Annotated in this window: 54 protein-coding genes, 1 pseudogene and 1 riboswitch (1 of these 56 running past the window's edge); of the genes and pseudogenes, 31 read left to right on the forward strand and 24 right to left on the reverse strand. The window is 67.8% G+C overall.

The window, feature by feature from the left end:
* Positions 1-334 (forward strand): addiction module antidote protein (locus ACE3QW_RS19290; RefSeq protein WP_374253324.1); only part of this gene is annotated, 334 nt, incomplete at its 5' end.
* A gap of 71 nt (positions 335-405) precedes the next feature.
* Here ACE3QW_RS19290 and ACE3QW_RS19295 read toward each other — a convergent pair.
* The 10 genes and pseudogenes from ACE3QW_RS19295 to ACE3QW_RS19340 all read right to left on the reverse strand — a co-directional run bounded on the left by ACE3QW_RS19295 (position 406) and on the right by ACE3QW_RS19340 (position 10510).
* Positions 406-1200: a flagellar brake protein gene (locus ACE3QW_RS19295; protein ID WP_374253326.1), complete on the reverse strand. Its 795-nt coding sequence runs from the start codon at positions 1198-1200 to the stop codon at positions 406-408.
* Positions 1201-1314: 114 nt separating this feature from the next.
* Positions 1315-1608: an EscU/YscU/HrcU family type III secretion system export apparatus switch protein gene (locus ACE3QW_RS19300; RefSeq protein WP_374253328.1), complete on the reverse strand. Its 294-nt coding sequence runs from the start codon at positions 1606-1608 to the stop codon at positions 1315-1317.
* A complete protein-coding gene (locus ACE3QW_RS19305; protein ID WP_374253461.1) occupies positions 1589-1987 on the reverse strand; it encodes a flagellar hook-length control protein FliK in 399 nt (132 codons plus the stop codon). Before ACE3QW_RS19305 ends, ACE3QW_RS19300 begins: the two co-directional genes overlap by 20 nt.
* 63 nt (positions 1988-2050) lie before the next feature.
* Positions 2051-2356, reverse strand: a pseudogene (locus tag ACE3QW_RS19310) (hypothetical protein); the annotation flags it as partial.
* A 3-nt stretch (positions 2357-2359) separates the two neighbouring features.
* Positions 2360-3394, reverse strand: coding sequence for a cobalamin biosynthesis protein CobW (gene cobW, locus ACE3QW_RS19315; RefSeq protein ID WP_374253330.1), 1035 nt, complete (start codon positions 3392-3394; stop codon positions 2360-2362).
* Complete coding sequence (locus ACE3QW_RS19320) at positions 3391-3909, reverse strand: DUF1636 family protein (protein ID WP_374253332.1); 519 nt, start codon at positions 3907-3909, stop codon at positions 3391-3393. The genes cobW and ACE3QW_RS19320 overlap by 4 nt, the downstream gene beginning before the upstream one ends.
* Before the next feature lie 58 nt (positions 3910-3967).
* A riboswitch (cobalamin riboswitch) is annotated at positions 3968-4169 on the reverse strand.
* A 211-nt stretch (positions 4170-4380) separates the two neighbouring features.
* Entirely contained in the window at positions 4381-6615 is a 2235-nt protein-coding gene (gene glyS / locus ACE3QW_RS19325) for a glycine--tRNA ligase subunit beta (RefSeq protein WP_374253334.1), read from the reverse strand.
* Positions 6616-6833: 218 nt separating this feature from the next.
* Positions 6834-8141, reverse strand: coding sequence for an MFS transporter (locus ACE3QW_RS19330; RefSeq protein WP_374253336.1), 1308 nt, complete (start codon positions 8139-8141; stop codon positions 6834-6836).
* Between the two features lie 27 nt (positions 8142-8168).
* Positions 8169-9497 (reverse strand): MFS transporter, encoded by a 1329-nt coding sequence (locus ACE3QW_RS19335; protein ID WP_374253338.1) that lies wholly within the window; start codon positions 9495-9497, stop codon positions 8169-8171.
* An 83-nt stretch (positions 9498-9580) separates the two neighbouring features.
* Positions 9581-10510: a glycine--tRNA ligase subunit alpha gene (locus ACE3QW_RS19340; RefSeq protein ID WP_374253463.1), complete on the reverse strand. Its 930-nt coding sequence runs from the start codon at positions 10508-10510 to the stop codon at positions 9581-9583.
* 212 nt (positions 10511-10722) lie between these two features.
* Here ACE3QW_RS19340 and ACE3QW_RS19345 point away from each other — a divergent pair, with 212 nt between their 5' ends.
* Positions 10723-10971, forward strand: a complete 249-nt coding sequence (locus ACE3QW_RS19345; RefSeq protein WP_374253340.1) for a hypothetical protein — start codon at positions 10723-10725, stop codon at positions 10969-10971.
* 243 nt (positions 10972-11214) lie between these two features.
* Here the strand turns inward: ACE3QW_RS19345 and ACE3QW_RS19350 are convergent, their stop codons facing one another.
* Entirely contained in the window at positions 11215-12306 is a 1092-nt protein-coding gene (locus ACE3QW_RS19350; protein WP_029557616.1) for a TRAP transporter substrate-binding protein, read from the reverse strand.
* 183 nt (positions 12307-12489) lie between these two features.
* Positions 12490-13647 (reverse strand): Mrp/NBP35 family ATP-binding protein, encoded by a 1158-nt coding sequence (locus ACE3QW_RS19355; RefSeq protein ID WP_250166767.1) that lies wholly within the window; start codon positions 13645-13647, stop codon positions 12490-12492.
* Positions 13648-13867: 220 nt separating this feature from the next.
* Here ACE3QW_RS19355 and ACE3QW_RS19360 point away from each other — a divergent pair, with 220 nt between their 5' ends.
* From ACE3QW_RS19360 to ACE3QW_RS19380, 5 genes are all read left to right on the forward strand, one after another.
* The gene (locus ACE3QW_RS19360; RefSeq protein ID WP_374253341.1) at positions 13868-14230 is read left to right on the forward strand and encodes an ArsR/SmtB family transcription factor; all 363 of its coding nucleotides are present in this window, start codon (positions 13868-13870) and stop codon (positions 14228-14230) included.
* Positions 14227-14958: an aquaporin gene (locus ACE3QW_RS19365; protein ID WP_374253343.1), complete on the forward strand. Its 732-nt coding sequence runs from the start codon at positions 14227-14229 to the stop codon at positions 14956-14958. Before ACE3QW_RS19360 ends, ACE3QW_RS19365 begins: the two co-directional genes overlap by 4 nt.
* Entirely contained in the window at positions 14955-15368 is a 414-nt protein-coding gene (arsC, locus tag ACE3QW_RS19370) for an arsenate reductase (glutaredoxin) (RefSeq protein ID WP_374253345.1), read from the forward strand. The genes ACE3QW_RS19365 and arsC overlap by 4 nt, the downstream gene beginning before the upstream one ends.
* A gap of 35 nt (positions 15369-15403) precedes the next feature.
* A complete protein-coding gene (locus ACE3QW_RS19375; protein ID WP_374253347.1) occupies positions 15404-16021 on the forward strand; it encodes a hypothetical protein in 618 nt (205 codons plus the stop codon).
* 215 nt (positions 16022-16236) lie between these two features.
* A complete protein-coding gene (locus ACE3QW_RS19380; protein WP_374253349.1) occupies positions 16237-18099 on the forward strand; it encodes a TRAP transporter large permease subunit in 1863 nt (620 codons plus the stop codon).
* Positions 18100-18299: 200 nt separating this feature from the next.
* Here the strand turns inward: ACE3QW_RS19380 and ACE3QW_RS19385 are convergent, their stop codons facing one another.
* Both ACE3QW_RS19385 and ACE3QW_RS19390 read right to left on the reverse strand, forming a co-directional pair.
* A complete protein-coding gene (locus tag ACE3QW_RS19385) occupies positions 18300-19532 on the reverse strand; it encodes an ABC transporter substrate-binding protein (RefSeq protein ID WP_374253351.1) in 1233 nt (410 codons plus the stop codon).
* Positions 19533-19579: 47 nt separating this feature from the next.
* Entirely contained in the window at positions 19580-20863 is a 1284-nt protein-coding gene (locus ACE3QW_RS19390; protein ID WP_374253353.1) for a hydroxymethylglutaryl-CoA reductase, degradative, read from the reverse strand.
* Positions 20864-21087: 224 nt separating this feature from the next.
* On the opposite strand from ACE3QW_RS19390, the gene ACE3QW_RS19395 reads away from it, so the two are divergent.
* On the forward strand, positions 21088-22503 hold the full coding sequence (locus ACE3QW_RS19395) for a PLP-dependent aminotransferase family protein (RefSeq protein ID WP_374253355.1): 1416 nt from the start codon (positions 21088-21090) through the stop codon (positions 22501-22503).
* 2 nt (positions 22504-22505) lie between these two features.
* Here ACE3QW_RS19395 and ACE3QW_RS19400 read toward each other — a convergent pair whose 3' ends face one another.
* Both ACE3QW_RS19400 and ACE3QW_RS19405 read right to left on the reverse strand, forming a co-directional pair.
* The gene (locus ACE3QW_RS19400; protein ID WP_374253357.1) at positions 22506-23384 is read right to left on the reverse strand and encodes an amidohydrolase; all 879 of its coding nucleotides are present in this window, start codon (positions 23382-23384) and stop codon (positions 22506-22508) included.
* 10 nt (positions 23385-23394) lie between these two features.
* On the reverse strand, positions 23395-25092 hold the full coding sequence (locus ACE3QW_RS19405; RefSeq protein WP_374253359.1) for an IlvD/Edd family dehydratase: 1698 nt from the start codon (positions 25090-25092) through the stop codon (positions 23395-23397).
* A gap of 326 nt (positions 25093-25418) precedes the next feature.
* Between ACE3QW_RS19405 and ACE3QW_RS19410 the strand changes: the two genes are divergently transcribed.
* Genes ACE3QW_RS19410 through ACE3QW_RS19445 form a run of 8 tightly spaced genes read left to right on the forward strand, consistent with a single transcriptional unit; the run spans position 25419 to position 33070 of the window.
* A complete protein-coding gene (locus ACE3QW_RS19410; protein ID WP_374253361.1) occupies positions 25419-26609 on the forward strand; it encodes an ABC transporter substrate-binding protein in 1191 nt (396 codons plus the stop codon).
* 3 nt (positions 26610-26612) lie between these two features.
* The gene (locus tag ACE3QW_RS19415; RefSeq protein ID WP_374253363.1) at positions 26613-27572 is read left to right on the forward strand and encodes a carbohydrate ABC transporter permease; all 960 of its coding nucleotides are present in this window, start codon (positions 26613-26615) and stop codon (positions 27570-27572) included.
* Position 27573: 1 nt separating this feature from the next.
* Positions 27574-28434, forward strand: coding sequence for a carbohydrate ABC transporter permease (locus ACE3QW_RS19420; protein ID WP_374253365.1), 861 nt, complete (start codon positions 27574-27576; stop codon positions 28432-28434).
* Positions 28435-28441: 7 nt separating this feature from the next.
* Complete coding sequence (locus ACE3QW_RS19425) at positions 28442-29599, forward strand: ABC transporter ATP-binding protein (RefSeq protein ID WP_374253367.1); 1158 nt, start codon at positions 28442-28444, stop codon at positions 29597-29599.
* Positions 29599-30618, forward strand: coding sequence for a Gfo/Idh/MocA family protein (locus ACE3QW_RS19430; protein ID WP_374253369.1), 1020 nt, complete (start codon positions 29599-29601; stop codon positions 30616-30618). The genes ACE3QW_RS19425 and ACE3QW_RS19430 overlap by 1 nt, the downstream gene beginning before the upstream one ends.
* A complete protein-coding gene (locus ACE3QW_RS19435) occupies positions 30615-31310 on the forward strand; it encodes a GntR family transcriptional regulator (RefSeq protein ID WP_374253371.1) in 696 nt (231 codons plus the stop codon). Before ACE3QW_RS19430 ends, ACE3QW_RS19435 begins: the two co-directional genes overlap by 4 nt.
* Positions 31311-31343: 33 nt before the next feature.
* Positions 31344-32129 carry an SDR family oxidoreductase gene (locus ACE3QW_RS19440; protein ID WP_374253372.1) on the forward strand — a complete coding sequence of 262 codons (786 nt, stop codon included), beginning with the start codon at positions 31344-31346 and terminating at the stop codon, positions 32127-32129.
* Between the two features lie 11 nt (positions 32130-32140).
* Complete coding sequence (locus tag ACE3QW_RS19445) at positions 32141-33070, forward strand: dihydrodipicolinate synthase family protein (RefSeq protein WP_374253374.1); 930 nt, start codon at positions 32141-32143, stop codon at positions 33068-33070.
* Positions 33071-33146: 76 nt separating this feature from the next.
* Here ACE3QW_RS19445 and ACE3QW_RS19450 read toward each other — a convergent pair whose 3' ends face one another.
* Positions 33147-33905 (reverse strand): IclR family transcriptional regulator, encoded by a 759-nt coding sequence (locus tag ACE3QW_RS19450; protein WP_374253376.1) that lies wholly within the window; start codon positions 33903-33905, stop codon positions 33147-33149.
* A gap of 152 nt (positions 33906-34057) precedes the next feature.
* On the opposite strand from ACE3QW_RS19450, the gene ACE3QW_RS19455 reads away from it, so the two are divergent.
* The 5 genes from ACE3QW_RS19455 (at position 34058) to ACE3QW_RS19475 (ending at position 39161) form a co-directional block, all read left to right on the forward strand.
* Positions 34058-35035 (forward strand): ABC transporter substrate-binding protein, encoded by a 978-nt coding sequence (locus ACE3QW_RS19455; RefSeq protein WP_374253378.1) that lies wholly within the window; start codon positions 34058-34060, stop codon positions 35033-35035.
* Between the two features lie 28 nt (positions 35036-35063).
* Complete coding sequence (locus ACE3QW_RS19460) at positions 35064-36092, forward strand: GTP-binding protein (protein WP_374253380.1); 1029 nt, start codon at positions 35064-35066, stop codon at positions 36090-36092.
* A gap of 62 nt (positions 36093-36154) precedes the next feature.
* The gene (locus ACE3QW_RS19465) at positions 36155-37561 is read left to right on the forward strand and encodes a dihydroorotase family protein (RefSeq protein ID WP_374253382.1); all 1407 of its coding nucleotides are present in this window, start codon (positions 36155-36157) and stop codon (positions 37559-37561) included.
* Positions 37558-38364: an ABC transporter permease gene (locus tag ACE3QW_RS19470; protein ID WP_029557592.1), complete on the forward strand. Its 807-nt coding sequence runs from the start codon at positions 37558-37560 to the stop codon at positions 38362-38364. Before ACE3QW_RS19465 ends, ACE3QW_RS19470 begins: the two co-directional genes overlap by 4 nt.
* Before the next feature lie 5 nt (positions 38365-38369).
* Positions 38370-39161, forward strand: coding sequence for an ABC transporter ATP-binding protein (locus tag ACE3QW_RS19475; RefSeq protein WP_250166791.1), 792 nt, complete (start codon positions 38370-38372; stop codon positions 39159-39161).
* A gap of 9 nt (positions 39162-39170) precedes the next feature.
* Here ACE3QW_RS19475 and ACE3QW_RS19480 read toward each other — a convergent pair whose 3' ends face one another.
* Genes ACE3QW_RS19480 through ACE3QW_RS19490 form a run of 3 tightly spaced genes read right to left on the reverse strand, consistent with a single transcriptional unit; the run spans position 39171 to position 41303 of the window.
* The gene (locus tag ACE3QW_RS19480) at positions 39171-40208 is read right to left on the reverse strand and encodes a GTP-binding protein (RefSeq protein ID WP_374253384.1); all 1038 of its coding nucleotides are present in this window, start codon (positions 40206-40208) and stop codon (positions 39171-39173) included.
* Positions 40201-40536 (reverse strand): hypothetical protein, encoded by a 336-nt coding sequence (locus ACE3QW_RS19485; RefSeq protein ID WP_374253385.1) that lies wholly within the window; start codon positions 40534-40536, stop codon positions 40201-40203. Before ACE3QW_RS19485 ends, ACE3QW_RS19480 begins: the two co-directional genes overlap by 8 nt.
* A gap of 20 nt (positions 40537-40556) precedes the next feature.
* The gene (locus ACE3QW_RS19490) at positions 40557-41303 is read right to left on the reverse strand and encodes a GntR family transcriptional regulator (RefSeq protein WP_374253386.1); all 747 of its coding nucleotides are present in this window, start codon (positions 41301-41303) and stop codon (positions 40557-40559) included.
* A 159-nt stretch (positions 41304-41462) separates the two neighbouring features.
* Between ACE3QW_RS19490 and ACE3QW_RS19495 the strand changes: the two genes are divergently transcribed.
* Genes ACE3QW_RS19495 through ACE3QW_RS19525 form a run of 7 tightly spaced genes read left to right on the forward strand, consistent with a single transcriptional unit; the run spans position 41463 to position 48414 of the window.
* Positions 41463-42335: a branched-chain amino acid ABC transporter permease gene (locus tag ACE3QW_RS19495; protein ID WP_024280023.1), complete on the forward strand. Its 873-nt coding sequence runs from the start codon at positions 41463-41465 to the stop codon at positions 42333-42335.
* Complete coding sequence (locus ACE3QW_RS19500; protein WP_374253387.1) at positions 42332-43312, forward strand: branched-chain amino acid ABC transporter permease; 981 nt, start codon at positions 42332-42334, stop codon at positions 43310-43312. Before ACE3QW_RS19495 ends, ACE3QW_RS19500 begins: the two co-directional genes overlap by 4 nt.
* The gene (locus tag ACE3QW_RS19505; protein WP_029557586.1) at positions 43299-44057 is read left to right on the forward strand and encodes an ABC transporter ATP-binding protein; all 759 of its coding nucleotides are present in this window, start codon (positions 43299-43301) and stop codon (positions 44055-44057) included. Before ACE3QW_RS19500 ends, ACE3QW_RS19505 begins: the two co-directional genes overlap by 14 nt.
* A complete protein-coding gene (locus tag ACE3QW_RS19510; protein WP_029557585.1) occupies positions 44054-44770 on the forward strand; it encodes an ABC transporter ATP-binding protein in 717 nt (238 codons plus the stop codon). Before ACE3QW_RS19505 ends, ACE3QW_RS19510 begins: the two co-directional genes overlap by 4 nt.
* 19 nt (positions 44771-44789) lie before the next feature.
* Positions 44790-46181 carry a dihydroorotase family protein gene (locus ACE3QW_RS19515; RefSeq protein WP_029557584.1) on the forward strand — a complete coding sequence of 464 codons (1392 nt, stop codon included), beginning with the start codon at positions 44790-44792 and terminating at the stop codon, positions 46179-46181.
* 47 nt (positions 46182-46228) lie between these two features.
* On the forward strand, positions 46229-47443 hold the full coding sequence (locus ACE3QW_RS19520) for an amino acid ABC transporter substrate-binding protein (RefSeq protein WP_051679100.1): 1215 nt from the start codon (positions 46229-46231) through the stop codon (positions 47441-47443).
* Positions 47440-48414 carry an amidohydrolase family protein gene (locus ACE3QW_RS19525; protein WP_374253390.1) on the forward strand — a complete coding sequence of 325 codons (975 nt, stop codon included), beginning with the start codon at positions 47440-47442 and terminating at the stop codon, positions 48412-48414. Before ACE3QW_RS19520 ends, ACE3QW_RS19525 begins: the two co-directional genes overlap by 4 nt.
* On the opposite strand, the gene ACE3QW_RS19530 is transcribed toward ACE3QW_RS19525, so the two are convergent.
* The 4 genes from ACE3QW_RS19530 to ACE3QW_RS19545 are packed head-to-tail and all read right to left on the reverse strand — an operon-like array spanning position 48411 to position 52033.
* A complete protein-coding gene (locus ACE3QW_RS19530; RefSeq protein ID WP_374253391.1) occupies positions 48411-49391 on the reverse strand; it encodes a DMT family transporter in 981 nt (326 codons plus the stop codon). The two genes, ACE3QW_RS19525 and ACE3QW_RS19530, sit on opposite strands and share 4 nt — an antisense overlap.
* Positions 49372-50223 (reverse strand): ABC transporter permease, encoded by an 852-nt coding sequence (locus ACE3QW_RS19535; protein WP_245279358.1) that lies wholly within the window; start codon positions 50221-50223, stop codon positions 49372-49374. The genes ACE3QW_RS19530 and ACE3QW_RS19535 overlap by 20 nt, the downstream gene beginning before the upstream one ends.
* Positions 50220-51014 (reverse strand): ABC transporter ATP-binding protein, encoded by a 795-nt coding sequence (locus ACE3QW_RS19540; RefSeq protein ID WP_374253465.1) that lies wholly within the window; start codon positions 51012-51014, stop codon positions 50220-50222. Before ACE3QW_RS19540 ends, ACE3QW_RS19535 begins: the two co-directional genes overlap by 4 nt.
* A gap of 17 nt (positions 51015-51031) precedes the next feature.
* The gene (locus tag ACE3QW_RS19545) at positions 51032-52033 is read right to left on the reverse strand and encodes an ABC transporter substrate-binding protein (protein WP_374253394.1); all 1002 of its coding nucleotides are present in this window, start codon (positions 52031-52033) and stop codon (positions 51032-51034) included.
* A 162-nt stretch (positions 52034-52195) separates the two neighbouring features.
* Between ACE3QW_RS19545 and ACE3QW_RS19550 the strand changes: the two genes are divergently transcribed.
* The 3 genes in view from ACE3QW_RS19550 to ACE3QW_RS19560 are tightly spaced (at most 12 nt apart) and all read left to right on the forward strand, a layout consistent with a single transcriptional unit that may run on beyond the window.
* Positions 52196-54289 (forward strand): hydantoinase/oxoprolinase family protein, encoded by a 2094-nt coding sequence (locus ACE3QW_RS19550; RefSeq protein WP_374253395.1) that lies wholly within the window; start codon positions 52196-52198, stop codon positions 54287-54289.
* A gap of 12 nt (positions 54290-54301) precedes the next feature.
* Positions 54302-56044, forward strand: a complete 1743-nt coding sequence (locus ACE3QW_RS19555) for a hydantoinase B/oxoprolinase family protein (protein WP_374253397.1) — start codon at positions 54302-54304, stop codon at positions 56042-56044.
* Positions 56041-56321: the 5' end (the start) of a sugar phosphate isomerase/epimerase family protein gene (locus ACE3QW_RS19560; protein WP_374253399.1), read on the forward strand. It continues 583 nt past the right edge of the window; 281 of the gene's 864 nt are visible here — the first part of the coding sequence; it begins with the start codon at positions 56041-56043; its stop codon lies off the right edge, out of view. The genes ACE3QW_RS19555 and ACE3QW_RS19560 overlap by 4 nt, the downstream gene beginning before the upstream one ends.

The raw sequence follows: 56321 nt of genomic DNA on the forward strand, positions 1-56321 counted from the left end.
AGATTGCAAAGGAGTGGAAACCATGACCGAGAAATTCACACGCTTTGACCCTGTCGACCATCTGCAGAGCGAGGAAGACGTGGCCATGTATCTTGACGCCTGTCTTGAGGAAGATCCCGGCGATGGCAGTGTTGTGCGCGCCGCGCTGAACGATATTGCCAGAGCGCAAGGTATGACCCAGCTTGCCCGCGAAACAGGAATCAGCCGCGAGGGCCTCTACAAGGCATTGTCGCCATCCGGAAATCCTGAGTTTGCGACCGTCCTCAAGATCATCAAGGCCTTGAAGATCAAGCTGCACGCAACTTCCAGCCAGGATAATCTGGCTTCTGCCTGATCGTGTCTCGCACCAGCAAAGAACCCGCTAAACAAAGACAGGGAGAAGCCCGGCCCACTGAACATTCCGCCCTAATCCGCCAACCCAGACGTTCTAGCCGTTCGCTCGCGTTCGACGCGGGCAATGTAGCGTTGGATCATGGCCAGCCGGCTGCTTGGCAGACCAATAAACTCGCAGCCGACTCGTAAATAGTGCTGCCGGTCATCGGCAGAATATTCGACGGTTTTTCGTACCCGCAGGTTGACCAGCAGAACCCCCTCGTCCGGGATTTCCAGTCGGCTGTCGTGGAACAGCGCATCGCGCGAGCAGTCTTCGCGGTTGATCATGGGCACGGTCAGGCTGATGCCGCCGCAACTGATATCGGATACGCCACAGTGCAGGGTTTGCAGGCTGCCATCCGTCTGTTCCAGATGAATCTGGCAAACGAGCGGCCGGGCGACCGGCGGTGTCAGGCGAAAATACTCACGGCGCTGCAGGCGGAGCAGTGCCCCAGGCATGGCGGCGGCCAGCACACGCCGGCCTTCGTGGCTTTGTTCGCGCAGCCCCGGTAAGCGGAATTGAATCTTGATCCGGTCCAGGTTGGCCGTCAGCGTCACCTGCTTCGCCATGACTGCCGCGCGATTGAGTGCTTCAGCTTGTGCCGTGTCAAAAAGGATGACACCCCGGTCATCATCGACGGCCACCAGGGCCGTGAGAAAGAACTGCTTGCCGCCATCGAGATGCGCACTCAACAGCTTGCCGCGATTGGCTAGCTGCTTGAGGTAATGGGAAATTTCCTGCGGGTCGCTCAATAAATACTGGGCGTATTCATTCCGATGATCAATTTCAAAATCCGGAACAGGCAAATCGTCGGCGGTCGAACTCATGCGTGGGCCATCGTTAGGGCAACCCCGGCATGATAAACCTTCACACCCGGCAAACGCCTCATCCGGTCAGCCACGGGTTGCTAATGGCCGATATATTGGCCACGCTTCGCCAGCCTAAAACGGTGCCCGGGTTGGCTCTCCGCCATGCTCGATGCGGTACAGCCAGGCCAGCAACTCGGCAATTGCCATATACAGTTGCGGCGGAATGTGTTCGTCGATGTCCACCTGGGTCAGCAAGGCCACCAGTTCCGGCGACTCATGCACATAAACGCCGTGCTCCTGGGCGCGGGCGATGATTTTTTCGGCAATCACCCCCTTGCCACGCGCCACGACTCGCGGGGCGGTGTCGGTTTGGCTGTAGGCAAGGGCAATCGCCTCGCGCAGCGGGTCATTCGGCGGCTTGGCCACGTGCTACCTGCAACTCGGTCAAATTCAGCCCGGCCGCCTCGAACTGTGTGCGCAAGGCTTTGCTTTCCTCGCGCAGGCGCGCCTCGCTGGCCTCTGATTGGGCGGTTAGGGCAATACCAACCTGGCCGCCCGGCCGCAGGTTCAGCGCCACATCAATGTCGCCGAGCAGGGGCAGCGACAATTTCAGGCGGGTCTGCCAGCGCTGTGCTGCGTCGCCCTCGCCCGAACGGCTGTCATCCAGATCCTTGCCGATTTCCCAGCGCATCTGCTGCCCCGGCCAGATCTGGCCCTGCCAGGCAAAATTCTGGCTGGCCAGGCCATCCAGTTGCTGCTGTACCAGCCCGGCCAAATCTCGGGGCACCGGGCTGTTGGTTGTCATGTCCTGTTGCGCAGCCAGCGCCTGGCCCAACTGGCCGGCGGTTTCCGGCGCGTTGCCTATCCTGGCGGCCAGCTGCTCGGCGCCGTAACGCCACCAGTCCAGCCCGCCGAGCTGGCGCACCAGCACCACCTTCGCCTTGGCCGCGACCTTCTCCACCCACAGGTCCACCGACATGGGGTGGCGCAGATCCTTCAGCCGCGCGAGGCGCAGGCTAGGCACCGCACCGCCGCGCGCCCGCCAGGCGGCGGCGAGGCCGATGAGATCGCTGTCGGTGAAGGAGAGCGCCACCATGTCGCCGGGCGGCTGGGCGAGGTCGACCGGCTCGGCCAACTCCTCCAGGCTCGTCGATGTGGTGGCGAGGATGTGCATGGGCTAGCCGAGGATGGCCTGTTCCACCGCCGCGCGGTCGAAGCCTTTGAGGCCGATGACCACCAGCGCCCCGCGCCGGGCCTCTTCCGCGCCCCACGCGCGATCGAAATGGTGCGACACGCGCGGGCCGACGCCCTGCACGAGCAGGCGCAGCGGCTTGCCTTCCACGGCGGCGAAGCCCTTCACGCGCAGCACGTCCGGCGTCTCCGCCGCCTTCACCACGCGCGCCGCCAGCGCGGCGGGATCGGCGATCTCGGGCAAGGCCAGGACGATGCTCTCGAACTCGTCGTGGTCGTGGTCTTCCTCGTCGTCGTGATGGGTGCGGCGAGTGTCGATGACATCCTCCGCGCCGACGCCGAGGCCGAGCAGCACCGCCAGATCCACCTTGCCGCCGGAGGACCGCACCAGCTTCACCGCGCGCGGCAGGGCACCGGCCACCGCCTTCTCGGCGGCAATGAATCCGGCCGCATCGAGCAGATCGGACTTGGAGAGGATGACGAGATCGGCACAGGCGATCTGGTCCTCGAACACCTCTTCGACGGGATCGTCATGGTCGAGGCTCTCGTCCCCGGCCCGCTGCGCGTCCAGCGCGGCGAGATCGGGGGCGACGCGGCCTTCCGCCAGCGCCGGGCCGTCCACCACGGCGATCACGCCGTCCACCGTCACCCGGCCCTTGATGGCCGGCCACTGGAAGGCCTGCACCAGGGGCTTGGGCAAGGCGAGGCCGGAGGTCTCGATGAGGATGTGGTCCACCTTCGGCGCGCGGGCGAGGATCTGGTCCAGCGCCGGCACGAAATCATCCGCCACGGTGCAGCACAGGCAGCCGTTGGCCAGCTCCACGATGGAGCCCTCGTCGCAGCTCTCGATGCCGCAGCCCTTCAGGATCTCGCCATCGATGCCCACGTCGCCGAACTCGTTGACGATGACCGCGAGGCGCTTGCCGCCGGCATTCTCCAGCACATGGCGGATCAGCGTCGTCTTTCCGGCACCGAGGAAGCCGGTGACGATGGTGCAGGGCACGCGGGCGAGGGAGGTCATCGGGTCTCCTTGAGGGTGAGCGGGGGAACGCGCGCGACCATGCCGCGCTTGAGAGCATCCGGCCGGCCGCGCCAGGGCATCAGGCCGTCTGGCGAGCCGGCGAGAAGCGCGGCGCCGGTGAGAAGATCGGCGGCGCTGTCGGGGGAGAGGTCGCCGAACACATAGGTCCAGCCGTCGCGGCGGACCATGGCGGCGGAGAGCGCGCGCTTGCAATTGGCGAGGCAGGAAACGCCTTCGACCGTGACGCCTTCCACCGCGACGCCTTCGGGGAGGGACGCGGCGCAGGCGGAGGCGAGGAGGCGCGCGCCGTCGCGCTCGGCCAACTGCTGAGTTTCCTGTGGGGCTTCGCTGCCGGGGGCGCGGCAGGTGGTGCAGATGAGGAGGGTGACGGCGGGAGCAAGATCGCGCGCGGCTTCCGGTGCAGCCTGGGGCGCGCAACCGGCTTCCGGGCTTTCGCCACCCGGCTCGGGTGCTGTGCTGTCGGGAATCGCGCCGCGCTCCACCGAAACGTCCACGGGTGCGAGCGCCCGCGCGCACGGGCTCGAAGGGACGCAATACCGGAGCACCCCGCCCGGCGCGGACCTCGTCGAAGGCAGGTCTCCTGGCTCGCGGTTCACCGCCCCCGCCGCCTTCCCGGATTGCTCCAGTGGCGTCTGGCAGGGGCTCACCGCCGACAGTTGCGGGGGCAGCCGCGGCATTGGAAGCTCTTCGCCTCCGCACCGCATTCCCTTTTACGCCCGTGTGGGACCACGGGACCTTCGACGCCGCCACTAAAGGCAGTGGCGGGCGGGATTGTCAAATGAGGGCGTGGAAATGCGTTCGGCGGCTCGGATTCAACCCGTCATGGCCGGGCTTGTCCCGGCCATCCACGTCGGGCCGATAGGGCCATCGCCTGAAAGATGTTCCCAGCCCCACCACGTGGATGCCCGGGACAAGCCCGGGCATGACGGTGAGGGGGCGAGACAGCGCGCAATACGCCCCCTGCCCTACCCCTCGATGCGGTCGAAATCGGCGATGCCGCGGGTGGCGGCGCGGATTTCGTCGAGGAGCTTCAGGCGGTTCTCGCGCAGCGCGGGATCGGGGGCGTTCACCGTCACGGCGTCGAAGAAGGCATCCACCGGCTGGCGCAGGTCCGACAGCGCGGTCATGGCGGCCTCGAAATCCTCGGCCGCGACGGCCTTGGAAACGCGGGCCTTCACGTCCTCGATGGCGGCGGCGAGGTGCTCCTCGGCCGGCTCCTTGAGCAAAGCGGCAGAGGTGGGGCCGGCGAAGGCGCGGCCGTCCTTCTTCTCCTCGATGCGCAGGATGTTCACCGCGCGGCGATAGCCGGCGAGGAGGTTCCTGCCATCCTCGGTGGCGAGGAACCCGGCAAGCGCCTCCACGCGGCGGACGACGAGTAGGAGGTCGTCCTGCCCTTCGAGGGCGAAGACGGCATCGACGAGGTCGTGACGGGCACCGCGGTCGCGGAGGTAGACTTTCAGGCGGTCGGCGAAGAAGGCGAGGAGGTCGGAGGCCTGCTGGCGAGCGGCAGGGGCATAAAGCTCGGCCTCCAACGCCTCACCCTCGCGACCTCCCGCCATTAGGCGGCCTAATATTTCCTTCGCTGCGAGAGAGGGCTCATCCTTGGCGTCAGTCGAAGCCGCCTCTGCGCTAAACTTGCCATGCAAGTAGGCACGCTGGACGGCAAGTGGCAGCAACCTCCAAGAAAAGGGCATGGCTTCCAGAAGCTTAACCCGCAGCCCATTCTCCAGCACAATCCTAATCACCCCCAACGCCGCCCGCCGCAGCGCGTAAGGGTCCTTGCTCCCGGTCGGCTTCTCATCAATCGCCCAGAAGCCCACCAGCGTGTCGATCTTGTCCGCCAGCGCCACGGCCACGGAGACCGGCGCGGTGGGCACGCGATCGTTGGGGCCCTGCGGCTTGTAGTGCTCCTCGCAGGCGGCGGCGACCTCAGCCGGCAGGTTCTCGCCCTGCGCGTAGTAGCGGCCCATGAGGCCCTGCAGCTCGGGGAACTCGCCCACCACTTCCGTCAGCAGGTCCGCCTTCGCCACCAGAGCGGCCTCCTCGGCCAGCGCCACCGGAGCGCCGACCTTGGGGGCCAGCTCCTTGGCGAGGCGGACGATGCGCTCGATGCGCTCGGCCTGCGAGCCCAGCTTCTCGTGGAAGGTGATGGACTGGAACTTGGGCATGCGGCTGGCGAGGCCGTTCAGCCGGTCCGTGTCCCAGAAGAATTTCGCGTCCGAGAGGCGGGCGCGGATGACGCGCTCGTTGCCGGCGACGATGGCCGCGCCGCCGTCCGAGGCGACGAGGTTGGAGATGAGGATGAAACGGTTGGCGAGGCGCCCGGTCTTCGGGTCCTTCAGCACGAAACACTTCTGGTTGGCGCGGATGGTGGCGCGGATCACCTCGTCCGGAATGTCGAGAAAGCGTTCCTCGAACGATCCCATGAGCACCACGGGCCATTCCACCAGCCCGCATACCTCGTCCAGCAGGCCCTCGTCCTCCACCAGCTCAAGGCCAGCGGCGAGCGCGAGGTCCTTGGCGTCGTTGAGGATGATTTCCTTGCGACGATCGCGGTCGGCCACCACCTTGGCGGCCTCCAGCTTCGCCATCCAGTCGTCCAGCCGCTTCACGGTAAAGGGCTCGGGCGCCATGAAGCGGTGGCCGCGGGTGACGTTGGAGGCCTCGATGCCGTCCACCGAGAAATGCACCACCTCCGGCTCATCCCCCTCCGCCCCGAAGGTGGCGACGATGGAATGGAGCGGGCGCACCCAGCGCAACGTGCCGGAACCCCAGCGCATGGATTTCGGCCAGGGGAACTTGCGGATGATATCCGGCACGATCTCGGCCACCACCTCGGTGGTGGCGCGGCCGGGCTTTTCCACCACGGCCACGTAGAAATCGCGCTTCTTGGGGTCGGACTGGATGGTCGCCTGATCGAGGGAGGCGAGGCCCGCGCTTTTAAGGAAGCCGGCCACCGCCTGCTCGGGCGCGCCCACGCGCGGCCCCTTCTTCTCCTCCCGCTGGTCGGCCTGCCGGCCGGGCAGGCCGTGGACCGCGAGGGCGAGGCGGCGCGGCGTCACGAAGGCTTTCGCACCCTCGTAAAGCAGGCCGCGCTCCACCAAAGCGTCGGTGACGAGCTTCTTCAGCGCGTCGGCCGCCTGGGCCTGCATGCGGGCGGGGATTTCTTCGGAGAAGAGTTCGAGCAGAAGATCGGGCATCGGTTCGGGCTCGTCCTCCCCATGCGGGGAGGCTGGCGCTTGCGCGCGGCGGGTGAATTTCGCGGCCTGTGCCAGGGCGCGATCCGGGCGGATTGAAACAATCCGCCCGGATCGCGCTCTAAACTCAGGGAAGAGAACGCGTGATCCAATCAGATTGCGATGCAATCTGATTGGCGCGTGCTCTAGTGCCTTTCGGCCGCCGCGTCGAGGGGGCGGGCTCAGTCGAGGGAGCGGCCGCGCATCTCCGTGAGCCCCAGCGCGGCGATAAAGGCCACCGCGCCGCCGGCGATCATGAAGAAGGCCGGGGCCATGGCATCGCCGGTGAGACTCACCAGCAAGACCGCCACCATGGGCGCCGTGCCGCCGCCGAGGCCGAGGCCGAGATTCCAGCTCAGCCCTACCGCCGTGCAGCGGGTGTGGCGGGGAAACATCTCCACCAGCGCCACCGCCATGGGGCCACCATAGATGGAGACGATCACCGCAAAACCCAGCTGCCCCAGCAGCGCCAGCCCGGCCGAGCCGGAACCCAGCAGCAGGAACAGCGGCCAGGTAAACACGGCAAGACACAGGAATCCGCCGACGATGAGCGGCTTGCGGCCGATGCGATCGGACAGCGCGGCGAAGCCGAAGCACCCCGCCATCACCACCGCCATGCTCACGGCGTTCAGCTCCAGCGCCACATGGGGGGTGAAATGGTCCTGCTGCTGCAGCCAGGTGGCGAGATAAACGAAGGAGAGGTAATACGCGATGCCCAGCACGACATTGATGAGCGTCGCCCTGAGGATGCCGCCGCCACTCTCGCGGAAGGCCTCCACCACCGGCAGGGTCGGCCGGTGCACCGGTTTCACGTCGCGCGCCACCGTCCGGCGCAGGATGAGGGCGAAGCCGCCGAGCAGGCAGCCGAGCAGGAAGGGAATGCGCCAGCCCCAGGCGGCAAGGTCGTCCGCCGACATGAGGCCGGAGACGAGCGCCCCCACCGCCGAGCCCAGCAGCATCCCGCCATTGCAGCCGACGATGACCAGCGACGTCACCGCCCCCCGCCAGCGCACCTGCGCATTCTCCGCCAGGAAGACGGCGGAGGTCATGTATTCCCCGCCCACCGACAGCCCCTGCGCGAGGCGCAGCACCAGCAGCAGCACGGCGGAGAGCACGCCCGCCGTCTCATAGGTGGGCAAAAGGCCGACGCAGAAGGTTGAGATGCTCATGAGCGCGGCGGAGGACATGAGCGCCGCGCGCCGGCCCAGCCGGTCGCCGATATGGCCGAACAGCACCGAGCCCAAAGGCCGCATGAGGAAGGAGGCCGCGAACACGCCGAACACCGAGAGCATGGCCGCTGTCGGGCTCGACTCGGGGAAGAAGTTGCGGGCGAAGATGCTGGCGAGGAAGCCGTAGACGGCGAAATCGTACCATTCCAGCACGTTGCCGAGCATGCCGGCGGCCATCAGCCGGCGCGAGAGGACGGGCGCGCCGTCGGGCGCCATCCCGCCGGAGACGTCTTCGGCCTCGTTGTGCGCAATGCTGCTCATCGATCCGGTTCCTGCTCCGCTCAAGCGTTAGGGCCAATGGGAAGGTGCGTCCAGCACCCGGCCCCGGCGTTCGGCGAGGGCCGCGACGCCCACCAGAGCGACGGCCGCCAGCCCCATCAGGTGGACCGCCGGCGCCATGGTGAGGCCGAGGCCGGTCACGAAATAGGTGGCGAGCATGGGCGCGAAGCCGCCGGAGACGCCGATGCCGAGATTCCACGCAAAGCCCATGGCGCTGCACCGCACCGGCGTCTCGAACAGTTCCACCAGCAGCGCCGGCAGCGGGCTCGTGACCGCCGCGGCCATCACCGAGAAGACGAGCTGCGCGGCCAGCACTTCCGCCGGGTTTCCGCCACGCAGCAGCAGGAACAGCGGCCAGGAGAGAAGGACGAAGCCGGAAAGCCCCGCCGCCACGATCCGGCGCCGGCCGATGCGGTCCGACAGCGCGGCGAACAGCAGGCAGCAGATCACCGACACGATCAGCGCGAGGGTGGTGAAGGCAAGGGCGGTCGCGGGGGCAAGGCCGGCCTCCTGCTCCATATAAGTCGGCAGGTAGACAAACAGGAGATAGGTGTCGGCGCCGACGAACACGGTCACCAGCATCGCGGCGACGATGGAGCCGCCCGCCTCCCGGAAGGCCCGCCTCAGCGGCAGGCCCCTGGCCTTGCTGCCCCCGCGATCGCCGGGCCGGGGCCGGCGCAGCACCAGCGCGGTGATGCCCAGCACCGCGCCGAGCAGGAACGGCACCCGCCAGCCGAAGGCCTGCATCGCCTCCGCCGACAGGAGCGCGCTCAGCAGCGCGCACACGCCGGAGCCGATGAGCGTGCCGGTCTGTCCGCCCGCCGTGGAGAAGGCCGCCGTGAGCCCGCGATGGCGGGGCACGGCATGCTCGGCGAGATAGATGGAGGAGGTGGTGTATTCCCCACCGATGGACAGGCCCTGCAACAGTCGCAGGATGAGGAGCAGCAAGGGGGCGAGGACGCCGACGGTCGCATAGGTGGGCAACAGGCCGATGCCCACCGTGGCGCAGCTCATGACCGAGACCGAGGCGATGAGCGCGATGCGGGGGCCGAACCGGTCGCCCACATGGCCGAACAGGATCGCCCCCAAAGGCCGCATCAGGAAGGCCGCGCCGAACAGGCCGAAGGCGGAGATGAGCCCCACCAGCGCATCCTCGGCCGGAAAGAAGGTGCGGGCGAAGATGGGCGCGAGGAAGCCGTAGGAGGCGAAGTCGTACCACTCCAAGAGATTGCCGATAGCGCCTGCCGCGAGCAGGCGCGGCGACGCGCCGCCCGGATGGGACGCGTCCGGCGGCCGGATGCCGGACAGGTCACGGGTGCCGACATCGGTGGCGGTCATGGCGGGTCCGGACGACGGGCGGGTGCGGCTCCGTTTCAGCTAACACCAGGCCCCAGGCCGGGGCAATCCCTTACCGTTGCTCCTCAGGCGGCGGCGCCGCCGCCCGCCGTCTTCAGCCATGCGGCGCCGCAGGCCTTGGCGAGTTCCCGCACCCTCAGAATGTAGCTCTGCCGCTCGGTGACGGAGATCACGCCGCGCGCGTCCAAGAGGTTGAAGACGTGGGAGGCCTTGATGCACTGGTCATAGGCCGGCAGGGCCATGTCGTGCTTTTCGCCCTTGTCGCCGAAGGCCAGATACTTGTGGCAGGCGGCCTCGGCCATGCGGAACTGCTCGAACAGCATGTCCGTGTCGGCGGCCTCGAAATTGTGCCGGGAATATTCCCGCTCGGCCTGAAGGAACACGTCGCCGTAGGTGGTCTTCTCGGCGCCCTCGCGGCCGTTGAAATTCAGGTCGTAGACGTTCTCCACGCCCTGCACATACATGGCGAGGCGCTCGAGGCCGTAGGTGAGCTCACCCGAGACCGGCGAACACTCGAAGCCCGCGACCTGCTGGAAGTAGGTGAACTGCGACACCTCCATGCCGTCGCACCAGCATTCCCAGCCGAGGCCCCAGGCGCCCAGCGTCGGGCTCTCCCAGTCGTCTTCCACGAAGCGCACGTCGTGCAGCTTCAGGTCCACGCCGATGGCCGCCAGCGATTGCAGGTACAGCTCCTGCAGGTTCTCCGGCGAGGGCTTCAGGATGACCTGGAACTGGTAATAATGCTGGAGCCGGTTGGGGTTCTCGCCATAGCGGCCGTCCTTGGGGCGGCGCGAGGGCTGCACATAGGCCGCCTTCCAGTGCTTCGGCCCCAGCGCGCGGAGCGTGGTCGCGGGGTGGAAGGTGCCGGCGCCCACTTCCATGTCGTAGGGCTGGAGCACCACGCAGCCCTGGTCCGCCCAGAATCGCTGAAGGGTCAGGAGCAGCGCCTGGAACGAGCGGTCGGGGCGCATGTGGGCGGGAAGGCTCTCGTCGATCATTTCGGAACAGCTCGCAGCAACGTGACCCCGGCGCGCCCTCCCCGGCAGCGCGGGACGGGGGGCCTCAGGCGCGCGGACACTAGGCAGTGGCTGGGGCGATTGCAACGTGGGCGGGGCAACTTCGCTTTGGCCGGCTGAAAATCGGCACTGAACCGAAATGCGGTCTCCGCGGTTGTCCTGCCGTGCAGTCAATTGGAGGGAGACCCCGCATGAACATCGCGAAGTATGCCATTCCCGTCGCCGCCGCCGCCCTCATCGCCATGACCGGCGCCGCGAGCGCCCAGTCCGGCACCGCGCCCGGCCAGAACCCCCAGCGCGGCCCCGCGCAGGAAGGCGGACGCACCCAGGCCACCCCCGGCCCCAGCGGCAGCGGCATGACCGCGCCCGGCCCCGGCGTGCCGTCCACTCCGCATTCCGGCATGTCCGCGGGCCAGGATACCCACAAGGGACCGGCGTAGGAGGCCGGCCGCACGCAGGCGACGCCCGGCGGCTCGTCCAGCGGCAATGCGCCGGCGATGGACACCACCGGCACGGTGACGCCGCGGTCCGGCACCACGCCGGGCCAGGACCAGCACAAGGGTCCGGCGCAGGAAGGCGGCCGCACCCAGGCGACCCCCGGCGGCACGCGCTGAGCGTACTGAGCAAAGAAAAAGCCCCGGAGCCATGCTCCGGGGCTTTGACTTGACGCGCGGCGGCTTCGATCAGCCGCGGCTGCGGGCGCGGACCATGAAGTCGTCGTAGGTGAACTCGACGATCTGCCACCACAGATAGGCGTTGTTGCGGAACGTCTTCATGTCCTCGTAGATCTTCTTGAAGTCCTCGTTCTTGCCGCCGATTTCCTCATAGAGCTGCTGCGAGGCCTTGTAGGCGGCATCCATCACGTCGCTGGGATAGCGGCGCAGCTGGGTGCCGGCCTTCACGAGGCTCTGCACCGACACCGGGTTCTTGGCGTCGTAGCTTGCGAGCATGCTCTCGTTGGCCTGCGCCATGGCGGCGGTGAGGATGGACTTGTAGTTCTTCGGCAGCTCGGCGAGCTTGTCCTGGTTGACGAAGAAGTTGAGGGCGGCGGAGCCCTCCCACCAGCCCGGGAAGTAGTAATACTGGGCGACCTTGTAGAGGCCGAGCTTCTCGTCGTCATACGGGCCGACCCACTCGGCCGCGTCGATGGTGCCCTTCTCCAGCGCGGGATAGATGTCGCCGCCGGCGAGCTGCTGCGGCACCACGCCGAGCTTGGCGAGCACCTGACCGCCGATGCCGGCGATGCGCATCTTGAGGCCCTTGAGGTCCTCGACGGTCTTGATTTCCTTGCGGAACCAGCCGCCCATCTGGCCGCCGGTGTTGCCACCGGGGAACATCACGACGCCGTACTTCTTGTAGAATTCGTTGAGCAGGTTCATGCCGTTGCCGAACAGGAACCACGCGTTGATCTGGCGGGCGTTGAGGCCGAACGGCACGGCGGTGCCGAGGCCGAAGGTCGGGTCCTTGCCCACGTAGTAATACGACGCCGAGTGGCACATCTCGACGGTCTTGTTGGTGGTGGCGTCGAGCGCCTGCAGGCCGGGGACGATTTCACCCGCCGCGAACACCTGGATCTGGAACTTGCCGTCGGTCGCGTCGGCCACCTGCTTCGCCATCAGCTCGGCGGCGCCGTAGATGGTGTCGAGGGACTTGGGGAAGGACGACGTGCAGCGCCACTTCACTTCCGGCGCCGTCTGGGCGATCGCCGGCATGGCCACGGCTGCGGAAGCGGCGACACCCGCGCTGGCGGCGGTGAGGAACTCACGGCGTTTCATGGAGAACTCCCTGGGGCTCTTTCACATCGCAGCGCCGCTTCTATGGGCGGGCCGTCGTACCGCTTTTAGAGCACGCGCCGTTCGGGCTCAACGCGGAGGAAGGTATGAATCGCCGCGCGCCGGGGAAAAAATGCCCCGGCGGCTCAAATTCGCGGCACCGGATCGGCCGGTGCCGCCGGTGCGTCACTCGATGACGATGCGCGGCGCCTGCCGGGTCTGGGCGGTGGCCTTGTCGAGGGCCGCCTTCACACCGGTCGCCACATGCCGGTAGGCCGCCGCCTGCGGGCTGTCGGGATCGGAGATCAGGATCGGCAGGCCGGCGTCCGACATCTCGCGGATGCGCATGTGCAGCGGGATTTCGCCGAGGAACGGCACGCCCAGCTTGTCCGCCTCCGCATGGGCGCCGCCGTGGCCGAAGATGTCGGACCGGCCGCCGCAATGCGGGCAGATGAAGTGGGACATGTTCTCCACAACGCCGAGGATCGGCACGTTCACCCGCTCGAACATGGCGACGCCGCGCCGGGCGTCGATGAGCGCCAGATCCTGCGGGGTGGAGACGATGACGGCGCCGGCAAGGTTCACCTGCTGCGCCATGGTGAGCTGGGCATCGCCCGTGCCGGGGGGCATGTCCACCACCAGCACGTCGAGCGGACCCCACTTCACGTCCTTCAGCATCTGCGAGATGGCGGACATCACCATCGGCCCGCGCCAGATCATCGGCGTGTCTTCCTCCACGAGGAAGCCGATGGACATCAGCTGCAGGCCGAAATTCTCCAGCGGCAGCATGGTCTTGCCGTCCGCCGTGGTCTCCGGCTTCTGGGCGACGCCGGTGAGGCGCGGCACCGAGGGGCCGTAGATGTCGGCATCGAGCAGGCCGACCTTCAGGCCGAGGTCCCGAAGCGCGATGGCGAGGTTGATGGAGGTGGTGGACTTGCCCACGCCGCCCTTGCCCGAAGCCACCGCGATGATGGAGGCGACGCCCGGCACGGCGATGCCGCGCGGCGCAGGGGCTCCTCCATGCGCACCGCCATGGGCATGGCCGTGGCCATGACTATGCGCGGCCGGGGCGGCAGGCGCCTGCTTGCGCTCGGCGGTAAGGGTGACGAGGGCCGAGGCGACGCCCGGCAGCGCCTTCACCGCGTTCTCAGCGGCGATGCGCACATCCTCCCACGCCCGTGCCTGGGCCGGATCGATGTTGATGGAGAGATAGACCTTGCCCGACGTGACCACGACGCCGGACAAGGCCGGCGAGACGGAAAGCGCCACGCCTTCGGGCGTGCGCACCTTCGCGAGCGTGGAACGGACGGTGTCCTCGGAAAGCTCGGCCGTGTGGCTCATCATGTCACTCAACTCCCCGGCCGGGCGGCGCGCATCTGGGGCAGGCGCGGAGGCCGGGCTGGAATGATTTGAAATCATCTTCTGATTCGCACGAGAGGCGGCGACTGCAAAGCCCGACATATGAGCGCTGATTAAACGCTAGGCAGAGCTGACGCCGATCTCCCATGCGCATTCTTTTAATCCGGCTGTTGCGGCAGGGCTATATTTCCATTATTCACGAAATATGGAATTGAATCAGGCCGTCCCCGTCTTCTCCGCCCTCGCGCATGAAGGGCGCCTGAGTGCGCTGCGCCTTCTGGTCGAAGCAGGGCCGGAAGGGCTTGCGGCCGGGGAGATGGCGCGGCGGCTCGGCATTCCCCCGAATACGCTGTCGGCCAGCCTCTCCGTGCTCGCCCACGCCGGGCTTGTGACATCGCGCCGCGATGGCCGCTCCATCATCTATGCCGCGCAGTACGAGACGGTGAGCGATCTCATCGCCTTTCTCACCGACAAGTGCTGCGGGGGCCAGCCCGAGCTGTGCGCTCCGGCGGGGCCGGACGCCGGTGCGTGCGCCCCGAAGACCGCGCAGGAACGGCCGCCGTCATGAACCAGATCAGCCCGCCCGCCGCCGCGCTCACGGAGGCCAGGCCCGTCGCGGCGCCTCCCGCCTTCGATCTGTCCCGGCGTCTCGCCGCCGAAACCCTGGGAACCGCGCTGCTGCTCGCCATCGTCATCGGCTCGGGCATCATGGGCGAGCGGCTGGCGGGTGGAAACACCGCGATCGCCCTGCTGGGCAACACGCTGGCCACCGGCGCAGGGCTGGTCGTGCTGATCGCCGCCTTCGGCCCGGTGTCCGGGGCACACTTCAATCCGGCGGTGACGCTGGTGTTCGCGCTGCGGCGGGAGATCGGCTGGCGCACGGCCTGCGCCTATGTGGCCGCCCAGCTTGCCGGGGCCGTCGCGGGCGTTCTCGCCGCCCACGCCATGTTCGCCGGGCCCATGGTGCAGATTTCCGGCAAGCTCCGGGACGGGCCGGCACAGGGCTTCTCGGAGGCGGTGGCGACCTTCGGCCTCCTGACGGCCATCCTCGCCACCGTGCGCGTGCGCCCGCAGATGGTGCCGTCCGTGGTCGGCCTCTACATCACCTCGGCCTACTGGTTCACGGCCTCCACCTCGTTCGCCAACCCGGCGGTGACGCTGGCGCGGAGCCTCAGCGATACCTTCGCCGGCATCGCGCCCCAGTCCGTTCCCCTGTTCCTGCTCGCCCAATCGGCGGGCGCCCTCGCCGCCGCAGTCCTGTGCGGCTGGCTTTTCCGCGAGAGATCCCGCCCATGAGCGATTTTCCCGTCACCATCTACCACAACCCGCGTTGCGGCACGTCGCGCAACACCCTGGCGATGATCCGCGCCTCCGGCGTGGAACCCACCGTGGTCGAGTATCTGAAGACCGGATGGACCAAGGCGCAGCTCACGGACCTCGCCGCCGCCACCGGCGCGCCCCTGCGCGATCTCCTGCGCGCCAAGGAGCCGCTCGTCGCCGAGCTGAAGCTGGCCGAGCCGGGCGTGACGGACGTGCAATTGCTCGACGCCATGGTCGAGCATCCCATCCTGGTGAACCGGCCCATCGTGGTGACGCCCAGGGGCACCCGCCTGTGCCGGCCTTCGGAGGTCGTGCTCGACCTGCTGGAGACGCCGCCGGAGAGCTTCACCAAGGAGGACGGCGAGGTGGTGACGACCGGTCGCTAGGGAGACGGCGGGGCGGGCCGCGACTGGTACGGGAAATGCTTCGCTCACGTCCCGCTGTCGCGAACCCGCCCAAGATCGTCACGCCGACCATGATCGTCACGCCCGCCCATGAGATTCCCCTCGGCATCCGCCGCAAGGCCATCGCGGTCCACGAGGCCGGACACGCTTTGGTGGCCATCCTGCTCAAGCGGGACGTGACCGAAGCGCTGCTGCGCCCGCCGGACGGGTTGAGCGGGGAAACGCGGTTCGCCCATGGGGAAAGCGCCCCGCTCGACCTCTCTCAGGAAGCCGACCGGCGCCGGGCGGCCGACGCCATCGTCGTGCTCATGGCCGGGCAGGTCGCGGAGGCGGAATACTGGCGGCGGCACGCCTCGCTCTATTCGCCGAAGGTGAATTCCCATCGCAGCGACGCGGCGGAAGTCCTCACGCTCAAATCCGGCCTCGCCCTCGGCCCGGAGCAGGATGCGCTGTTTACCGGCTACTGCATAGAGAAGGCGAAGAAGCTGGTGCTTGAGGATGCCGCCCAGGCGGCCATCCAGGAAATCGCCATGCGGCTGTCCGAAACCATGTCGATCCTGCGGACGGAGATGGACGAGATCATCACCCGCCACCGGGTGGTGCTGCGGCAACCGTCGAGAGCGCACCGCTACTGACCCGAGGCGGCAGAACCCCTTGATGCGTTGCACAAAACGCCCCGCCCCGATGGTGCGGCGCGTCCGAAAGCGAAAATGCCGTGGGCAAGCCCCGCGCGGCGGGCCTGATCGGGCCCCATCGGTTGCCTTTCCCCTTGAGCCCGGAGCGAGTTTCGCAGACCGTTCAGCGCGCCAGCGAGTCGACGCGCTGGCCTGCATCAGGGCAAGAGGTCTCCATGTCACTACACACCCATGACCCTTCGGACGTGATCGGACGCGCCTGGGCGGTCAAGGCCAGTGCCGTCCTCGGATGGCTGACGGAGATTCCGGCCGCGGTGCTGGTGGTGGCCGAAATCCTCGTGCTGCTCGCGGGCGTCATCTTCCGCTATGCCCTGCACAAGCCGCTCATCTGGTCGGATGAGCTCGCCTCCATGCTCTTCCTCTGGCTGTCCCTGTTCGGATCGGTGATCGCGCTCAATCGCGGCGAGCACATGCGCATGACGGCCATCGTCGGCATGATGAAGCCGCGCGCCCGCGCCTTCTTCGACATGATCGCCATCGCCGCCGCCGTCGCTTTCCTGCTGATGATCCTCCACCCGGCCATCGAGTATGCGCAGGAGGAAGCCTATGTGGTGATGCCGGCGCTGGAGATCCCCAACACCTGGCGCGCCGCCGCCATTCCGGTGGGCACGGCGCTGATGCTGATGGTGGGGCTGCTGAAGCTCGCCCAACACGCCACCGGGCGGGATGCGGTCATCGCCATTCTTGTGGTCGCCGCCATCGTCGGCGGCTTCTATGCGCTCGGCCCGGTGTTCCGGACGCTGGGCAACTACAACCTGTTGATCTTCTTCCTGTTCGGCGTGGGCGTGATGGTGCTGATGGCGGTGCCCATCGCCTTCTCCTTCGGCCTTGCCACCTTCGCCTACATCTCGCTCTCCACCCACACGCCGAGCATGGTGGTGATCGGCCGCTTCGACGAGGGCATGGGCCACCTGATCCTGCTCGCGGTGCCGCTGTTCGTGTTCCTCGGCCAGCTCATCGAGATGACCGGCATGGCGAAGGCGATGGTCGCCTTCCTCGCCAGCCTGCTCGGCCATGTGCGCGGCGGCCTGCATTATGTGCTGGTGGGCGCCATGTATCTCGTCTCCGGCATCTCCGGCTCGAAGGCGGCGGACATGGCAGCCGTCGCCCCGGTGCTGTTCCCGGAAATGACCAAGCGCGGTGCCAAGCCCGGCGACCTCGTGGCGCTGCTCTCGGCCACCGGCGCGCAGACCGAGACGATCCCGCCCTCCATCGTGCTGATCACCATCGGCTCGGTCACGGGCGTGTCCATCGCCGCCTTGTTCACCGGCGGCCTGCTGCCGGCGCTGGTGCTCGCCATCGCCTTGTGCTCGGTGGTGTGGTGGCGCTATCGCCACGAGGACCTGAGCGGCGTCACCAAGGCGAGCTGGGGCGAGGTGGGCCGCGCCTTCATCATCTCCGTGCCGGCCATCGCCTTGCCGTTCGTCATCCGCGCGGCGGTGATCGAGGGCGTCGCCACCGCCACCGAGGTGTCCACCATCGGCATCGTCTATTCGGTGGTGGCGGGCCTGCTCATCTATCGCCGGTTCGATTTCCGCCGCCTGTTCCCCATGCTGGTGGATACGGCGGCGCTCTCCGGCGCCATCCTGTTCATCATCGGCGCCGCCACCGGCATGGCCTGGGCGCTCACCCAGTCCGGCTTCTCCAACGCCTTGGCGGAGGCCATGCGCGCCCTGCCGGGCGGGTCGGCGAGCTTCCTCGCGGTGTCCATCGTCGCCTTCGTGGTGCTGGGCTCGGTGCTGGAAGGTATTCCCGCCATCGTGCTGTTCGGCCCCCTCCTCTTCCCCATCGCCAAGCAGGTGGGAGTGAACGAGGTGCACTATTCCATGGTGGTCATCCTCGCCATGGGCATGGGCCTGTTCGCACCGCCCTTCGGCGTCGGCTATTACGCCGCCTGCGCCATCAGCCGCATCAGCCCGGACGCAGGCATGAAGCCCATCGTGGGCTACATGATCGCGCTGCTCATCGGCCTGATCATCGTCGCCGCCGTGCCGTGGATCTCCACCGGCTTCCTGTGACCGGACGGGCCGAGCCACCGACGCCCCAAACGCAAACCGGCCGGACCGCAGGGCGATCCGGCCGGTTTTCATGAGAGGCTAGAGCACACGCCGATCAGCTTGCGTCGCAAGCTGATCGGACAACGCGTTCTCTCTTTTCAAGTTAGAGGGCGATTCACTGATCAAATTGATTCAACTTGATCGGATCGCGCTCTAGGAGGTCAGCCCTTCACCATCGGGCACTTGCCATCGGCCATGGGGCGGAAGGCGTCCTTGGCGGGGATGGTCTCGACGAGGTTGTAATAGTCCCACGGCCCCTTGGACTGGTCCGGCGTCTTCACCTGGAACAGGTACATGTTGTGGATGTGCCGGCCGTCGGCCCGCACCTCGCCCTTGCCGAACAGCGGATCGTCGGAGGGCATCTCCTTCATCTTCGCCACCACCTTCTGGCCCTCGGTGGTGTTGGCCGCAGCGGCGGCGCGCAGATAATGGAGCGCGCCGGAATAGACGCCCGCCTGGTTGGCGGTGGGCCGACGGCCGTTCATCTGCGCCGCGAAGCGGTCCGCGTAGGCGCGGGTGCCGTCATTCATGTTCCAGTAGAAGCCTTCCGTGAGGAACAGGCCCTTGGCCACCGGCAGGCCGAGGGAATGCACGTCGGTGACCTGCATCAGCAGCGCGGCGAGGCTCTGCTTCTGGGTGAGGCCGAACTCGGCCGCCGCCTTCACCGAGTTGATGGTGTCGCCCACCGCATTGGCGAGGGCCACCACCTGCGCGCCGCTGGCCTGCGCCTGCAGGATGAAGGAGGAGAAGTCCGACGCATTCGGCGGATGGCGGACGGAGCCGAGCACCTTGCCGTCGGGCGACGCCTTCACCACGGCCATGGCGTCGGCTTCCAGCGCGTGGCCGAAGGCATAGTCGGCGGTCACGAAAAACCAGGTGTCCTTCTTCGCCTTCAAGAGCGCGGCGGCCGTGCCGTGGGCGAGCGCCCAGGTGTCGTAGGTCCAGTGGACGGTGTTGGGCGAGCACTTCTCGCCGGTGAGCAGCGCCGTGCCGGGGCCGGAGGCGATGAAGGCGACGTTGGTGCCGCGCACCACCTCCTGCACCGCCAGCGCCACCGAGGAGAAGGGCACGTCGAGGATGGCATCCACGGTGCTGTCCGCCACCCACTTGCGGGCGGCGGCGGAGCCGACATCCGGCTTGTTCTGGTGATCGAGGGAGATCACCTCCACTTCGATGCCGGGATGCGCCTTCTTGAAATCCTCCGCGGCCAGGCGCGCCGACACGACGGAGCCGGTACCGGTGGAATCGGCGCCGTTTCCGTTCAGGTCAGTGAGCACGCCGAGGCGGATCTTGTTGCCGGGGATTTCCGCGCGGGCGGGCGTCGGCGCGGCGAAATGCGCCGCGGCGAGGAATGCGGCGCCCGCGACGAGCGCGAGCCGGGTTGTCCTGAGCATGGTTTTCTCCCTGTGTGTTCTTCTGGCTGTTCTTGAAACCCGCGCGGTCAGTTGCCGCGCACCTCTTCGAGCACCTTCTGCGCCACGTCCATGCGCACGCTGGCCCGCTCCACGAGCAGGCGGGCCACGCGGTCGATCTCCTCGCCCACGGCACCGGCCATCATGGCAATGTTCTGGGCATGAAGGGCCATGTGGCCCTTCTGGATGCCGGTGGTGGCGAGCGCCTTGAGCGCCGAGAAATTCTGCGCCAGCCCCACCGCCGCTATGATGCGCGCCAGCCGCTCGGCGGTGGAGACGCCGAGGATGGCGAGGCACGCGCGTGCCGTGGGATGCACCTTCGTCGCGCCGCCGATGAGACCCACCGCCAGCGGCAACTCGATGGAGGCGGAAAGGTTGCCGTCCTTGTCCACCTCATAGGTGGTGAGCGACGAATAGCGGCCCGAGCGGGCGGCGTAGGCATGGGCGCCTGCCTCCACCGCGCGGGTGTCGTTGCCGGTGGCGAGCACCACGGCGGAGATGCCGTTCATGATGCCCTTGTTGTGGGTGGCGGCGCGGTAGGGATCGGCGGCCGCGAACTCATAGGCGGAAACAATGCCGTCGCGCACCGCCTCGCCACCGATGTCGGCCGCCTTCCACACCGCCCGGGCGCGGGCAAGGCGGCGGTCGGCGAGATTGGAGAGGATGCGCAGATAGACCCGCCCGCCGCTCCACGCGGCGATGGACGGCGCCAACTTCTCGGCCATGGTGTTCACCGCATTGGCGCCCATGGCGTCGCGGGTATCGACGATGAGATGGGTGACGACCATGGTGCCCGACGGCGTGTCCAGCAGGCGCACCTCAAGATCGCGAAAGCCGCCGCCGAGCGACACCAGCACCGGGTCGCAGGCATCGCACGCGGCCTTGATTTCGTCCCGCTTCTCCAGGATGCGGATGCGGGCGCCGGCCGGGTCCGCCACGTCCACCGCCTGCACCTGCGCGATCATCAGATTGCCGGAGACCGACGTGAAGAAGCCCGTTTCGTAAACCTGCTTCGCCGCGTTGCAGACGGCGGCGACCACGGAGGATTCCTCCGTCGCCATGGGGACCAGCACATCCTCGCCATCGATCTTCATGTTGGTGGCGACGCCCACCGGAATGTTCATGGTGCCGATGACGTTCTCGATCAGCTTGTCGGCCAGCACCGGATCGAGATTGCCCATGTTGGCGAGGTGCGTGACCTGCGCCTCGTCCAGCCCGGCGAAACCGGCGACGAGATCGAGCCGGTCGCGCGGGCTCAGCTTGTGGAAGCCGGCAATGCGGGAGGAGCGGTTGGAGCCGGCGGCGCTGGTCATCTTGGGGCCTTCCTGTGGTCGCGCGACATCGCCGGGTGGCGGACGCGAGGCAGGCGCGAAGGCAAGCCCGCCGCACCCTTTTCGGGTGGCGCGGTTCCGGCGTTCCGTCCCTGTCTCTTGTCGGCCGCGCGTGGCGTGCCTGTTGGGGCGGACTTTCCGCTGCGGGGAGGGGTACGGCAAGGAACACTTTGCGTTGGAAACGATGCAGCCGTACCCTTCATTTCATGGGTACGATCGAGCAGCTTCTTGAGGACGACGAGAGCCTGACGCGGGTGGACGCGGTGGTCCGCCTGCTGTCACGTCGCATCGATGCCGGCCAGTTGCGGCCGGGAGAGAAGCTCCCCTCCATCCGTGCCGCCTTCGCGGCCTATGGCGTGTCGCGCAACACGCTGGTGGAGGCCTATGAGCGGCTCGCCGCCTCCGGCCGCATCGAGGCGCGGCCGGGCTCCGGCTTCTATGTGATGCGCACCCGCGCCGCCCCGGTGCGTCCGCCTGCCCCGCCCGCCGTCATCGAGGCGGTGGACAGCGTGTGGCTGCTGCGCGAGCAGCTGGAGCAGCATTACGACGTGCGCGTGGGCGACGGGCGCCCGCCCCCGTCCTGGATGGAGGGCTCGGAGGTGGGGCGCTATCTCAAGCCCATCAACCGCCCCGGCCGCCGCCCCTTTCCGGCGAGCTATGGCAGCCCCTTCGGCTTCCCCCTGTTGCGCGAGGCCATCGCCGCCCTCCTCGCCGAGCGGGCCATCGCCGCCGATCCCGCGCGGGTGCTGCTGACGCAGGGCGCCAACCACGCGCTGGACCTGATCGTGCGCATGCTGGTGGAGCCGGGCGACACGGTGCTGGTGGATTCGCCCGGCTATTATCCCCTCTTCGGCAAGCTGCGCCTCGCCAAGGCGCGCACCCTCGGCGTCCGTCGCACGGCCGAGGGGCCGGACGTGGCGGACCTCGCCGAGAAGGCGGCGCAGTCCGGCGCCAAGCTGTTCTTCACCCAGTCGCTGGCCCACAACCCCACCGGCTCGTCTCTGACGCCGGCGGTGGCCTATCGCCTGCTGCAGGTGGCCACCCGCTATGGCCTGCTGGTGGTGGAGAGCGACCCGTTCGCCGATATCCTGCCCGCCTCCCACCCGCGCCTCGCCTCGCTGGACCAATTGGAGCGGGTGATCCATGTGGGCACCTTCGCCAAGACCCTCTCGGCGAGCCTGCGCTGCGGCTATGTGGTGGCCTCCGCCGATCTCATCGAGCGGCTGGGGGCGCTCAAGATGGTGACGAGCGTGAACTCCTCCGGATACGTGGAGCGCATCGTCCACGATCTCATCACGTCCGGCCAGTATCGCCGCCACCTCAAGCGGCTGCGCGGCCGCGTCTCGGCGGCGACCGATCAGGCGCAGGCGACGCTGGGCCGCCTCGGCCTGCCCATCTTCGGCCCGCCGGGCGGCGGCTTCTATCTGTGGTGTGAACTGCCGGAGGGGCTGGACGACAGCTCCCTCTCCCGCCGCGCCGCCGAGCGCGGCATCCTGCTGGCACCGGGCGCGGTGTTTCATCCCGATAGCGAGCCCCGCAGGCCATCACTACGGATAAACGTCGCCTATGCGGACGACCCGCGCTTCGAGAAATTCATGGGCGAAATCCTCGCCGGGTCCTGATTTCAGTCGAAGCCGTAGAGCGCGGCTGGATTGCCGATGAAAATGCGGCGGCGGGTGTCCGCATCGGCGCGCTCGAGCCCGAGCAGGAGGGCGGGGTCGAGATCGTCGGGCATGGCCTCGAACAGTTCCGTGTGCGGCCAATCGCTGGCCCAGAGCAGCCGGTCGGTGCGACAGGCGAGGAGGGCCGCCACATAGGGCGCGAGCGCCGCATAGCCATCCGGCCCCCGATGGCACAGGCGGTAGGGCGCGGACAGCTTCACCCAGAGATTGCCTTCGCCGACCAGCTCCAGCACCTCGCCGAACGGGCCGCCCGCGAGCGGCAGGCCGGGCGCGAGGAAGCCCATATGGTCCAGCACCACCGGCACCGGGCAGGCGCGCACGATGGGCGCGAGGCTGAAGCCTTCGCCGATCACCGCCTGAAGCTGGATATGCCAGCCGAACGCCCCGATCCGCGCGGCGAGGCGCGCCAGATCCTCAAGCGAGAGCCCGCCGGGATTGCGCCGGTTGACGCGGATGCCGCGCACGCCCAGACCGTGGAGCCCCGCAAGCTCGGCATCGCTCACCTCCGGCGCCACCACGACCACGCCGCGCAGGTGTTCGGGGGCACGCCGCAGCGTATTCAACAGGGCCGAATTGTCCGTGCCGTAGACGCTCGGCTGCACCAGCACAGCGCGATCGATGCCCAGCGCCGCCATCACCGGCCGGTAGGCATCGAACGTCACCGGTTGCGGCGTGTAGTTGCGCCCGGCGACCAGCGGATAGTGCGCGGGCGGGCCAAACACGTGCATGTGCGTGTCGCACGTGCCGGGCGGCAGCACGCGCGCGGCCGGCGCCTCCGTGAAGGGGCGCGGCGGCAGGCAGAGCGGGGCGTCGGCACTCATGCGCTCCCCCTCAGCGCGGGACCATGAAGTCGAAATCGCAGCCCTCGTCGGCCTGCAGCACGGTCTGCTGGAACAGCCGGGCATAGCCGCGCTCCGGCAGCGGCCGTTCGGGCACGTCCGCGAGGATGGCGCGGCGGCGGGCGAGTTCGTCTTCCGCCACCAGAAGGTCGATGCGCCGGCCTTCCACGTCGAGGCGGATCATGTCGCCGCTCTCAACCAGCGCCAGCGGCCCGCCCACCGCCGATTCCGGCGTGATGTGCAGCACGATGGTGCCGAAGGCCGTACCGCTCATGCGGGCATCGGAGATGCGCACCATGTCCTTCACCCCCTGCCGTCCGAGCTTTTTCGGAATGGGCAGATAGCCCGCCTCGGGCATGCCCGGCGCGCCCTTGGGGCCGGTGTTGCGCAGCACCAGCACGTCGTCGGCGGTGACGTCGAGGTCGGGATCATCGATGCGCGCGGCCATGTCGGCCACAGAATCGAACACCACCGCCCGGCCGGTGTGCTGCAACAGCCGCTCGCTCGCCGCCGCCTGCTTCAGGATCGCGCCGCCGGGCGCGAGATTGCCGCGCAGCACCACCATGGAGCCCTGTGCCTTGATGGGGTTGGAGCGGGGCCGGATGACATCCTGTCCGGGCACCTCCTCGGCGGCCTCGACCATCTCGCGCAGGGTGCCGCCGTGGACCGTCGGCGCATCGAGATCGATGAGATCACCGAGCTGCTTCAAGAACTTGGGCACGCCGCCGGCATGGTGGAAATGCTCCATGTAGTGCGCGCCGGAGGGCTTGAGATCCACCAGCACCGGCACGTCGCGGCCGATGGCGTCCAGCGTCTCCAGCTCCAGCTTCACGCTGGCGCGGTTGGCGATGGCGGTGAGGTGGATGATGCCGTTGGTGGAGCCGCCGATGGCCTGCATCACCACCAGCGCATTGTGGAAGGCGGCGGGGGTGAGGAGTTCACTCGGCTTCGGCCCGCCCTCCACCGCGAGGCGCGCGGCGACCTTGCCGCTCTGTTCCGCCAGCCGCACCCGCTCGGCATGGGGCGCGGGGATGGATGCGCTCATGGGCAAAGAGAGGCCGAGCGTCTCGGTGATGCAGGCCATGGTCGAGGCCGTGCCCATGACCATGCAAGTGCCCACCGACGGCGCGAGACGCCCGTTCACCGTATCGATCTCCACTTCGTCGATCTCGCCGGCGCGGTGCGCGCTCCACAGCCGCCGGCAATCGGTGCAGGCGCCCAGCACCTCGCCGCGATGATGGCCCACCACCATGGGGCCGACCGGGACCACCACGGCGGGCAGGTCCACGCTCGCCGCGGCCATGATCTGCGCCGGCAGGGTCTTGTCGCAGCCGCCGATCACCACCACCGCATCCATGGGCTGGGCGCGGATCATCTCCTCCGTGTCCATGGCCATCAGATTGCGCAGGAACATGGAGGTGGGATGGGCGAAGCTCTCGTGGATGGAGATGGTGGGAAACACCATGGGCATGGCCCCGGCCAGCATCACCCCGCGCTTCACCGCCTCGATAAGCTGGGGCGCGTTGCCGTGGCAGGGGTTGTAATCGCTGTAGGTGTTGGTGATACCGACGATGGGCCGGTCCAGCGCGTCGTCAGAATAGCCCATGGCCTTGATGAAGGCCTTGCGCAGGAACAGCGCGAACCCGTCGTCGCCGTAGCTCGTCAATCCTTTTCGCAGTCCCCGCGCCATCCTCGCCTTCCCCGTGCCGATCATCGCCGACCTGAAGGCGGAGAATTTCCCCGCCCGATCTGATTGTCAATAATATATGCCCACAAACGCGACATAAGACGAAAAATGCGCCGTCATTCGGAATCATTATTGACAATAATCCGACCTCCGCCCAGTCTCCCCGCAAACCCCGGGCATAACGGGACTAAGCGGGAGGAACGCGGATGACGAGCATTCGAGGCGTTGTAAAAGCTTCGGGGTGGGGATTGGGCCGAGGCCTGTGCGCGGCGGTTGCCGTTGCCGCGGCGATGGGCGGGGGCCACGCCTTCGCGCAGACCGAAATCACCATGTGGAGCAACTGGCCCGACGAGCCCGCCAAGAAGGAATGGGTGACGGCCCGGGTGAAGGACTTCGAGGCCGCCAACAAGCAGTGCACGGTGAAGCTCAGCTTCATCCCGAAGGCCGACATCTATACCCAGGCGAAGTCCGCCGTGCGCACGGGGCAGGCGCCCGACATCTTCTACATGGAGCCCGACCAGCCGGAATTCCTCGCCGGCGGCTTCCTCGAGCCTCTCGACGGCTACATCGACCTCAACGGTCTCGAAGACTGGGCCAAGCCCGCCTGGACCTCCAAGGGCAAGGTCTATGGCGTGCCGGTGGAGGCCTATACGGTCGAGCTCTACTACAACAAGGATCTGGTGAAGAAGGTGGGCGTGGACGTGCCGGCCTCCTTCCAGCTCACCCAGACGCAGTTCACCGATCTGGTGAAGAAGGGCGTCGCCGCCGGCATCACGCCGGTGTCGCAGGGCGTGGGCGACCGGCCCTTCCCCGGCGGCCAGCTGCTGTTTGAATCGCTGCTGCGCAAGCTCGGCCCGGACGACTACAAGAAGCTTCTGAACGGCGAACTGTCGTTCAAGGATCCGCGCGTGCAGGAGGTGATGACCTGGGTGAAGGATCTGGTGGATGCCGGCGCCTATCCCAAGAGCTTCTCCACCCTGAAGCTCGGCGAATCCCACTTCTACTTCTACAATTCTCCGGGCTCCCTCACCTTCCCCGATCCCAGCTGGTTCACCGGCCGCGCCTTCGCCGCGCCGGAGAAAGGCGGCATGCCGGCGAACTTCCCGCTCGGCATCATGAAGTTCCCCGCCATGGACAAGGGCGCCTGCCCGAACTGCAAGACGCTGGCGGTGGCGGGCAGCTTCGTCATGTATTCCAAGGGCAAGAACAAGGATTGCGCCGGCGCGCTGCTGAAATCCATGGCCAATGCCGAGAACGGCACCAAATGGATCAGCGAAGTGTCGCTGCAGAGCGGGCTCAAGTCCGATCCGGCGAAGATCGTCAGCCCGCACAAGGCCTATTTCGACGAGCTGAACGCCCGCAACAAGGACGTGACCTATTTCTTCGGTACGCCCCTGCTCTACTACCGGGCCAAGTGCGCCGAGACCTATATCCAGGTCATGAACAACGCCTTCCCCGCCGGCCTCATCAGCGTTGCGGATGCGGCGGAGAAGATGGACGCCGCCTGCCTGAAGAAGTGAGCGATGCCCGACGCCATTTCCCTTCGAACCACGGCCAAGAGCGGGGAGGCGAAAGCCTCCTCGCGGGCCACCCTCGCCGACCCCAGGCGCGCCACGCGGCTGGTCCTTGCCATCTTTCTCGGGCCGGCTTTGCTGGTCTATTGCGGGCTGACGGCCTATCCGGCCTTCCGCACCATCTTTGACAGCTTCTTCACCATCGAGGGCATGGACGCGACCTTCGTCGGCCTCGCGAACTATCGCGAGCTGATGGGCGACGAGACCTTCTGGGTCGCCGTGCGCAACACCTTCATCTGGTCCTTCGTCGCCCCCGTCATCGATGTCGCCACCGGCCTCCTCCTCGCCCTCGCGCTCTATGCCGGCGTGCCGTTCGCGCGCTTCCTGCGCGTCGCCTGGTTCACGCCGGTGCTGCTCTCCTACGTGGTCGTCGCGATCCTGTGGATGTGGATCTACAATTACGACTGGGGCGTGCTGAACGTGATGCTGCGGGCGGTGGGCCTCGGCGATCTCGCCTCCTCCTGGCTCGGCGATCCCAACCTCGCGCTCGCCGCCGTCATCGTCACCCATGCGTGGAAATGGGCCGGCTTCAACATGGTGGTGTGCCTCGCCGCCATCCATTCGTTGCCCAAGGAAGTGCTGGAAGCCTCCGACCTCGACAATTGCGGCTGGGGCGCGAAGCTGCGCTACATCATCATCCCCATGCTGCGGCCGACGCTGCTGTCGCTCTACATCCTGTCCTTCATCGGCAAGATGAAGGTGTTCGACCTCGTCTGGATCATGACCCAGGGCGGGCCTTTGTGGGCGACGGAGACGGTCTCCACCTACGTCTACAAGCGCGCCTTCAACTGGAACACCTTCGACCTCGGCTATCCCTCCGCCATCGCCACCGTGTGGTTCCTGGTGGTGTGCGCCGCAGTCATCATCCTCAACCGCGTGCTCGGCTCGCGCGAGCGGCTGGAGTATTGAGATGGCCGCAACCCTCGCCGCCGCCTCCGGCCGCGCGCCGCTGCCGCGCCTGTTCTCGCGGGGCATCCTCGCGCTGGTGCTGGGCGTCTACACCATCTACCAGCTCGGCCCGTTCCTGTGGCTCGCCACCATGTCGGTGCGCACCACGGCGGAGATCAGCGCCGATCCCTATGCCTGGCCGAGCCCGATGCACCTCGACCAGTTCCGCACCGCCTGGGTGGACTCGGACTTCGCCACCTATTTCTGGAACTCCACCCTGGTGGTGGTCGGCGCGGTGGCGGTGCTCACCTTCATCGGCGCCGCGGCGGCCCATGCGCTGGCGCGCTACCGCTTCCGCGGCAACCGGCTGATCTACGGCATCCTGTTCTCGTCCATCATCTTCCCGCCGCAGATCACCCTGATCTCGCTGTACCAGATCCTGGTGGACTACAATCTCTACAACAGCCTGTTCGGGCTGGCGCTGGTCTATATCTCGCTCCAGCTGCCGTTGACCGTGTATCTCTTGGAAGGCTTGTTCGCCCGCATCCCGCAGGACCTGTTCGACGCGGCCAAGATGGATGGCTATGGCGACCTCGAGATCTTCTGGCGCATCGTGCTGCCGGTGGGCATGCCGGCCATCGCCACAACGCTGATCCTGAACTTCATCCAGCTCTGGAATGAGTTCCTGTTCGCCGTGGTGCTCATCACCGATCCGGACAAGCGCACGCTGCCCATCGGCATCCGCGCCTTCATGGGCGACCATTTCCAGGACATCGGCATGATCGCCACCGGCGTCATGATCTCGGTCATCCCAGTCATCGTCGTCTACGTCTTCTTCTCCGAAAAGCTGATCCGCGGCATGACCGCCGGCGCGATCAAGTGAGGCTGCCATGGCAGTGGTGAAACTCGACAAGATCGTGAAGCGCTATGGCGGCGGCGGCCCCGTCGTGGTGGAGGACGTGGACCTCACCATCGACGACGGGGAGTTCATGGTGCTGCTCGGCCCCTCGGGCTGTGGCAAGTCCACCACCCTGCGCATGATCGCGGGGCTGGAGACCATCTCCGGTGGCACCCTCTCCATCGACGGGCGGGTGGTGAACGACGTGCCGGCCAAGGACCGGGACATCGCCATGGTGTTCCAGTCCTATGCGCTCTATCCGCACATGAGCGTTGCCGACAACCTCGCCTTCGGCCTGCGCCGCCGGGCCATCCCCAACGCCGAGATCGAGCGGCGGGTGAAGGAGGTGGCGGCGCTCCTCGGCCTCGCACCGCTGCTGACGCGCAAGCCCAGCGCCCTCTCCGGCGGCCAGCGCCAGCGCGTGGCGCTGGGCCGCGCCATGGTGCGCGAACCGCAGGTGTTCCTGTTCGACGAGCCGCTGTCCAACCTCGATGCAGCGCTGCGCGTCAACACCCGCAGCGAGATCATCAAGCAGCACCACCGCCTCGGCTCCACCATGATCTACGTCACCCACGATCAGGTGGAGGCGATGACCATGGGCACGCGCATCTGCGTGATGAACGCCGGCAAGGTGGCGCAGATCGGCGCACCGCTCGACGTCTACTGGCAACCGGCCAACACCTTCGTCGCCCGCTTCCTCGGCTCGCCGCCCATGAACCTCATGGACGCGACGCTTTCCGCAGCCACCCGCCGTGCGACGAGCCCGGCGCTGGATGCGCCGCTCGCCCGCTGGAGCGACGGCGTGCTTCAGGCGCGGGACGGCCGCAAGGTGACGCTCGGCGTGCGCGCCGAGGACATGGCGATCGATCCTGCCGCCCTCGACGGCGCGCCGGGCGGGCGCGTCACCGGGCGCACCATCGCGGTGGAGCCGCTGGGCGCCGAGACGCTGCTTCTGCTGGAACTACCCGGCGGCGGCGAGATCACCGCCCGCCTGCCCCGCCACGTCACCGCGACGCCCGATCAGGAGGTGGTGCTCTTCTTCCGGGCCGACGCCGCCTATCTGTTCGACGCCGAGACGGGCGACGCCATCGCCCCGCTGGAAACCGGCGCCGCCGCCGTTCGCGCCGCCGTGCAACGGAGGACGCACTGATGGCCGCGCCGCTCCGCGTCGGGCTCATCGGCGCCGGCTGGGTCACCCAGCATCACCTGAAGGGCTGGGCGGCGCTGGGCGAGGCGGCGAAGGTGGTGGCCATCGCCGACCCGTCCGCCGAACGCGCCGCCGAGCGGGCGCGCGCCTTCGGCATTCCGGTGGTGTTCACCAGCGCCGAAGCGATGCTTGCGGCCGGCGGCCTCGATGCGGTGGACATCGCCGCGCCCCGCGCTGTCCATGCGGAGCTGGCCCGCCTCGCGGCCTGGCACGGCCTGCCCATCCTGTGCCAGAAGCCCCTCGCCCCCACTCTGCCGGAGGCCGAGCAACTGGTGGCCGACATCGGCGGACAGGTGCGCCTGATGGTGCATGAGAACTGGCGTTTCCGCGCCTATTACCGGCAGGCGGCCGAATGGCTCCGCGCCGGGCGCATCGGCACGGTGCGCGCCGCTCACCTTTCCCTCGTCACCTCCGGTACCGTGCCGGATGCGGAGGGGCGGTTCCAGGCGCTTGAGCGCCAGCCCTTCATGCGCGAGGAACGGCGCATGCTGGTGGCGGAGGTGCTCATCCATCACCTCGACACGCTACGTATGCTGCTCGGCCCGCTGAAAGTGGAGGCGGCAGCGCTGAGCCGCACCTGCAACGCCATGCGGGGCGAAGACGGCGCCGTGATTCAGCTCTCCACCGCGAGCGGCGCCGGCGTCTCCATCTTCGCCAGCTTCGCGGCCTATGGCGTGCCGCCGCAGCAGGCGGACCGGCTGACCATCCTCGGCGACGCCGGCACGCTCAAGCTCGACGGCACCACCCTCACCCTCGCCGGCCCCGAGCCGGAGCGGCTGGACTATGATCCCGAGGCGACCTATCTCGGCTCGTATGCTGCGACGATCGCCCATTTCGTCGCGTGTCTTCAAAGCGGCGCCACCTTCGAGACATCGCCCGAGGACAATCTGGAGACCTTGCGGCTGGTAGAGGATTGCTACAGCCTCTCCGGATTCGAGACGGCGAACAGGAGCGCCGCATGAGCGAAGCGTCCCTTCCCGCATCGCGGGCCGACGAGCAGGCCGAAGTCCAGCGTCGGCTGGAGGATGACATCATCTTCGGCCGTTTCGCGCCTGGCTCCCGGCTGGTGGAAGACACGCTGATGGCGCGCTACGGCGCCTCGCGGCACTACATCCGGCAGGCGCTGGTGCAGCTGGAGCGCACCGGCGTTGTGCGGCGCGAGAAGAATGTGGGCGCCACCGTCTGCTCTTACTCCGCCGAGGAGGTGCAGCAGATCTATGCGGTGCGCGAGATGCTCACCCGGCAGGCCGCACTGATGATCCCCCTGCCCGCCCCGCCGGAGCTGATCGCGCGCCTCAAGGAGATCCAGGCCGATTATTGCCGCCATGCCGATGCCGGCAACCTGCGCGGCATCCATGAGACCAACGATCTGTTCCACCTGACCCTGTTCTCGGGCTGCGGAAACCCCTATCTGGTGCGCACGCTGCAAGATTACATGGGCTATACCCTGCCCATGCGCGCCAAGAATCTCGCCGATCACGCTGGGCTCCAGCTCTCCCGCCGCCAGCACGACATCATGATCGAGCTGCTCGGAGGCACGGACAGCTGGGCGCTGGCGCAGCTCTGCGTCGATCACATGCAATACAGCAAGGCCGACTACCTTGCGCGCACCGCCGGCACGGCGGCCTCGGGTCGATTGGCGATCGCCGACTGACCTCCCCCCTGCCGACATGACGAAGGATGGACCATGGATCTCGGACTGAAAGGCAAAACGGCCCTCGTGCTCGGCGCAGGCGGCGGGCTCGGCAGCGCCATCGCGGCGACGCTGGCGGCGGAGGGCGCGAAGGTGGCGCTGGGCGACATCGACCTCGCCGCCGCCGGTGCAGTGGCGGAGCGCATCGCGGCCGTGGGCGGCGAGGCGATGGCGCTCAAGTTCGACCTTTCCGACCTCGCCGGCATCGATGCGCACATCGCCGAGATCGAGGCGAAGCTCGGCCCGGTGGACGTGCTGGTGAACAACACGGGCGGCCCGCCCCCCACCCCGGCCGCCGGGCAGGACCCGGCGCTGTGGGCCAAGAGCTTCAACGACATGGTGCTCTCGGTGATCGCCATCGCCGACCGGGTGCTGCCCGGCATGCGGGCGCGTAAGTGGGGCCGCATCATCACCTCCACCTCCTCCGGCGTGGTGGCGCCCATTCCGAACCTCGCCATCTCCAACGCGCTGCGCCTGTCGCTGGTGGGCTGGTCGAAGACGCTCTCCCGCGAGGTGGCGCGCGACGGCATCACCGCCAACATCATCCTGCCCGGCCGCATCGCCACCGACCGCATCAAATTCCTCGATGCCAAGAAAGCCGAGCGCGAGAACCGCACCGTGGAAGAGGTGGCTGCGGAAAGCACGGCCTCCATCCCCGTCGGCCGCTACGGCGACCCGCAGGAATATGCCAACGTGGTGGCCTTCCTCGCCGGTATGCCTTCGTCCTATGTCAACGGCTCGGTCATCCGCGTGGATGGCGGCCTCATCGCCAGCATCTGATCGGGTTCATCATGCTTCTCGACGCCAGCGCCTCCGGCCTGTTCCCCATCGCCCCCACCCCGTTCACGCCGGACGGGAAGATCGACGAGGGCTCCCTCGACACCCTGATCGCGCGCTATCTCGCGGCCGGTGCCACCGGCGTGACGGTGCTCGGCATCATGGGCGAGGCGCCCAAGCTGGAGCCGGAGGAATCCCTCGCCATTACCGCCCGCTTCATCGCCGGCTTCGGCCGGCTGCCGGTCATCGTCGGCGTCTCGGCGCCGGGCCTCGCCGCCATGCGCTGGCTGGCGCGCGCCGCCATTGACAAGGGCGCGGCTGGCGTCATGATCGCCCCGCCCCCGGCCCTGCGCACGGACGACCAGATCACTGGCTATTACCGGCAGGCCATCGAGGCCATCGGTGCCGACATCCCCTTCGTCATCCAGGACTATCCGCTCACCCTGACCGTGCAGATGACGCCCAAGGTCATCCGCCAGATCGTTCAGGAGAACCCCTCCTGCGTGATGCTGAAGCACGAGGACTGGCCGGGCCTGGAGAAGATCACGGCCCTGCGCGCCTTCCAGAAGGAAGGCTCCATGCGCCCCATCTCCATTCTCACCGGCAATGGCGGCCTGTTCCTTGATTTCGAGATGGAGCGCGGGGCGGACGGCGCCATGACCGGCTACGCCTTCCCCGAGATGCTGGGCGAGGTGGTGAAGCTGCAGAAGGCCGGCGAGCGGGACAAGGCGCATGACCTGTTCGACGCCCACCTCCCGCTCATGCGCTACGAGCAGCAGCAGGGCGTCGGCCTCGCGGTGCGCAAATATGTGATGATGAAGCGCGGCTTCATCGCCTCCGACGCCCAGCGCAAGCCCGGCTCATCCCTCTCCGCCACCGCGCGGGCGGAAGTGGACTATTTGCTCTCCCGCCTCGCCAAGCACGATCCGCGCGCGGCGATCTGAGCGCCGAGGCCCGACGTTTTCGATCGCGGCGGCTCCGGCAGACGGGGCCGCCGCGGTTCGTTTTCAGAGCCCCAATCTACCGCGCCACCCACGTGCCGCCGCCCGCGATCTCCTCGGAAATCCGCCGGCCCGCGTCGATGACGGCGGCGCGGATGGCCGGCGACGCCCCGGCGAGATCCTCCGCCGCCAGCACGAGGCTGACCCCGGCGATGACCTGCTTGTTGACGAGGACCGGCGCCGCGATGCCCGCGCGCCCCTCGGCGACCTCCGAGACCGTCTCCACCACGCCGTCGCGCCGGATGGCCCGCACCTCGGCCTTGAAGGCTTTCCAGTCGCCGTGTCCGAGACGGGCGCGGATGGTGTCCTCATTGTCGAGATAGATGCGCTTCAGCGAGCGGTCGTCGAGATGGGCCAGCACCACCTTCGAGGAGGCGCCGGCGAAGAGCGGCATGGCCACGCCCCGCTCGTAGGTGGTGATGGGATGGGGCGCGGTGCCGTGCTCCTGATGCACGCACATCACCGTGTCACGATAGCGCCGGCAGAGGATCGCCGTCGCGCGCTGGGTGGTCTGGTCGAGCAGTTCGTGCATCACCCGCGAGGCGGTGGGGATCAGCGTGTCCCCCTGCCGCAACAGCCGGTCATACTCGATAAAGGCGGGGCCGAGCACGTAGCCGGCGCCGATGACGGGATCGAGAAAGCCGGCCCGGCAAAGCTCCTGCACGTCGCGATAGGCGGAACTCTGGGACACGCCCGTTTCCTGGGCGATCTCCTCCACCGTCAGCGGCCAGGGGCGTCCGCGAAACAGTCCCATGACCTGAAGAATCCTGCTGGCCAACCTCGCCCTCCCGAAGAATGATACTTTATATCATTCTGTAAGAATTTCGCAAAATTCCTACCTGTTGCGAATTATGCTTGAAGGAGATGGAAAGTTCGAGCACTCTTTCGGCAGATGACGCGCGGCAAGACGCGTCCCCCTTCCGGAGAGAGATGATGAAGCGCGTCCTTCCCCGCCTCGTTGCCGCCGCCCTCGCCCTCAGCCTTCCGCTCGCCGGGGCTCATGCGCAGGCGCCCAAGACCGAAGTGAAGCTCGCCGTTCTGGCCCCGAGTGCGCTGTTGTGGCTGCACGCTATCGCCGTGGACAAGGGCTTCTACGACAAGCGGAACATCGCCGTGCGCGAGCTGCGCGCATCGGACAGCCCGGCGCTGCTGCAGGCGGTCGCTTCCGGCAGCGCGGATGCGGGCATCGCCCTCGGCGATCTCGCGGTGCGGGCCATCGACAAGGGCGCTCCGGTCATCATCGCCGGCGCGGTGCTCGACAAGACCATCCTGCGCCTCTACGGCGCCAAGGGCACCGGCTCCATGAAGGATCTCGCCGGCAAGCCGCTCACCGCGGGCGCGGTCAAGGGCGGCACCGCCAACCTCCTGAAGTATCAGCTGAAGCAGGCGGGCGTAGACCCGGCCGGCGCGCAGATGGTGTCCATCGCCAATTCCCGCGATCGCATCATCGCCATGGGCAACGGTCAGGTGGCCGGCGCGTTGCTCATCGCCCCCTTCGACACCCTCGCCGGGCGCGAGGGTGCCGTGCTGCTCGATGTCTATCGCGAGCCCTATGTCCAGACCCCCCTCGTGCTGAACAAGTCCTGGGGTGAAGCGCCCGCCACGCGCCCCGCCGCCATCGCGCTGACACAGGCGCTGAAGGAGGCGGCCGCCTTCATCGACAATCCCGCCAATAAGGATGCGGCCATCGACGTGCTCGCCGCCTACACCAAGACGCCCCGCGACGTGGTGGAGGATTCCTACGCCTTCATCGTGAAGGAGCAGAAGGCCATCCCCGCCGATCTCTCCGTCCCCGCGGCCGGCCTTGAAAACCTCTACAAGATCGACGCTGCGGTGGGTGGCGATCCCCAGAGCCAGGCCTTCGACCTCAAGCGCTACTACGACCCGAGCTACATCGCCGGCAAGTGAGCGGAGCGCAGCGAGAGGAGCCGACACCATGGCCCATTTTCGCGACATGCGGACGCCGGTGACGCTGCTCACCGGCTTCCTCGGATCTGGCAAGACCACCCTGCTCAACGGGTGGCTGCGCGACCCGGCGCTGAGCGACGCGGCCGTCATCGTCAACGAGTTCGGCGAGATCGGCATCGACCATGCGCTCATCGCCGCCAGCTCCGACAACACCATCGAGCTCTCCACCGGCTGCCTGTGCTGCACGGTGAAGGGCGACCTCGTGGAGACGCTGCGCGACCTCACCGAGAAGCGCGCGCGGGGCGAGGTGAAGGCGTTCGCCCGGGTCATCATCGAGACCACCGGCATGGCCGATCCCGGCCCGGTCATCCAGGCGCTCATTACCTTTCCGGTGGCGCGCACCTATCGCCTCGGGCGGGTGGTGACGGCGGTGGATGCGGTGCAGGGCATGGGCACGCTCGACCGCCACGCGGAAGCGCGCAAGCAGGTGGGCGTCGCCGACGAGGTGGTGCTGACCAAGGCGGATCTCGCGGGCGCCGACTTAGCCCCGCTGGAAGCCCGCATCGCCGGCCTTTCGCCCGGCGCGCGTCTGCATCGCTCCTCGCTCACCCACCTCGCCCAGCCCACCCTCCTCGACGGCATCGACCCCGCCGACCCGAACACCCGTCCGAGTGAAGTGCGCGCCTGGCTGCGCGCGGAGGCGTTCGAGGCGGCAGATCCCGTGCGGCATCGCGAGGATATCGGCTCTTTCTGCCTCGCCTTCGAGGAACCTCTCCATTGGGAACACGTCTCGGCGTGGCTCGATGCGCTGGCCATCGCCCATGGCGATGATCTGCTCCGGGTGAAGGGCATTCTCGCCATCGCCGGCCGCAGCAAGCCCGTCGTCGTGCAGGCGGTGCAGCGCCTGTTCTCACCGCCGGTGGAGCTGTCCGCCTGGCCGGAAGGGATGGCGGGCTCGCGCATCGTCTTCATCACGCGCGGGCTGTCGCAGGACTACGTGACCGAGGTGCTGGACGTGATCCGCACCCGCCCGGTGGCGCTCGATCTCGCATCCTGACGCGCCACGGGCCGCATCCTTTTCATATTGGCCCGTGCGGGCCTCGTCCTCGGGAGAGTAGCTTGGATACCATCATCAAGAACGGCCTCGTCGTGACTGCGGACGGCCGCTTCGAGGCCTCCATCGGCATCAAGGACGGGGCCATCGCCGGCATCTTCGAGCCGGGGCTGGAGCCGGCTGCCGCCGAAGTCATCGATGCCAAGGGCCTCGCCATCCTGCCCGGCGTCATCGACATGCACTCGCACCACCGCGAGGGCTCGCTGCCGGGCTTCGAATACAAGGACACGATCTACACCTCGACGCTCCAGTGCGCCGCCGGCGGCGTGACCACCTCGGTCGCCATGCCCAACGTGACCCCCCCGCCCAACACCCTGGACCTCTTGGAAAAGCAGTTCGCCATCTATGAGCGCGACGCGGTGGTGGACTGGAACTTCAATCCCGCCCCCACCATCCTGGAGGAAGTACCGGCGATGGCCGCGACCGGCATCGCCGCCTTCAAGTTCTTCATGGTGGTGGACACCGGCCGCTCCTATCCGCACATGCCGGGCATCGGCGTGCATGACCACGGCAAGATCCTGGAGATCATGCAGGCGGCGGCGGCCCACGACGTGCCGCTCATGATCCATCCCCACGATCAGGCGCTGATGGACGTGATCGAGCAGGAATTCTGGGCGCGCGGGGAGCGCGACGCCCTCGCCTACGCCAAGGCCTACGCCGCCCATGACGGCGTGATCTGGGAGACCGCCATCGCCACCCTGCTGCGCCTGCAGAAGGCGGCGGGCTGCCATCTCCACATCCTGCACACCCAGACCGCCGGCTCGGTGCAGCTCATCCGCGAGGCCAAGGCGCGCGGCCAGAAGGTGACGTGCGAGCTGAACCCATGGGCGCTCTTCCTCGGCTGCGAATGGGCGGCGATCCAGCGCCTCGGCTCCTATGCCCTGTCCTACTGGGTGCCGGAGAAGAACGTGCCCGGCCTGTGGGAGGGCGTGCGCGACGGCACCATCGACATCATCGCCACCGATCACGCTCCGCACACCCGCGAGGAGAAGGAGATCGGCTGGACCGACGGCTGGAAGGCCCACACCGGCACGCCCTCGACCCAGTTCTATCTCTCCATGTTCCTCACCGCCGCCACCGAGGGCAAGCTGCCGCTGGAGCGCGTGGTGGAAGCCACCTCCACCCGCCCGGCGCGCCTGTTCCGGCTCGATCGCAAGGGCGAGATCAAGCCCGGCTTCGACGCCGACCTCGTGCTGGTCGACCTCGAGACAGAATATGAGGTGCGCGACGAGGACGTGCTCTCCCTCGTCGGCTGGAGCCCCTATGCCGGCCGCCGCTTCAAGGGCAAGCCGGTGCGCACCATCCTGCGCGGCCGCACCATCTATCTGGACGGCAAGGTGGTGGGCGAGAAGGGATACGGCAGGCAGGCCGTCTCCACCGCCCGCCACGCGCACAAGGCGGCGGCGGAATGACCGCAGCCGCTCCCTTCTGGCGCAGCGTCTACGACTTCCTCGAAGGGCGCTCGCGCGCCGCAGGTCTCCTGCGGATGCTGATCTCGCTCGCCTTCGTGCTGGTGATCTGGCAGGTGCTGGCGACCTATGTGGTCACCAACAAGCTCCTGCTGGTGCCCCCGGCGGAGGTGTTCCGCGCGCTCGCCAAGGAGAGCGGCAACGGCGCGCTGTGGACCAACGCGCTCGCCACCGTGAGCGCGGTGGCGGCGTCCTTCCCGGTGGCGGTGCTGATCGGCGTCGCCATCGGCCTCGCGCTGGCGTCCAGCCGGCTGCTGGCCCTCACCGCCGGGCCCATGCTGACGGCGCTGAACTCGGTGCCGCTGGTGGCGCTGGCGCCACTGTTCATCGCGTGGCTGGGGCTGGGTTTCGCCTCCAAGTTCGTGCTCGTCACCATCTTCACCATCTTCCCGGTGCTGGTGACGACGGAAACCGGCCTCAAGGCCACCGACAAAGTCCTCATCGAGGCGGCGCGCTCCTTCAACGCCTCGCGCTGGCAGGTGTTCACCACCGTATCGCTGCCCTTCGCGCTGCCGTTCATCGTCTCCGGTATCCGCGTCGCCTGGGCGCGGGCGCTGGTGGCCATCATCATCGCCGAGTTCTTCGGCTCCTTCGCCGGCTTCGGCTTCGCCATCCTGGCCGCCGGACAGAGCTTCGACACCGCGACACTGCTCGCCTACGTCATCATGCTCGGCATGCTCGGCCTCATGGGCAGCATCTTCTTCGAGTGGCTGGAACGCCGGCTCGCGCCGTGGCGACAGGAGTGAACCAGATGGCACAGGCTCTCTCCATCGAAGGCATCAACAAGGTCTTCGAGCGCACGGGCAAGCCCTCCGTGGAGGCGCTGCGCGACATCAACCTCACCATCCGCGAAGGCGAGTTCGTCTCCATCGTGGGGGCGAGCGGATCGGGCAAGTCGACGCTGCTGCGCATCATCGACGGCCTGCTCCCGGCCTCCTCCGGCGTGGTGAAGGTCTCTGGCCACACGGTGACACGGCCGGGCGCCGACCGCGCCATGGTGTTCCAGCAGGATGCGCTGCTGCCGTGGAAGCCGGTGATCGACAATGTCGCCTACGGCCTCACCATCGCCGGCACGCCGAAGCGCGATGCCCACGCCACCGCCCAGCGCTTCATCGACATGGCGGGATTGAAGGGCTTCGAGCAGCACTATCCGCACCAGCTCTCCGGCGGCATGCGCCAGCGGGTGAACGTCGCCCGCGCGCTGGCGGTGAACCCGAAGATCCTGCTGCTGGACGAGCCATTCGCCGCGCTCGATGCCCAGACGCGGGAGATCATGCAGACGGAGCTGCTCAACATCTGGCAGAAGAGCGGCACCACCGTGCTCCTCATCACCCACCAGATCGACGAGGCGGTGTTCCTCTCCGACCGCGTGATCGTCTTCTCCGCCCGTCCCGGCTCGGTGCGCGAGGAAATCCCGATCCCCCTGCCGCGACCGCGCGCGCTGGAAGTGAAGCGCCACGAGGCCTTCGGCGCGCTCGTGGACCGGATCTGGCACCTCATCGAGCATGAAGTGCGGAGCGCGGTCGCCGACAACCGGGCCTGAGCGCTGCGCTCACGCCGCCGGGGCGGAGCCTTCGCGGAAGGCCGCCGCCTGGCGCGCGGGGGCCGACATGCCGGCCCCTGCCTGACACAGGTCGAGCGCGCGGGCGAGGCTGCGCTCGATCTCGGCCTTGCGGATGCCGCGCGCGATGAACACGAGGAAAGACGGTCCGCCGTCGTCCGCGCTCAGATGCGTCGGCGGGTGCATCACATGCTGCACGCCGTGGATGGCCAGCGGCCTGTCCGAGGATGTGGTCCGCAACAGCCCCTTCACCCGCAGGATGCGATCGCCGTGGGCGTGGAGCAGCGCGGACAGCCAGAGCGTGAAGGCCGGCCAGTCCAGCGCCCCCTCGATGGGCAGCGTGAAGGACGAGACCTCGGAATCATGGTCCGGGGCGTCGGCCAGGAACGGCGACGGAGGGGCATGGAGGCTTTCGCGCCCGGCCAGCACATCGCCGAGCCGGAACGTCTCGTCCTGAATGTCGAGGATGCGCGCGTCGGGGGAGATGGCACGCACCGCTGCGGCGAGGCGGGCCGTCGGCTCGGCAGCGCGCATGTCGCCCTTGGTGATGACCACCGTATCGGCGATGGCCACTTGCCGGCGGGCCTCGGGCCGATGCTCCAGATTGCGCAGGCCCGCCACCGCATCCACCACCGCCACGACGGAGGCGAGGCGCACATGCGCCTTGAGCCAGGGGTCGCGGGCGAGGGTCGCGATGACGGGCGCGGGATCGGCCAGCCCGGAGGTTTCAAGGATGGCCCGCCGCAGGCCCCCGCCCGCTCTGGAACCGTCCTTCGCCATGCGCACCAGATCGTGCATCGCTTTGGCGACGTCGGCGCGTCGCGCGCAGCACAGGCAGCCGCCGTCGATCAGCTCCACCGCCTCGCTGGCATGCACCAGCAGGCGGTGATCCACGCCCGCCTCGCCGAACTCGTTGACCATGAGGCCGGAATCGCCGCCCTCCGCAGTCTCGATGAAGCGGCGGATGAGCGTCGTCTTGCCCGAGCCGAGGAAGCCGGTCACGACGATCAGGGGCAGGCGCTCATCCATGGGCCGGGTCCTCCCGCCTGGGCGCGATGAAATCCTCAGACAAGGGATCGATGCCGCGACCGGAGAGGCTTTCCGCGATGGGCCAGACATCGCCCAGCGTCGGGGCGATCTTGGTGCGGCCGCGCGCGTCGGTGAGCGCCAGCGCCTCCCCGTCCCAATCCTCGCAGACGAGGCCAAGGGGCTGAACCAGCGCATTCAGCATGGCGATGCGCCGCCGGCGCTCCGCGCGATAGTGCAGGATATCCTCGAACGGAAAGCGATCGTCGCGCTGCCGGGCGAAATCGCTCCAGTGTTCTCCCGCGCCGAAGATGGCGCACACCTCGCACATGCGGCTGCTCCTTCTCGAGTTCAGGCGAGGCTGTCGGGTGCGCCGCCGAGCGGCAGCTCCATGTCGGACAGCATGCTCTGGGTGAGACATTCGGAAACGCGCTTGCGGGCGAGCCCGGCATGGGAGCTGCCGAGGGCATCCGCCCGGTCGGCATCGCGGGCGCGGATCGCCTCCACCATCTCGCGGTGCTCGCGGATGATGTTGCCGATATGCGCGTCATACGCCTCCTCGGTCGCGAAGCAGTCGTAGGTCATGGCGAGGCGGGAGATGCGCAGATTGGTGGTGAGCAGCTGGAGATAGAAGCGCTCCACCACGCCATTGCGGCAGCAGGCGGCGATGGCGGCATGGAAGCGCCAGTTGATCTCCAGCATGGCCTCGGAATCCCGCCGCGCCGTCGCCACCTCGAACGCCTCCCGCTGGGCGTCGATGGCGGCGATCTGCGCCTCCGTCCGCCGCAGGGCCGCCCATCGCGTGACGAGGCGCTGGGACAGGTCGAAGGCCTCCAGATGCTCGCGAATGTCGTTCCAGCCCATGGGCGCGACCCGCGTGCCCCGGTTGGGCAGGATCTGCACCAGCCCCTCGCCGGCGAGGCGGACGAGGGCCTCGCGCAAGGGGGTGCGCGACAGGCCGAGGCGGCTCACCAGCGCCGCCTCGTCGAGGTCCGAGCCGGGGGCGAGGGCCAGCGAGACGATCTCGGCGCGGATCACCTGATAGGCGAACTCGCTCGATCCCCCCTTGGAGATCCCGGCCTTGGGTGCGGTGGGCACCTCGAGAGTGCTGCGTCCGGCGGCACGGGTGCGGCTTCTTTGTGCGTTTCGTTCAGACATCGTTGTTGCATGACTCAATTTATTTTGCATAAGATATGTATAAATAAGCCTTCCGTCAAGCATATAACATCGCAAAATCAACGATTTGGAGGGGTAACGGTGCTTTGGCAAGCCACCGCCAACGGGCTGCTTCTGGGCGGCCTCTATGGCATCGCCACCATCGGATTTTCGATGGTCTGGGGCGTCATGGGGGTCATCAACCTGGCCCACACCGGCTTCATCATGCTGGGCGCCTACATCACCTACGGCCTGTTCCGGTTCGCGGGGCTTGATCCGATCGCCTCCATCCCGGTCTCCATGATCGCCATGTTCGCGCTGGGCTATGCGCTGCAGGTGCTGGTGCTGAACCGCATCATCCGCACCAGCCTGCTGCTGTCACTGGTGGTGACCTTCGGCATCGAGCTGGTGATGGTGGATGCGGTCTCCATCGCCTTCACCTCCGACGTGCGTTCGGTGAACTCGTCCTATGCGGCGAGTTCCATCGAGGTGTTCGGCATCCTCGTGCCGGTGGTGCGCCTCATCGCGGCGGGCTTCTCCGTCACCCTCGGCATCGCCTTCTTCGCCTTCCTGCGCTTCACCCGCGCCGGGCAGATGATCCTCGCCACGGCGCTGGACCGGGAGGTCTCCTCCCTCATGGGCATCAATCCCGAGCGCATCTACGCGCTCACGGCGGGTGCCGGCGCGGCGCTGGCGGGGGCGACCGGCTCGCTCGCCTCCATGCTGTTTCCGGTGATGCCGGGCATGGGCGTCACCTTCCTGAGCGCGGTGTTCGTCATCACCGTTCTGGGCGGCATCGGCTCGGTGGAGGGGTGCATCGTCGCCGGCTTCATCTACGGGCTGGTGCAGGCCTGGGCCGGCTATTTCCTTGGCGCCAATTATCAGGAGATCGTCGGCTTCGGCCTGTTCCTGCTGGTGCTGGCGCTTCGGCCGCAGGGCCTGTTCGGCCGCGCCTTCTTCGGGGAGCACGCATGAGCGCGCCAGCCTCTCCCGCGGGCGCACGGCGCCGCGCGCTTCTCTTCTGGGCCTTCTTCGCCGCCGGCGCGGTCGTCCTCGCGCTCGCGCCCCTCGCCCTCAACAATTACTGGCTGCGGGTGCTGACCACGGTGTTCATGTACGCCACGGTCACGCAGGGGCTGAACGTCATCGTCGGCCTCACCGGCTATCACGCCTTCGGCAATGCGGTGTTCTTCGGCTTCGGCGCCTATGCCTGCGGCGTCGCCATGACGCTCGGGGCGCCCTTTCCCGTCGCGCTCGTCGCGGCCGTCGCCTTCTCGGCGCTGGTGGCGGGCATCGTTGGCTGGCCCATCCTGCGGCTGAGGGGGCATTACTTCGCCATCGCGACCGTCGCGCTGAACCTTGCCGCCATCCAGCTGGTCATCCAGGTGGGCGGTGTGACGGGCGGTGCCGAAGGCCTGCCGCTGCCGCTTTCGGACCTGCCACCGGGGCCGCTCTACCGCGCCATCTATCTGGTGATGCTGGCCGGCATGGTCGTCTCCACTTTGCTGGTGGCCTTCATCCTCACCCGCCCCTTCGGCTACGCGCTCCGCGCCATCCGCGACGGCGAGCGCGCGGCGGGGGTGATGGGCATCGACACCACCGCCACCAAGGTCGCGGCCTGGGCCATCTCCGCCGGCATCACCGGTTTTGCCGGCGGCGTGTGGGCCTACTGGATCACCTTCATCGAGCCGGCCAGCGCGTTCGATCCCGCCATCGGCGTGAAGGCCTACATGATGCTCATCCTCGGCGGCATGAGCACGGTGATCGGGCCGGTGCTGGGCGCCTTCGTGCTGGAATTCCTCTCCACGCTGGTGTGGGGCGGCTTCCTGCAGGCGCACCAGATCGTGTTCGGCGTGCTCATCGTCGTCATCTGCCTCGTCGCCCCCAACGGGATGCTGGTGGCGGGACGCTCCCTGATCCAGCGGTGGAGGTCGCGCCATGGCGCTGCTTGAGGCGAACGACCTCGAAATCCGCTTCGGCGGCGTGAAGGCGCTGGCCGGCGTCTCCTTCCGCGTGGAAGAGGGCGAGGTGTTCGGCGTCATCGGCCCCAACGGCGCCGGAAAGACCACGCTGCTGAACGCCATTTCCGCCGTCTACAAGCTCAATGGCGGCTCCATCCGCTTCGCCGGGGAGGACGTGACCGGCCTGCCACCGCATCGCCTCTCCCGCCTCGGCATCGCCCGCACCTTCCAGATCGTGCAGCCGTTCAAGGCCATGAGCGTGCGGGAGAATGTCGCCATCGGCGCCATGTTCGGCCATGCGCGGCTGCGTACGCGAGACGCCTGGCTCGCCGCGGCCGATGCCGCGCTGGAGCGCACGGGCCTCGCGCCCAAGGCCGCCTTCATGCCGCCGCAGCTCACCCTTGCCGACCGGAAGCGCCTGGAGGTGGCCCGCGCGCTCGCCATGGGGCCGCGCATCATCCTGTTCGACGAGGTGATGGCGGGCCTCAACCACACGGAGATCGAACGCATGATCGACCTCGTGAAGAGCCTCAAGCAGGCCGGCCTCACCGTGGTCGTCATCGAGCATGTGATGAAGGCGGTGCTGGCGCTCTGCGACCGCATCATGGTGCTGAATTTCGGCGCCAAGCTCGCCGAGGGCGTGCCGGACGACGTGGTGTCCGACCCCAAGGTGGTGGAGGCCTATCTCGGCCAGCGCTTCGCCAAGGCGCACGCCGCAGCGGGAGGAGCACGATGAGCCTTCTCTCGGTCGAAGGCCTCGCGGTGGCCTATGGCGACAGCCGCGTCCTGTGGGACGTAGGCTTCGACATGGCGGAAGGCGAGATCGTCGCCCTCGTCGGCGCGAACGGCGCGGGCAAGACCACGCTGCTGCGCGCCCTCACCGGCCTCATCCCGGTGCGCGGCGGGACGATGCGCTTCGCCGGCGCGGACCTCGGCCCGCTGAAACCTTACGAGCGCGCCCGGCGCGGCATCGCCATGGTGCCGGAGGGCCGGCGCCTGTTCGCCGGCCTCACCGTGCGCCAGAATTTGAAGCTCGGCGCCACCGCGCGCCCGGACCGCGCGGGCGAGGACGACGACCTCGCGTTCGTCTTCAAGCTTTTCCCCGAACTGGTTCGGCTGGAAGGCCGGCTGGCCGGGCTCATGTCCGGCGGCGAGCAGCAGATGTGCGCCATCGGCCGGGCGCTGATGGCGCGGCCGAGCCTCCTGCTCATCGACGAGATGTCGCTGGGCCTCGCCCCGGTGATCGTCGACCGCATCGCCGAGGCCGTGCGCCTCGTGAACCGGGAGCGCGGCATCACCGTGCTGCTGGTGGAGCAGGACGTGGGCCTCGCGCTGGAGATCGCCACCCGCGGCTACGTGCTGGACACCGGGCGCATCACCATCGACGGCCCGGCGGACGACCTCCTGCGGCGCGAGGACATCCGCGCCGCCTATCTCGGCCTTAACTGACCTGTTCGGAGAGCGTGACGTGTCCCGACCCTATGACCTCGTGATCGAAAACGGCACGATCCACACCCCGTCGTCCTCCTTCAAGGCTGACATCGCCGTGCTCGACGGCAAGATCTCCGCCATCGGCGGCCCCTTCACGGAGGCGGCGAAGCGCGTGGATGCCGAGGGGCTCGCCGTGCTGCCGGGCCTGTGGCACGTCCACTGCCACTTCCGCGAGCCGGGCCACACCTACAAGGAAGACTTCCAGACCGGCTCCGCGGCGGCGGCGGTGGGCGGCGTGACCATGTGCATCGACATGACCAACAACACGCCGCACCCGACCACGCTCGAAGACTACGAGATGAAGAAGGCGCTGGTCGCGCCCAAGGCCCATGTGGACTACGCACTCTATGGCGGCGGGCTCTATCCCCGCACCGTGGAGGCTCTGGCCAAGGCGGGCGCCATCGGCATCAAGATCTTCAACACGCGCCACATCAAGGAAGTCTATCCCTACATCTCGGAACTCGGCGTGCTCGACCACGGCATCCTGTTCGAGCTGTATGAGGCGACGCGGGACATGGGTCTCGTCGCCTCGGTGCATCATGACGATCCCGAGTGGTGCAAGCGGCTCACCTTCCGCGACTACATCGACAAGGGCCGCAGCGATGCCATGGCCTATCACGAGAGCTTCTCGAAGGGCTACATGTACGGCCACGGCATGGTCGCGGGCCTCGCGGCCTCGCTCTATTACGCCCGCATCTGCGGGGTGAAGCTGCACGTGCTGCATCTCGGCGTCATGCCCAAAGGCGCCAATGAGATGATCCACCACGCCAAGTTCGACCTCGGCCAGGACGTGTCGTGCGAGCTGGAGCTCGGCACCATGTTCATGAACCGGGCGCAGATGGAGAAGGTCGGGCCGCGCACCTACAACTGGGCCTATGATCCCGAGGCCGGCTGGGACGCCATCAAGGACGGCACGGCGGACATGATCGTGCTGGAGCACGCGCCCCATTCCAAGGAAGACGTGGACCCGGGCTGGAAGGACCTGTTCTCCGTGCCGCTCGGCGTCACCGGCGCGCAGGAATACATCCCGCTGCTCATGAACGCCGTGAACGAGGGGCGCCTCTCGCTCAACGACGTGGCCCGCCTCGCCGCCGAGGCCCCGGCCCGTCGCTTCGGCATCTTCCCGCGAAAGGGCGTGATCCAGCCCGGCGCAGATGCCGACTTCACCATCGTGGACATGAGCCGCGAAGGCGTGTTCCGCAACGAGGACATGCTCTCGCGCACCGGCTTCTCCAGCTGGGAGGGCATGGCCACCAAGGGCGCGGCCACCCACACCATCGTGCGCGGCACCATCGTGGCGCAGGACGGCAAGCTCGTCGGCGCGCCGGGCTTCGGGCGCTTCGTGCCCGGCACCGCGGCATCCGCCTGAGAAACTTAAGAAAACCAGACCTTCCGGGACCAGCAGGAGCGAGCGAGATGATGCACAGACGAACTCTGGTGAAGAGCGTGGCCGCCCTCGGCCTCGCCACCCTTTTCGGCGCAGGCGCGGCCGTCGCGCAAGACAAGATCAAGATCGGCGCCGCCGTCAGCCTCACCGGCAACTTCGCCCGCGAGGGCCACCTGCTGAAGAACGGCTACGCCTATTGGGAAAAGCTGGTGAATGACGCCGGCGGCATCAAGGTCGGCGACAAGAAGATGCCCGTCGAGGTCATCTATTACGACGACGAGAGCAAGCCGCAGACCTCCGCCCGCCTCACCGAGAAGCTCATCACCGAGGACGGCGTGGGCTTCATCCTCGGCCCGTATTCCTCCGGCATCGCCACCGCCACGGCGGCGATCAGCGAGAAGTACAAGGTCATCACCATGACCCCCATGGCGACGGCCGACAGTCTCTACCAGCGCGGCTATAAATACATCTTCTGTCCCGCGCCGCTGGCCTCGACCACGCTCGACCCCATGCTGGCGCTGCTGAAGACGGTGAAGGACCCGCCCAAGACCATCGCCATCGCCGGCCCCGACGACCTCTTCCCCAACGTGTTCGCCGGCGCCGCGCAGAAGAAGGCGGAGGCCGAGGGCCTGAAGGTGGTCTATTCCACCAAATATCCCAAGGGTTCGGCCGACCTCTCCTCCGTCGCCACGGCGCTGAAGGAGAGCAATCCTGACGTGCTGATCCTCACCGGCTACGTCCAGGATTCCATCCTGCTCATCAAGACGCTGCAGACATTGAAGGTGAACCCGAAGCTCATCGGCTTCGCCTTCGCGGTGGGCATCCCGGACTTCCTCAACGCCCTCGGCCCGGCGGCGGAAGACCTGTTCGGCGTGCAGATCTGGGACCCGGCGCTGACCTACAAGGGCCCGGTGGTCGCCGATAGCGCCGCCTATGTGGAAGGCTTCAAGAAGCAGTTCGGCGGCGAGGTGCCCACCTACATCACCGCCGCGGGCACGGCGGGCGCGCTCTCGCTCCAGCTCGCCATCGAGAAGGCCGGCAGCATCGACCCGGTGAAGGTTCGCGAGGCCATGCTCCAGCTCGACACCGACACCTTCTTCGGCCCGGTGAAATACAACGACGCCGGCGTAGACGTGAAGGCCTCCGCCGTGGTCGCGCAGGTGCAGGGCGGCAAGGCGGTGCCCGTCTATCCCGCGGCCATCGCGGCGGCGCCGGTGGTCTATCCGCGCAAGCCCTTCCCGTGATCGTCGACGTTCACGCCCATGCCCTCTCGCGCGATTTCCTCGGTGAACTCGCGCGGGAGGGAGCCTTCGGCATCGAGACCTGCCCCGAAGGCTTCCGCTTCGCCGGCTACGGCCCCCTCGATCCGCTGTTGTTCGACACGGCCGGGCGGCTCGAAAGCCTGACGCGGCGGGAGATCGGCCTCCAGCTCGTCTCGCCGCCGCCGCGCGTGGTCTCCCATGCGGGATGGGCTGCGGATGCGGCCTTCGCGCGGCGTCTGAATGCGCAGACGCTGGCCGCTGCGCGGGAAGGTGGCAAAAGGCTCGGCGGCCTCGCCGTTCCACCGATCGCCGAGCCGGAACGCTGCGCGGACGCCATCCGCCGCGCGCTGGACGAGGGCCATGTGGGGGTTGCCCTCCCAACCTCGGCGGCGGGGCGCCCGCTCGATGATCCGGCGTTTGAGCCCATGTGGGCGGAGTGCGCGCGGCAGGGCTGCATCGTCTTCATGCACCCGACCTCCGGCGTGGACCGGCCCGCGTTCGGCAGCTTCACCATGCTCCAGCTCGTGGGCTGGCCCTCCGAGACCGCGCTGTGCGTGGCGCGGCTCATCTTCGCGGGGGTGCTGGAGCGCCATCCCGTACTGAAGCTCGTGCTGGCCCATGGCGGCGGCACGCTGCCCATGCTCGCGGGCCGGCTCGACCTTGCCTATGAGGCACCGCTCTATGAGGCGAACCCGGCGTGCCGCGCCCACATCAGCCGGCCGCCGTCCCATTATCTCGGCCAGCTCTATTACGACACAGTGGTGGCGCACCCGACCGTGCTGGACTTCCTGCTGAAGCTGGTCGGACCCGAGCGCGTCGTTTTCGGCACCGACTTCCCGTTCGAGATCGGCGATGCAGAAGGCGCTAAAGCCCTCGCCGCGCTGGACCGGCAAAGCGAGGATGTGCGCGCCCGCGTGCTCTCCAACGGCGCACGACTCATGGGCCTCGCCTAAGACGGCCGAGCCGAGGGGTGCGGCACCGGCCTGCGAGGTCCCGCCCCCGCCTGGGTCGATATCCAGAGGCCGGCCAGGATGGCCGCGCCACCCACCATCTGCATCGGCGTGATGGCTTCACCCAGGAGGGTCGCGGAGAGCGCGACCGTCGCCAGCGGCGAGAAATAGAGGAAGGGGCCGGCGCGCGCCGCGCCCACCCGCGCGGCGCCATAGATCCAGAAGAGGTTGCCGAGCAGCGTCGGTCCCGCCGCGATGTAAAGCACCGTCAGCGTGACGGGCTCCACCTTTAGGCCGCTCGTGAAGGGATCCTGCCCGCCGAGAAGGAGAAAGACCGCGTAAACGGGACAGAAGACCAGTACGAATCCGGCGAGCGCCGTCAGCGCCGTCAGGCTCAGGGCCGAGATGCCGATGGGGTTCTGCCCCAGGCTGTAGGTGTAGAAGGCGAACAGCACGGCGGCGGTGATCGAGCAGAGATTGCCCGCGCCGAAATGGAAGACCGCGAGGCCCGTCGGGAGCCCCTTCATCAAAACCAGTGTGACCCCGGCCATGGCGATGAGGATGCCGCCGATCTGCGCGAGCCGCGGGCGCGTGCGCCCGACGACCGTGGCGATCAGCAGCACCCAGATGGGGGTCGTCGCATTCAGGAGGCCGACTTCCAGCGCCGGGCTGAGATAGGCGCCCGCGTAGAGGCTCACCGAGAAGAGGCCGACACCCACCAATCCCAGCACCGCGATGCGCCTGGCATTGCGGCGGATCGCGGCGCGCTCGCGCAGCAGCCCGGGCAGAGCGATGGGCAACAGCAGGACGAGCGCGATCGCCCAGCGCCAGAAGACGAGGGAAGGCAGCGGCAGGGCATCATGGATCGCCCGCGCCGCTGCGTGGTTGCTGCCCCACAAAAGCGCCGTGGCCAGCAAGGCGAGGATGGCGGAAAGGGGCGCCTTCGCCTCGACCGCCACCTCAGTGACCGGAGCCGCCACCGCCGCGCTGCGACACGTGCCAGGGCAGCAGCAGGCGCTCGCAGGCCTCGACGACGAAGAACAGCGCCGTCCCGAGCAGCCCGAGCAGCATGAGGCAGACGAACACGCGCGGGGTGTCGAACTGCCCCTGCGCAGTCAGGATGGCGAAGCCCAGCCCCTCCGAACCCGCCACGAACTCGCCCACGATGGCACCGACCAGCGCGAAGGAGATCGCCACCTTCAGGCCCGCGAAGATGCTCGGCAGGGCATTGGGAAAGCGGATCTTGCGCAGGATGGCGAAGGACGAGGCCCGGCTGGCGCGGGCGAGGTTCACCATGTCCGGATCCACCGACCTCAGGCCCAGCACCGCGTCGATGACGACGGAAAACAGCGCCAGCATGAGCGCTATGGCGATCTTCGGCTCCACGCCCGTGCCCATCCAGATCACGAACAGCGGGGCCAGCGCCACCTTCGGCACGCTGTTGAGCGCGACGAGCAGCGTATAGACCGTGCGCTCGATGAATTTGGAATGGACGATCCCCACCGCCAGCGCGAGCCCCAGCACCACGGCGAGGCCAAAGCCCGCGAGGGTGGTGTAGAGCGTGAAGGCGGACATCTGGAGGAAATAGCCCGGCGACAGCAGGAATTCCTGCCAGATCACGCTGGGCGCCGGCAGGATGATGGGCGCCGGCTTGAAGACGTAGACCGCCGCCTCCCACAGGACGAGCACGGCAATCAGCAGGCCCACCACCATGCCCACTTCCACCAGCGAGGTGGGCAGGCGCTGGGGCATGGGCGGATCGAGAGTCTCGGTGGCGCTATTCTGGGTGGCGCTGTTTCCAGAACCGCTCATGGGGCATCGTCCTTCAGCACGCCGAGGCTGGCGAAGAGGTGGCGGACACGGGCGACATAGCGGCCGAACTCCGGGCTTTCCCGCATGGCGAGATGCCGGGGCCGGGGAAGGTCGATGTCGATGACCTCGACGATCCGGCCCGGATTGCGGTCCATGATGACCACCCGGTCGGAGAGGAAGATGGCCTCGGTGATGCCGTGGGTCACGAACACCACGGTCTTGCGCGTGTCCTGCCAGATGCGCGCGAGTTCGAGGTTGAGATCGTCGCGCGTCATGGCATCGAGGGCGCCGAACGGCTCGTCCATCAGCAGAAGCTTGGGATCGCACAGCAGCGCCCGGCAGATGGCGGCGCGCTGGCGCATGCCGCCGGAAAGCTCCCAGGGATGACGGCTTTCAAATCCGCCGAGCCCGAAGCGCCCGAGCAGCGACAGCGCGCGTTCGCGCACCGCCGGCCCCTTGAGCCCGGCGAACTCCGCCGTGATGAGCACGTTGTCCAGGATTGTGCGCCAGTCCAGCAGCACGTCGCGCTGGAACACGATGCCCATGTCCTTCGGCGGGGCGGCAAGCACCTGGCCGTCCACGCGGATCGTCCCGGCGCTCGTGCCTTCGAGGCCGGCGATGCATTTGAGCAGCGTGGACTTTCCACAGCCGCTCGGTCCGAGGATGGAGACGAACTCCCCCTCGTTGACCTCGAGGTCGATGCCCCTCAGCGCGGTGACGGGACCGCGCGGCGAGCCATATGTCTTGCGCAAGCCGGAGATGGAGAGATAGGCCATGGCGGCGTCCGTCATCGAGGCGACGTGCGCGTTCACTGAATGAACTCATTGGTGAAGTAGGTGGCCGGGTCCGTGCCGGGCTTGATCGCGCCCGCGTCCACCGCCGACTTCGCCGCCTTCGCCCAGTCGTCCGGCGACTGGTAGCCGATAGGCTTGCCCTTGGTGTTGGGCGTGTCGAAGAAGTCGATGGTGAGCTTGATCTGGTCGGCCAGCACCTTCTTGTCCAGCTTGGCGTTGGGGCGCTGCTTGATGATGGCGTCTGCCGCCTCCTCGATATGGCCGTCGCGGATGTAGGCCCACGCCTTCTGCTGCACCTGGACCAGCTTCTTCAGCGCATCCTTGCGGGTGTCGATGGTCTTCTCGGTGGCGATGAGGCCGTAGCTCGGGAAGGTGATGCCCACGTCTTCGGCAAGGATGGCCTTGGAGGGGCGGTTGGCGGCGGCCACGGGAATGGCGGAGGGCTCGGTGGACATCAGGCCGTCGGCGCGCTTGGCGGTGTAGGTGCCCCACACGGCAGACGGATCGACGAACATCACATTGACGGTGGTGCGGTCGAGGCCGCCCTGCTTGAGCCAGTAGTCGATGAAGGGCGCCCAGGGGCTGGCGGCGAAGACCACGAGGCTCTTGCCCTTGAAGTCGGCGACCTTGGCGACCGGCGAATCCTGATCGACGAGGACCGCGAGGTCGGTCCTTTTGTCGAAGCCGGCGAAGGCCTTGGCAGTGGAGCCGTTCTCCCGCGCCTGCGGCAGCAGGCCGACCTGGATCTGGCCGACATCTGCCTGCCCCGCATTCACCAGTTGAAGCGTGTTGCCGGAGCCGCGACCGTCCTGAATGTCCACGTCGAGGCCGGCATCCTTGAACCACCCCTTTTCCTTGGCGAGGTGCATGCCCGCATGCACGCCCCAGGGCGAAAAATCGAGACGGATCGTCATCTTCTCCTCCGCCGCGGCAGGGCCGGCGGCGAGCGGGCCGGCGAGCAGGGCGGTGGCGGCGGCAGCCCGGACGAGGCGGGCGGCGATGGACGTCATCTTCATTATTGCGATCCCCTCTTCGGCATCGAAATGAGACTATATGGTCCAATATACCTTGCAAGAGGATTTATGCACCAATCGCAGCAAATGGTTTGTGCAGTTCGTCTCTTGACGCGAATGAGGATCCTAACTAACCATTTGGTCCAATAACGAAGGAGATATGTCGTGGGGACACTCACCGGCCTGGAGCGCACCTCGACCGGCGCCCGCATCGGCGTCGATATCGGCGGCACCTTCACGGACCTTGTGCTCGCGGATGGACGCGGCGCGGTGTTCCACCGCAAGGTCGCCTCGACCCCCGCGGCGCCCGAGGAAGCGGTTCTTGAGGGCGTCGCCGCCATCATCGCCGATGCCCGGCTGACGCCCAGCGAGGTGACGGAGGTGGTGCACGGCACCACCGTGGGCTCCAACACCCTGCTGCAGAAGGTCGGCGCCCCCACCGGCCTCATCACCACCAAGGGCTTTCGCGACGTGCTGGAGATCGGCCGGCTGCGCACGCCGTCCATGTTCGATCTTCAATGGGAAAAGCCGGTTCCGCTGGTTGCCCGCCGCCATCGCAAGGAGGTGTCCGAGCGCATCGCGGCCGACGGCACCATCCTCGTGCCGTTGGATGAGGCAGCCGTGCTCGAAGCCGCGCAAGAGCTGGTGGATGCGGGCATCTTCTCCTTTGCCGTCTGCTTCCTCAACAGCTACCGCAATCCCGCGCACGAGCAGCACGCCGCCACCCTGATCGCCGAGCACTTCCCGCAGGTGCGCGTCACGAGCTCCATCTCGGTGCTGCCCGAAGCCAAGGAATATGAGCGCACCAGCACCACCGTCGTGAACGCCTACGTGCGGCCGGTGCTCGAGGCCTATCTCACGCGCCTGGAGCGCGGCCTTGCCGATGCCGGCATCGATGCGCCCCTGCTGGTCTGCAATTCCAACGGCGCCCTCGCCTCCTCTGGCACGGCGCGGGAAAAGCCGGTCTTCTTCATCTCGTCCGGCCGGGCAGCCGGCGTGGTCGGCGGCTCGCGCCTCGGCGCGGCGCTGGACATCAAGGATCTCGTGGTGTTCGACATGGGCGGCACCACCGCCTCCGCCTCGCTGGTGCAGAACGGCGAGCTGACGCGCGTGAGCGAATACGAATTCCGCGCCGGCATCTCCACGCCCAGCCGCTTCATCAAGGCCGGCGGCTACATGATGAGCGTGCCCACCGTGGACGTGGCCGAAGTCGGTTCCGGCGCCGGCTCCATCGCCTATGTGGACCAGGGCGGGCTGATGCGCGTCGGTCCCGTCTCGGCCGGTGCCGACCCGGGCCCCGCCTGTTACGGCATCGGCGGCTCGCGGCCCACGGTGACGGACGCCAATCTCCTGCTGGGATACCTTCCCGCCCAGCTCGCCGGCGGCTCGCGCGCCCTCTCGGTGGAGGCGGCCCGCACGGCCATCGCCCGCGATCTCGCCGACCCGTTCGGCCTCACGCCGGAAGATGCCGCCTGCGGCGTGCGCGATGTGGTGAACGCCAACATGGCCCGCGCCATCCGCGCGGTGACGGTGGAGCGCGGCGTCGACCCGCGCGACTTCACGCTGGTGGCCATCGGCGGCTCGGGCCCTGTCCATGCGGCGGACATCGCGCGCCTTTTGTCCATGCCCCGCGTGCTGGTGCCCGCCTCGCCCGGCGTGTTCACCGCCATGGGCATGCTGGCGGGGGATGTGGAGCGCTATTTCATCCGCCCCTTCGCCGTGAAGCTCGCCGATTTCCAGCCGGCCGAGGCGGAGACGGCCTTCGCTACGCTGGAAGCGGATGCCCGCGCCGCCCTCGCCGGCGAGGACGTGGCCGAGCACCTGATGAGCGTGACGCGCGAAGTGGACATGCGCTTCCGCGGCCAGGAAATGTCCCTCTCCGTGCCCTATCTGGCGGACCGGGATGCGCTGCACGCGGCCTTCAAGGCGGCCTATGAGGCCATCTACAGCTACTCCTCCTCCGACACCATCGAGGTGGTGAGTCTGCGGGTGATCGGCCGAGGCCTCAGGCCCGGCAAGATCGACTTCCGCGCCGCCCATGCTCGTGGGGAAGGTTCGAGTGAACCGGAGAGCATCCGCAAGGTCTATTACGGCACCGAGCAGGGCCACATCGACACGCCGGTCTATGTGCGCACGCGCTGCCCCGCCCGCATCGTCGGCCCCGCCGTCATCGAGGGGGCGGACAGCACCGTGGTGGTGCCCCCCGGCGCCACCGCCGAGGCGGACGCCCACGCCAATCTCCTGATCACCCTCGCCTGACGGGATCGCGCCATGCTCGACCAGACCGACAAGACCATCGATCCCGTCACCTTCGCGGTGCTCAAGAGCGCGTTCGAATCCATCGTGGACGACATGGCCTACACGGTCATGCGCACCGCCCGCTCGCCCATCGTGCGCGACGTGCTCGATTATTCCGCCACCATGTGCGACGCGAAGGGGCGCATCCTCGCCCAGGCGAAGACCGTGGCGCTGCACCTCGGCGCCGTGCCGGACGCCATGGAGGCCATCCAGCGCCACTATGGTGACGATCTCAATCCCGGTGACGTCATCATCCTGAACGACCCCTATGACGGCGGGATGCACCTGCCGGATATCTTCATGTTCAAGCCCATCTTCGACGGCGCGCAGCACATCGGCTATGCCGTCGTGATCTGCCACCATTGCGACGTGGGCGGCCGCGTGCCGGGTTCCAACGCCTCGGATTCCACCGAGATCTTCCAGGAAGGGCTGCGCATTCCGCCCTTGAAGCTGTTCGACAAGGGCGTGCGCAACAAGACCCTCTTCGACATCATCTCGAAGAATGTGCGCCTGCCCGATCTCGTCATCGGTGACCTTGAGGCACAGCTGGCGACCTGCGCGCTGGGTGAGCGGGAGTTCCTGCGGCTCACCGAGAAGTACGGCATTCCGCTGGTGGAGAAATTCCTCGCGGAGTTCCTGGACTATGGTGAGCGCCTCGTGCGCAAGGCCTTCGCCGCCTGGCCGGACGGCGCCTATTCCTTCACCGACTACATCGATGGCGACGGCTTCGACGAGAGCGAAATTCCGATCCATGTGACCATTACGGTCAAGGGCGACCACATCGGCGTGGATTTCGAAGGCTCGTCGCCGCAGGTGAAGGGCGCGATCAATTCCACACTGTCCTTCGTGAAGTCGGCCACCTACCTCGCCGTGCGCTGCGTGCTCGATCCCGATGTGCCGAACAATGCAGGCCTCTATCGCTGCATCGACGTGAGCGCGCCGAAGGGTAGCGTGCTCAATCCCGAATTCCCCGCGCCCGTCGCCGCCCGCGCCCTCACCGGCTATCGGGTGGTGGACACGGTGCTCGGCGCCCTGGCCGGCATCGTGCCCGAGCGGGTGTGCGCGGCGGGCGAAGGCGGCAACACGGTGGTCTGCCTCGGCGGCTACGACACCGAAACCCGCGAGCCCTTCATCGTGGTGGACATGATCAACGGCGCGCTCGGGGCACGGGCGACACGGGACGGCATCGACGCGGTCACGAACCCCTCGCAGAACATGTCGAACATGCCGGTCGAGATCATGGAGGCGACCTATCCGCTCATGATCGAGGAATACGCCCTGCGCGACGATTCCTGCGGCGCCGGCCGCACGCGGGGCGGGCTCGGCGTGGTCCGTCAGTATCGCCTGCTGGCCGATGAGGCGGTGATGCAGCTGCGCGCGGACCGCTACGCCCATGCGCCCTACGGCCTGTTCGGCGGCAAGCCGGGCGCGCTCTCGCGCAACCTCCTGTCCGAGGCCGGCAATTTCGAGCTGCTGGCCAGCAAGGTCACGCGCAACGTGACCAAGGGCACGGTGATCCGCCACGAGCAGGCCGGGGGCGGCGGCTACGGCGATCCCCTGACGCGCCCGCCAGAAGCCGTGTTGGAGGATGTGCTGGACGGCAAGATCAGCCCCGCTTATGCCCGCGACGGCTTCGGCGTGCTGGTGGTGAACGGTGCCATCGATGCCCACGCGACCGCCGCGCTGCGCAGCGCCATGGCAGGGAACGGATCATGAGCACGGTGCCCGGCGATTTTTCCCGCTTCGCCATCAACCAGATCACCACGCCCTCCCTCTCCCTCGCCGAGGCGGTGGACACCTACGCGCGGCATGGGGCTCGCGGCATCGGGGTCTGGAACCAGTATCTAGACGGCATCGCCCCGGCCGCCGCCGGCCGGCTGATCCGCGATGCCGGGCTGTTCGTCCCCTGCCTGTGCACGACGGCGTGGGTCAATCTGGCCGATCCCCTCGCCCGTGCGGCGGCCATCGACGAGAACCGCAGGCGGCTCGATGC

This window comes from Xanthobacter sp., assembly GCF_041911315.1.
GTDB lineage: Bacteria > Pseudomonadota > Alphaproteobacteria > Rhizobiales > Xanthobacteraceae > Xanthobacter > Xanthobacter aminoxidans.

Bases quoted from the DNA above. Each gene is read 5' to 3' on its own strand.
- ACE3QW_RS19295 (WP_374253326.1), bottom strand. From the start codon at position 1,200: ATGAGTTCGACCGCCGACGATTTGCCTGTTCCGGATTTTGAAATTGAT.
- ACE3QW_RS19305 (WP_374253461.1), bottom strand. From the start codon at position 1,987: ATGACAACCAACAGCCCGGTGCCCCGAGATTTGGCCGGGCTGGTACAG.
- cobW (WP_374253330.1), bottom strand. From the start codon at position 3,394: ATGACCTCCCTCGCCCGCGTGCCCTGCACCATCGTCACCGGCTTCCTC.
- glyS (WP_374253334.1), bottom strand. From the start codon at position 6,615: ATGCCCGATCTTCTGCTCGAACTCTTCTCCGAAGAAATCCCCGCCCGC.
- ACE3QW_RS19330 (WP_374253336.1), bottom strand. From the start codon at position 8,141: ATGAGCAGCATTGCGCACAACGAGGCCGAAGACGTCTCCGGCGGGATG.
- ACE3QW_RS19335 (WP_374253338.1), bottom strand. From the start codon at position 9,497: ATGACCGCCACCGATGTCGGCACCCGTGACCTGTCCGGCATCCGGCCG.
- ACE3QW_RS19345 (WP_374253340.1), top strand. From the start codon at position 10,723: ATGAACATCGCGAAGTATGCCATTCCCGTCGCCGCCGCCGCCCTCATC.
- ACE3QW_RS19350 (WP_029557616.1), bottom strand. From the start codon at position 12,306: ATGAAACGCCGTGAGTTCCTCACCGCCGCCAGCGCGGGTGTCGCCGCT.
- ACE3QW_RS19355 (WP_250166767.1), bottom strand. From the start codon at position 13,647: ATGATGAGCCACACGGCCGAGCTTTCCGAGGACACCGTCCGTTCCACG.
- ACE3QW_RS19360 (WP_374253341.1), top strand. From the start codon at position 13,868: ATGGAATTGAATCAGGCCGTCCCCGTCTTCTCCGCCCTCGCGCATGAA.
- ACE3QW_RS19365 (WP_374253343.1), top strand. From the start codon at position 14,227: ATGAACCAGATCAGCCCGCCCGCCGCCGCGCTCACGGAGGCCAGGCCC.
- arsC (WP_374253345.1), top strand. From the start codon at position 14,955: ATGAGCGATTTTCCCGTCACCATCTACCACAACCCGCGTTGCGGCACG.
- ACE3QW_RS19375 (WP_374253347.1), top strand. From the start codon at position 15,404: ATGCTTCGCTCACGTCCCGCTGTCGCGAACCCGCCCAAGATCGTCACG.
- ACE3QW_RS19380 (WP_374253349.1), top strand. From the start codon at position 16,237: ATGTCACTACACACCCATGACCCTTCGGACGTGATCGGACGCGCCTGG.
- ACE3QW_RS19385 (WP_374253351.1), bottom strand. From the start codon at position 19,532: ATGCTCAGGACAACCCGGCTCGCGCTCGTCGCGGGCGCCGCATTCCTC.
- ACE3QW_RS19390 (WP_374253353.1), bottom strand. From the start codon at position 20,863: ATGACCAGCGCCGCCGGCTCCAACCGCTCCTCCCGCATTGCCGGCTTC.
- ACE3QW_RS19395 (WP_374253355.1), top strand. From the start codon at position 21,088: ATGGGTACGATCGAGCAGCTTCTTGAGGACGACGAGAGCCTGACGCGG.
- ACE3QW_RS19400 (WP_374253357.1), bottom strand. From the start codon at position 23,384: ATGAGTGCCGACGCCCCGCTCTGCCTGCCGCCGCGCCCCTTCACGGAG.
- ACE3QW_RS19405 (WP_374253359.1), bottom strand. From the start codon at position 25,092: ATGGCGCGGGGACTGCGAAAAGGATTGACGAGCTACGGCGACGACGGG.
- ACE3QW_RS19410 (WP_374253361.1), top strand. From the start codon at position 25,419: ATGTGGAGCAACTGGCCCGACGAGCCCGCCAAGAAGGAATGGGTGACG.
- ACE3QW_RS19415 (WP_374253363.1), top strand. From the start codon at position 26,613: ATGCCCGACGCCATTTCCCTTCGAACCACGGCCAAGAGCGGGGAGGCG.
- ACE3QW_RS19420 (WP_374253365.1), top strand. From the start codon at position 27,574: ATGGCCGCAACCCTCGCCGCCGCCTCCGGCCGCGCGCCGCTGCCGCGC.
- ACE3QW_RS19425 (WP_374253367.1), top strand. From the start codon at position 28,442: ATGGCAGTGGTGAAACTCGACAAGATCGTGAAGCGCTATGGCGGCGGC.
- ACE3QW_RS19430 (WP_374253369.1), top strand. From the start codon at position 29,599: ATGGCCGCGCCGCTCCGCGTCGGGCTCATCGGCGCCGGCTGGGTCACC.
- ACE3QW_RS19435 (WP_374253371.1), top strand. From the start codon at position 30,615: ATGAGCGAAGCGTCCCTTCCCGCATCGCGGGCCGACGAGCAGGCCGAA.
- ACE3QW_RS19440 (WP_374253372.1), top strand. From the start codon at position 31,344: ATGGATCTCGGACTGAAAGGCAAAACGGCCCTCGTGCTCGGCGCAGGC.
- ACE3QW_RS19445 (WP_374253374.1), top strand. From the start codon at position 32,141: ATGCTTCTCGACGCCAGCGCCTCCGGCCTGTTCCCCATCGCCCCCACC.
- ACE3QW_RS19455 (WP_374253378.1), top strand. From the start codon at position 34,058: ATGATGAAGCGCGTCCTTCCCCGCCTCGTTGCCGCCGCCCTCGCCCTC.
- ACE3QW_RS19460 (WP_374253380.1), top strand. From the start codon at position 35,064: ATGGCCCATTTTCGCGACATGCGGACGCCGGTGACGCTGCTCACCGGC.
- ACE3QW_RS19470 (WP_029557592.1), top strand. From the start codon at position 37,558: ATGACCGCAGCCGCTCCCTTCTGGCGCAGCGTCTACGACTTCCTCGAA.
- ACE3QW_RS19475 (WP_250166791.1), top strand. From the start codon at position 38,370: ATGGCACAGGCTCTCTCCATCGAAGGCATCAACAAGGTCTTCGAGCGC.
- ACE3QW_RS19480 (WP_374253384.1), bottom strand. From the start codon at position 40,208: ATGGATGAGCGCCTGCCCCTGATCGTCGTGACCGGCTTCCTCGGCTCG.
- ACE3QW_RS19485 (WP_374253385.1), bottom strand. From the start codon at position 40,536: ATGTGCGAGGTGTGCGCCATCTTCGGCGCGGGAGAACACTGGAGCGAT.
- ACE3QW_RS19500 (WP_374253387.1), top strand. From the start codon at position 42,332: ATGAGCGCGCCAGCCTCTCCCGCGGGCGCACGGCGCCGCGCGCTTCTC.
- ACE3QW_RS19505 (WP_029557586.1), top strand. From the start codon at position 43,299: ATGGCGCTGCTTGAGGCGAACGACCTCGAAATCCGCTTCGGCGGCGTG.
- ACE3QW_RS19510 (WP_029557585.1), top strand. From the start codon at position 44,054: ATGAGCCTTCTCTCGGTCGAAGGCCTCGCGGTGGCCTATGGCGACAGC.
- ACE3QW_RS19520 (WP_051679100.1), top strand. From the start codon at position 46,229: ATGATGCACAGACGAACTCTGGTGAAGAGCGTGGCCGCCCTCGGCCTC.
- ACE3QW_RS19535 (WP_245279358.1), bottom strand. From the start codon at position 50,223: ATGAGCGGTTCTGGAAACAGCGCCACCCAGAATAGCGCCACCGAGACT.
- ACE3QW_RS19540 (WP_374253465.1), bottom strand. From the start codon at position 51,014: ATGACGGACGCCGCCATGGCCTATCTCTCCATCTCCGGCTTGCGCAAG.
- ACE3QW_RS19545 (WP_374253394.1), bottom strand. From the start codon at position 52,033: ATGAAGATGACGTCCATCGCCGCCCGCCTCGTCCGGGCTGCCGCCGCC.
- ACE3QW_RS19555 (WP_374253397.1), top strand. From the start codon at position 54,302: ATGCTCGACCAGACCGACAAGACCATCGATCCCGTCACCTTCGCGGTG.